55 protein-coding genes and 1 tRNA gene (1 of these 56 only partly in view) are annotated in these 55,764 nt (G+C 58.2%); 23 read left to right on the top strand and 33 right to left on the bottom strand.

The features are described 5' to 3' along the window. The first annotated feature begins 461 nt into the window (after positions 1-461). Positions 462-1,529 (top strand): PQQ-dependent sugar dehydrogenase, encoded by a 1,068-nt coding sequence (locus tag phaeop14_RS07420; RefSeq protein WP_416011332.1) that lies wholly within the window; start codon positions 462-464, stop codon positions 1,527-1,529. Positions 1,530-1,560: 31 nt separating this feature from the next. On the opposite strand, the gene phaeop14_RS07415 is transcribed toward phaeop14_RS07420, so the two are convergent. Continuing rightward, positions 1,561-2,565 carry a GlxA family transcriptional regulator gene (locus tag phaeop14_RS07415; protein WP_040178521.1) on the bottom strand — a complete coding sequence of 335 codons (1,005 nt, stop codon included), beginning with the start codon at positions 2,563-2,565 and terminating at the stop codon, positions 1,561-1,563. Between the two features lie 180 nt (positions 2,566-2,745). Between phaeop14_RS07415 and phaeop14_RS07410 the strand changes: the two genes are divergently transcribed. Continuing rightward, on the top strand, positions 2,746-4,116 hold the full coding sequence (locus phaeop14_RS07410; protein WP_096789172.1) for a class II 3-deoxy-7-phosphoheptulonate synthase: 1,371 nt from the start codon (positions 2,746-2,748) through the stop codon (positions 4,114-4,116). Between the two features lie 277 nt (positions 4,117-4,393). Here phaeop14_RS07410 and phaeop14_RS07405 read toward each other — a convergent pair whose 3' ends face one another. Then, complete coding sequence (locus tag phaeop14_RS07405; protein WP_096789171.1) at positions 4,394-5,251, bottom strand: PAS domain-containing protein; 858 nt, start codon at positions 5,249-5,251, stop codon at positions 4,394-4,396. A gap of 245 nt (positions 5,252-5,496) precedes the next feature. Here phaeop14_RS07405 and phaeop14_RS07400 point away from each other — a divergent pair, with 245 nt between their 5' ends. From phaeop14_RS07400 to phoB, 11 genes are all read left to right on the top strand, one after another. After that, positions 5,497-6,393: a YicC/YloC family endoribonuclease gene (locus phaeop14_RS07400; protein WP_096789170.1), complete on the top strand. Its 897-nt coding sequence runs from the start codon at positions 5,497-5,499 to the stop codon at positions 6,391-6,393. A 41-nt stretch (positions 6,394-6,434) separates the two neighbouring features. After that, entirely contained in the window at positions 6,435-7,076 is a 642-nt protein-coding gene (gene gmk, locus phaeop14_RS07395; RefSeq protein ID WP_014880014.1) for a guanylate kinase, read from the top strand. After that, positions 7,073-7,594, top strand: coding sequence for a gamma carbonic anhydrase family protein (locus phaeop14_RS07390; protein ID WP_014874690.1), 522 nt, complete (start codon positions 7,073-7,075; stop codon positions 7,592-7,594). Before gmk ends, phaeop14_RS07390 begins: the two co-directional genes overlap by 4 nt. Before the next feature lie 27 nt (positions 7,595-7,621). Beyond that, on the top strand, positions 7,622-8,779 hold the full coding sequence (locus phaeop14_RS07385) for a trans-sulfuration enzyme family protein (RefSeq protein WP_096789169.1): 1,158 nt from the start codon (positions 7,622-7,624) through the stop codon (positions 8,777-8,779). A 49-nt stretch (positions 8,780-8,828) separates the two neighbouring features. Continuing rightward, the gene (locus phaeop14_RS07380; RefSeq protein WP_040169129.1) at positions 8,829-9,869 is read left to right on the top strand and encodes a sensor histidine kinase; all 1,041 of its coding nucleotides are present in this window, start codon (positions 8,829-8,831) and stop codon (positions 9,867-9,869) included. 243 nt (positions 9,870-10,112) lie between these two features. Beyond that, positions 10,113-11,168: a substrate-binding domain-containing protein gene (locus tag phaeop14_RS07375; protein ID WP_040169127.1), complete on the top strand. Its 1,056-nt coding sequence runs from the start codon at positions 10,113-10,115 to the stop codon at positions 11,166-11,168. A 144-nt stretch (positions 11,169-11,312) separates the two neighbouring features. Further along, complete coding sequence (pstC, locus tag phaeop14_RS07370) at positions 11,313-12,791, top strand: phosphate ABC transporter permease subunit PstC (protein ID WP_040178514.1); 1,479 nt, start codon at positions 11,313-11,315, stop codon at positions 12,789-12,791. Then, the gene (pstA, locus tag phaeop14_RS07365; protein WP_096789168.1) at positions 12,791-14,146 is read left to right on the top strand and encodes a phosphate ABC transporter permease PstA; all 1,356 of its coding nucleotides are present in this window, start codon (positions 12,791-12,793) and stop codon (positions 14,144-14,146) included. The genes pstC and pstA overlap by 1 nt, the downstream gene beginning before the upstream one ends. Positions 14,147-14,159: 13 nt before the next feature. Further along, positions 14,160-14,957: a phosphate ABC transporter ATP-binding protein PstB gene (gene pstB / locus phaeop14_RS07360; RefSeq protein ID WP_096789167.1), complete on the top strand. Its 798-nt coding sequence runs from the start codon at positions 14,160-14,162 to the stop codon at positions 14,955-14,957. Between the two features lie 14 nt (positions 14,958-14,971). Next, entirely contained in the window at positions 14,972-15,682 is a 711-nt protein-coding gene (gene phoU, locus phaeop14_RS07355) for a phosphate signaling complex protein PhoU (RefSeq protein ID WP_096789166.1), read from the top strand. Between the two features lie 2 nt (positions 15,683-15,684). Further along, the gene (gene phoB, locus phaeop14_RS07350; protein ID WP_040169121.1) at positions 15,685-16,374 is read left to right on the top strand and encodes a phosphate regulon transcriptional regulator PhoB; all 690 of its coding nucleotides are present in this window, start codon (positions 15,685-15,687) and stop codon (positions 16,372-16,374) included. 63 nt (positions 16,375-16,437) lie between these two features. Here phoB and phaeop14_RS07345 read toward each other — a convergent pair whose 3' ends face one another. After that, positions 16,438-17,349, bottom strand: coding sequence for a LysR family transcriptional regulator (locus phaeop14_RS07345; RefSeq protein ID WP_040178510.1), 912 nt, complete (start codon positions 17,347-17,349; stop codon positions 16,438-16,440). A 102-nt stretch (positions 17,350-17,451) separates the two neighbouring features. Here phaeop14_RS07345 and phaeop14_RS07340 point away from each other — a divergent pair, with 102 nt between their 5' ends. Then, positions 17,452-18,672: an acyl-CoA dehydrogenase gene (locus phaeop14_RS07340; protein WP_040178508.1), complete on the top strand. Its 1,221-nt coding sequence runs from the start codon at positions 17,452-17,454 to the stop codon at positions 18,670-18,672. Between the two features lie 759 nt (positions 18,673-19,431). Continuing rightward, on the top strand, positions 19,432-20,208 hold the full coding sequence (locus phaeop14_RS07335; protein WP_096789165.1) for an SDR family NAD(P)-dependent oxidoreductase: 777 nt from the start codon (positions 19,432-19,434) through the stop codon (positions 20,206-20,208). A gap of 36 nt (positions 20,209-20,244) precedes the next feature. Here phaeop14_RS07335 and phaeop14_RS07330 read toward each other — a convergent pair whose 3' ends face one another. The 6 genes from phaeop14_RS07330 to phaeop14_RS07305 form a co-directional block, all read right to left on the bottom strand. Continuing rightward, positions 20,245-21,111 carry an acyl-CoA thioesterase gene (locus tag phaeop14_RS07330; RefSeq protein WP_096789164.1) on the bottom strand — a complete coding sequence of 289 codons (867 nt, stop codon included), beginning with the start codon at positions 21,109-21,111 and terminating at the stop codon, positions 20,245-20,247. A gap of 81 nt (positions 21,112-21,192) precedes the next feature. Beyond that, on the bottom strand, positions 21,193-22,404 hold the full coding sequence (locus tag phaeop14_RS07325) for a serine hydrolase domain-containing protein (protein WP_096789163.1): 1,212 nt from the start codon (positions 22,402-22,404) through the stop codon (positions 21,193-21,195). A 30-nt stretch (positions 22,405-22,434) separates the two neighbouring features. Continuing rightward, on the bottom strand, positions 22,435-23,187 hold the full coding sequence (locus tag phaeop14_RS07320; protein WP_096789162.1) for an enoyl-CoA hydratase/isomerase family protein: 753 nt from the start codon (positions 23,185-23,187) through the stop codon (positions 22,435-22,437). A gap of 141 nt (positions 23,188-23,328) precedes the next feature. Continuing rightward, on the bottom strand, positions 23,329-24,123 hold the full coding sequence (locus tag phaeop14_RS07315; RefSeq protein WP_096789161.1) for an IclR family transcriptional regulator: 795 nt from the start codon (positions 24,121-24,123) through the stop codon (positions 23,329-23,331). 24 nt (positions 24,124-24,147) lie between these two features. Then, positions 24,148-25,224, bottom strand: coding sequence for a phosphotransferase family protein (locus phaeop14_RS07310; protein WP_096789160.1), 1,077 nt, complete (start codon positions 25,222-25,224; stop codon positions 24,148-24,150). Continuing rightward, a complete protein-coding gene (locus tag phaeop14_RS07305) occupies positions 25,224-26,246 on the bottom strand; it encodes an NAD(P)H-dependent flavin oxidoreductase (protein ID WP_096790251.1) in 1,023 nt (340 codons plus the stop codon). The genes phaeop14_RS07310 and phaeop14_RS07305 overlap by 1 nt, the downstream gene beginning before the upstream one ends. A gap of 163 nt (positions 26,247-26,409) precedes the next feature. Between phaeop14_RS07305 and phaeop14_RS07300 the strand changes: the two genes are divergently transcribed. The 3 genes from phaeop14_RS07300 (at position 26,410) to phaeop14_RS07290 (ending at position 28,849) form a co-directional block, all read left to right on the top strand. Then, positions 26,410-27,411 carry an NADPH:quinone oxidoreductase family protein gene (locus tag phaeop14_RS07300; protein WP_096789159.1) on the top strand — a complete coding sequence of 334 codons (1,002 nt, stop codon included), beginning with the start codon at positions 26,410-26,412 and terminating at the stop codon, positions 27,409-27,411. Between the two features lie 236 nt (positions 27,412-27,647). Continuing rightward, entirely contained in the window at positions 27,648-28,097 is a 450-nt protein-coding gene (gene aroQ, locus phaeop14_RS07295) for a type II 3-dehydroquinate dehydratase (protein WP_096789158.1), read from the top strand. After that, on the top strand, positions 28,094-28,849 hold the full coding sequence (locus phaeop14_RS07290; protein ID WP_096789157.1) for a LuxR family transcriptional regulator: 756 nt from the start codon (positions 28,094-28,096) through the stop codon (positions 28,847-28,849). The genes aroQ and phaeop14_RS07290 overlap by 4 nt, the downstream gene beginning before the upstream one ends. Before the next feature lie 243 nt (positions 28,850-29,092). Here phaeop14_RS07290 and phaeop14_RS19815 read toward each other — a convergent pair whose 3' ends face one another. From phaeop14_RS19815 to phaeop14_RS07265, 6 genes are all read right to left on the bottom strand, one after another. Next, positions 29,093-29,263, bottom strand: coding sequence for a hypothetical protein (locus tag phaeop14_RS19815; RefSeq protein ID WP_217521305.1), 171 nt, complete (start codon positions 29,261-29,263; stop codon positions 29,093-29,095). A 40-nt stretch (positions 29,264-29,303) separates the two neighbouring features. Then, on the bottom strand, positions 29,304-30,179 hold the full coding sequence (tsf, locus tag phaeop14_RS07285) for a translation elongation factor Ts (RefSeq protein ID WP_040169102.1): 876 nt from the start codon (positions 30,177-30,179) through the stop codon (positions 29,304-29,306). A gap of 79 nt (positions 30,180-30,258) precedes the next feature. Then, positions 30,259-31,032, bottom strand: coding sequence for a 30S ribosomal protein S2 (gene rpsB, locus phaeop14_RS07280; protein ID WP_024097272.1), 774 nt, complete (start codon positions 31,030-31,032; stop codon positions 30,259-30,261). A gap of 185 nt (positions 31,033-31,217) precedes the next feature. Then, on the bottom strand, positions 31,218-32,081 hold the full coding sequence (olsA, locus tag phaeop14_RS07275; RefSeq protein WP_096789156.1) for a lyso-ornithine lipid O-acyltransferase: 864 nt from the start codon (positions 32,079-32,081) through the stop codon (positions 31,218-31,220). Next, positions 32,078-32,839 carry an L-ornithine N(alpha)-acyltransferase gene (olsB, locus tag phaeop14_RS07270; protein WP_096789155.1) on the bottom strand — a complete coding sequence of 254 codons (762 nt, stop codon included), beginning with the start codon at positions 32,837-32,839 and terminating at the stop codon, positions 32,078-32,080. The genes olsA and olsB overlap by 4 nt, the downstream gene beginning before the upstream one ends. Positions 32,840-32,944: 105 nt before the next feature. After that, entirely contained in the window at positions 32,945-33,130 is a 186-nt protein-coding gene (locus phaeop14_RS07265) for a DUF3553 domain-containing protein (RefSeq protein WP_014879994.1), read from the bottom strand. Between the two features lie 28 nt (positions 33,131-33,158). On the opposite strand from phaeop14_RS07265, the gene phaeop14_RS07260 reads away from it, so the two are divergent. Then, complete coding sequence (locus tag phaeop14_RS07260) at positions 33,159-33,755, top strand: histidine phosphotransferase family protein (protein WP_014874664.1); 597 nt, start codon at positions 33,159-33,161, stop codon at positions 33,753-33,755. A 106-nt stretch (positions 33,756-33,861) separates the two neighbouring features. On the opposite strand, the gene phaeop14_RS07255 is transcribed toward phaeop14_RS07260, so the two are convergent. The 7 genes from phaeop14_RS07255 to phaeop14_RS07225 form a co-directional block, all read right to left on the bottom strand. After that, a complete protein-coding gene (locus tag phaeop14_RS07255) occupies positions 33,862-35,127 on the bottom strand; it encodes a glutamate-5-semialdehyde dehydrogenase (protein WP_096789154.1) in 1,266 nt (421 codons plus the stop codon). A gap of 74 nt (positions 35,128-35,201) precedes the next feature. Beyond that, positions 35,202-36,308: a glutamate 5-kinase gene (gene proB, locus phaeop14_RS07250; RefSeq protein ID WP_040178491.1), complete on the bottom strand. Its 1,107-nt coding sequence runs from the start codon at positions 36,306-36,308 to the stop codon at positions 35,202-35,204. Then, a complete protein-coding gene (obgE, locus tag phaeop14_RS07245) occupies positions 36,296-37,330 on the bottom strand; it encodes a GTPase ObgE (RefSeq protein WP_024097279.1) in 1,035 nt (344 codons plus the stop codon). The genes proB and obgE overlap by 13 nt, the downstream gene beginning before the upstream one ends. 110 nt (positions 37,331-37,440) lie before the next feature. Next, positions 37,441-37,980, bottom strand: coding sequence for a GNAT family N-acetyltransferase (locus phaeop14_RS07240; protein WP_096789153.1), 540 nt, complete (start codon positions 37,978-37,980; stop codon positions 37,441-37,443). Between the two features lie 194 nt (positions 37,981-38,174). Further along, complete coding sequence (rpmA, locus tag phaeop14_RS07235; protein WP_014874659.1) at positions 38,175-38,444, bottom strand: 50S ribosomal protein L27; 270 nt, start codon at positions 38,442-38,444, stop codon at positions 38,175-38,177. Between the two features lie 11 nt (positions 38,445-38,455). Further along, the gene (locus phaeop14_RS07230; RefSeq protein ID WP_014879989.1) at positions 38,456-39,046 is read right to left on the bottom strand and encodes a 50S ribosomal protein L21; all 591 of its coding nucleotides are present in this window, start codon (positions 39,044-39,046) and stop codon (positions 38,456-38,458) included. Positions 39,047-39,285: 239 nt separating this feature from the next. Then, positions 39,286-40,137, bottom strand: a complete 852-nt coding sequence (locus phaeop14_RS07225) for a DUF2059 domain-containing protein (RefSeq protein ID WP_040169593.1) — start codon at positions 40,135-40,137, stop codon at positions 39,286-39,288. A gap of 120 nt (positions 40,138-40,257) precedes the next feature. On the opposite strand from phaeop14_RS07225, the gene phaeop14_RS07220 reads away from it, so the two are divergent. Continuing rightward, a tRNA-Ser gene (locus phaeop14_RS07220) sits at positions 40,258-40,347 on the top strand. A 240-nt stretch (positions 40,348-40,587) separates the two neighbouring features. On the opposite strand, the gene phaeop14_RS07215 is transcribed toward phaeop14_RS07220, so the two are convergent. Together phaeop14_RS07215 and phaeop14_RS19625 are read right to left on the bottom strand one after the other, a co-directional pair. Continuing rightward, positions 40,588-41,331: a tyrosine-type recombinase/integrase gene (locus phaeop14_RS07215; RefSeq protein ID WP_096789152.1), complete on the bottom strand. Its 744-nt coding sequence runs from the start codon at positions 41,329-41,331 to the stop codon at positions 40,588-40,590. 247 nt (positions 41,332-41,578) lie between these two features. Next, positions 41,579-41,881 (bottom strand): hypothetical protein, encoded by a 303-nt coding sequence (locus tag phaeop14_RS19625; RefSeq protein ID WP_145957393.1) that lies wholly within the window; start codon positions 41,879-41,881, stop codon positions 41,579-41,581. 1,067 nt (positions 41,882-42,948) lie between these two features. On the opposite strand from phaeop14_RS19625, the gene phaeop14_RS07210 reads away from it, so the two are divergent. Both phaeop14_RS07210 and phaeop14_RS07205 read left to right on the top strand, forming a co-directional pair. Continuing rightward, a complete protein-coding gene (locus phaeop14_RS07210; protein WP_158524508.1) occupies positions 42,949-44,880 on the top strand; it encodes an ankyrin repeat domain-containing protein in 1,932 nt (643 codons plus the stop codon). 343 nt (positions 44,881-45,223) lie between these two features. Continuing rightward, a complete protein-coding gene (locus phaeop14_RS07205; RefSeq protein WP_096789150.1) occupies positions 45,224-46,882 on the top strand; it encodes an O-linked N-acetylglucosamine transferase, SPINDLY family protein in 1,659 nt (552 codons plus the stop codon). Positions 46,883-47,040: 158 nt separating this feature from the next. Here the strand turns inward: phaeop14_RS07205 and phaeop14_RS07200 are convergent, their stop codons facing one another. From phaeop14_RS07200 to iscR, 9 genes are all read right to left on the bottom strand, one after another. Further along, positions 47,041-48,261, bottom strand: a complete 1,221-nt coding sequence (locus phaeop14_RS07200; protein WP_096789149.1) for a cysteine desulfurase — start codon at positions 48,259-48,261, stop codon at positions 47,041-47,043. After that, complete coding sequence (locus tag phaeop14_RS07195) at positions 48,254-48,835, bottom strand: YIP1 family protein (protein ID WP_096789148.1); 582 nt, start codon at positions 48,833-48,835, stop codon at positions 48,254-48,256. The genes phaeop14_RS07200 and phaeop14_RS07195 overlap by 8 nt, the downstream gene beginning before the upstream one ends. Continuing rightward, positions 48,832-49,317, bottom strand: a complete 486-nt coding sequence (locus phaeop14_RS07190; RefSeq protein WP_096789147.1) for a YIP1 family protein — start codon at positions 49,315-49,317, stop codon at positions 48,832-48,834. The genes phaeop14_RS07195 and phaeop14_RS07190 overlap by 4 nt, the downstream gene beginning before the upstream one ends. Continuing rightward, positions 49,317-50,597 carry a SufB/SufD family protein gene (locus phaeop14_RS07185; protein WP_096789146.1) on the bottom strand — a complete coding sequence of 427 codons (1,281 nt, stop codon included), beginning with the start codon at positions 50,595-50,597 and terminating at the stop codon, positions 49,317-49,319. The genes phaeop14_RS07190 and phaeop14_RS07185 overlap by 1 nt, the downstream gene beginning before the upstream one ends. Next, positions 50,598-51,353 (bottom strand): Fe-S cluster assembly ATPase SufC, encoded by a 756-nt coding sequence (gene sufC / locus phaeop14_RS07180; protein ID WP_014879982.1) that lies wholly within the window; start codon positions 51,351-51,353, stop codon positions 50,598-50,600. A 66-nt stretch (positions 51,354-51,419) separates the two neighbouring features. Continuing rightward, positions 51,420-51,734 carry a heavy metal-binding domain-containing protein gene (locus phaeop14_RS07175; protein ID WP_014879981.1) on the bottom strand — a complete coding sequence of 105 codons (315 nt, stop codon included), beginning with the start codon at positions 51,732-51,734 and terminating at the stop codon, positions 51,420-51,422. Positions 51,735-51,772: 38 nt separating this feature from the next. Beyond that, the gene (gene sufB / locus phaeop14_RS07170; RefSeq protein ID WP_040169591.1) at positions 51,773-53,296 is read right to left on the bottom strand and encodes a Fe-S cluster assembly protein SufB; all 1,524 of its coding nucleotides are present in this window, start codon (positions 53,294-53,296) and stop codon (positions 51,773-51,775) included. 15 nt (positions 53,297-53,311) lie between these two features. Beyond that, the gene (locus phaeop14_RS07165; RefSeq protein ID WP_096789145.1) at positions 53,312-54,355 is read right to left on the bottom strand and encodes a cysteine desulfurase family protein; all 1,044 of its coding nucleotides are present in this window, start codon (positions 54,353-54,355) and stop codon (positions 53,312-53,314) included. 118 nt (positions 54,356-54,473) lie between these two features. Further along, a complete protein-coding gene (gene iscR, locus phaeop14_RS07160; protein ID WP_040169082.1) occupies positions 54,474-54,932 on the bottom strand; it encodes a Fe-S cluster assembly transcriptional regulator IscR in 459 nt (152 codons plus the stop codon). A gap of 188 nt (positions 54,933-55,120) precedes the next feature. On the opposite strand from iscR, the gene phaeop14_RS07155 reads away from it, so the two are divergent. Continuing rightward, on the top strand, positions 55,121-55,764 hold the 5' portion of the coding sequence (locus tag phaeop14_RS07155; protein ID WP_024097294.1) for an alpha/beta hydrolase. It continues 10 nt past the right edge of the window; only the first 644 of its 654 coding nucleotides appear in the window; its start codon is at positions 55,121-55,123; its stop codon lies off the right edge, out of view.

Raw genomic sequence — 55,764 nt, 5'->3', positions numbered from 1 at the left:
CGCGAAAAAAGGAAAGGCCTCTAGCGCCAACAATCAGCAGGTTTTTTGGTGGGTCCGCTGACAATAGAATGTTCACAGCCACATAGGCGGAACTGCGGCTGCGCAGCCCTGTCAGAGCAGCGATCAGCCCAGTTTCATTGACGTCGCAAGTGCCTGCGTCAGCGTCGTTTTCCACGCTCGGACCGCCTGAAATTGGGTCGAATGCAAAACCGTGCTAGTCTTTGATAAGGCGCACCTTGTCAGAGCAGCAAGGGCGCCCGCCGGGTGGTTTGAACGAGAGGCGACAGCAGATGAGAAGGCCCGCTATTCGAAGAATCCAAATCTGTCATTCACATATATATCCGGGTCGGTCTTCAGCGGCAGCGCTGGGGCGTCTCCGCATCCCGTTTTCTGGGCGCAGATCATCCAGCCGCAGGGGCGGCATCACATCGTGGCTTGTCAGGATCACGTCTGGCGCGGCCGTGCTGCTAGCGCTGGCGACTGGGGCATCAGCGGAGGCGCTTAGCAGCAGCCAAGGCGCGCTACGCATCGAGAAGATGGCGCAGGGGCTGGATATCCCCTGGGGCTTTGATTTTCTCCCCGACGGTTCGCTGCTGATCACAGAACGGGCCGGCAATCTCCGCCTCCTCAGCGACGGCCGCCTGACACAGATCAAGGGAACACCGAAGGTAGCCGATCAAGGGCAGGGTGGTTTGCTGGACGTGATGGTCCCGAAGACCTTCGCCCAAACCCGGCAGATCTACCTCACCTATGCAAAACGGGTTGGACGCGGTGCCGCCACTGCGGTGGCCACCGGCCAACTGGCCCGACGCAACACGCAATTGCAGGGGCTGCGGGATATCTTTGTCGCGGCGCCCGCCGTCAGCAGTGGTCGGCATTTTGGATCGCGACTGGCGGAGGGGCCTGATGGCCATATCTATGTCACGCTTGGGGATCGCGGTGACCGTCAATCGGCGCAGGTTTTGGCATCACATCAGGGCAGTATTCTGCGGCTGACACCCGAAGGCTCCGTGCCACGCAGCAATCCCCTGATCAAACGCCGGGGCGCTCAACCCGAGATCTGGTCCTATGGGCACCGCAATCCGCAGGGGCTGAGCTTTGCCGCCGATGGCAGCCTCTGGTCGGTCGAACATGGCGCCCGTGGCGGAGATGAGGTCAACCGTATCGAAAAGGGAGCCAACTACGGCTGGCCAATCATTTCGTACGGGCGCCATTATTCCGGGCTGAAAATCGGCGAAGGCACGGAGAAACCGGGTCTGAAACAGCCCGAGTATTACTGGGATCCGTCGATCGCGCCCTCCAATCTGCTGGTCTACTCCGGCAAGATGTGGCCGGAGTGGCGCGGCGATATCTTCGTTGGTTCGCTCAAATTCGACTACATCGCGCGCCTGTCAGGCGCCCCGCTGAAAGAGGTCGAGCAGATCAAAAGCAATCAGACCGGCCGCATCCGCGACCTGCGCGAGGCCCCGGACGGCAGTCTTTGGTTTGCCTCGGAAACCGATGGCGCGATCTACCGGCTGTCACGCTGATAGGCGGCGCCCCGCTAGACAGGTAGGATGATCACATTGCAGGCGGTGCCGACTTGCTGCCGCGCTCACGGTATGGCGTGGTATCATAGTGGGCACGATAGCATTTTGAGAAATGCGACGGTGAGGCAAATCCGCAGGCAAGTGCCACATTGATCACACTCATATCGGTCTGCATCAGCAGGTTGCGTGCCTTTTGCAACCGCAGCTCCATGTAATAGCGCTTCGGTGAACGGTTCAGATAGCGGCGGAACAGCCGTTCAAGCTGACGGGTCGACATGCCCACATTCTGCGCCAGGATTGATGGGCTGATCGGCTCCTCGATGTTGGCCTCCATCATCTGGATCACCATGGAGAGTTTCGGATGCCGCACACCGATCCGCGTGGGAATCGACAGGCGCTGGGTGTCCTGATCGGTGCGAATCGAGGAATAGATCAGCTGGTCAGCAACGGAATTGGCGATATCCTCCCCATGATCGCTGGCAATCAGCTTCAGCATCAGATCGATGGAGGAGGTCCCGCCTGCCGTGGACATCCGGTTGCCATCAATGACAAACACCGACTTTGTGAGCTCAACCTCGTCGAATTCCTCATTGAAACTATCGGCATTTTCCCAGTGAATCGTCGCTCGCTTGCCATCCAGCAATCCCGCGCGCGCCAGAGAATAAGAAGCGGTACACAGCCCCCCGATCTTCAGTCCCTTGCGGGCTTCGCGGCGCAGCCAGGACAGCAGCTTTTTCGTGGTGGCCTCCTGCACCGAAATGCCGGAACACAACAGAATTGTGTCATCGCGCTGCAATTCCACCAGATCGTCATCAACCTGGAAGGATGTTCCTGCCGAACAACTCACCGTGCGACCGCCCTCAGCCAACAGGGTCCAGGTGTAGACCTCACGCCCCATCATCCGGTTCGCGATCCGCAGGCATTCCAGCGCGGAGGCAAACGACAGCATGGAAAAACTATCCAGCAAAACAAAGGCATAGCGCCGGGTTTGAGGGCCTGTGGCCGGGCTTATTGTGGGCTTGCTTTGCGTCCGCATGGCCAGCGTCCTTATTCAAAATCTCTGTTTTTCGCAAAGCCGGATTTTGCGAAATTCGGGCACCGTGTTCACAGCTTCGCGGTGTCGTCAAGACTTTGCAAATCTAAACTGGTCAGCGCGGGTGCGATTTCGTATAGATGTCCTTCGTTAACCTAAGACCTCTTATGCGGAGACACAGCTATGAGTGAGTGGCAAAAATCGACCTGGCGCCAAAAACCGCGGGTGCAAATGCCAGATTATACCAACGCCGACGCGCTGTCGGCTGTTGAGGCTCAGCTGTCCAAGTATCCGCCCTTGGTATTTGCGGGTGAGGCACGCCGCCTGAAACAGCACCTTGGCGCTGCGGGCCGGGGTGAGGCGTTCCTGCTGCAAGGCGGCGATTGCGCCGAAAGCTTCGATCAGTTCAGCGCCGACGCGATCCGCGATACCTTCAAGGTGATGCTGCAGATGGCGATGGTGCTGACCTATGGCGCCAAGGTGCCGGTGATCAAAGTGGGCCGCATGGCGGGCCAGTTCGCCAAGCCGCGCAGCGCCCCCACGGAAACCGTGAACGGTGTGGAACTGCCCAGCTACCGCGGGGATATCATCAACGATCTGGCCTTCACCGAAACATCGCGTGTGCCCGATCCCCAGCGCATGTTGCAGGCCTATACCCAGGCTGCGGCAACCGTGAACCTGATCCGGGCGTTTTCGACCGGCGGCTATGCCGATGTGAATCAGGTCCATGCCTGGACCCTGGGTTTCACCGAGGGCGAGAAGGCCGAAAGCTACCGTGAAATGGCGAATCGGATCACCGATACGCTCGACTTCATGAAGGCCGCAGGCATCAACAACGACACCGCCCACACCTTGCAGTCGGTGGAATTCTACACCAGCCACGAAGGTCTGCTGCTGGAGTATGAAGAGGCGCTGACCCGTCTGGATTCCACATCTGGCAAATGGCTGGCCGGTTCCGGCCACATGCTGTGGATTGGCGACCGCACCCGTCAGCCTGACGGCGCCCATGTTGAATTCTGCAGCGGCGTCCAGAACCCGATTGGCCTGAAATGTGGCCCGACCACCACCGCCGAAGATCTGAAGGTGCTGATGGCCAAGCTGAACCCCGAAAACGAAGAGGGGCGTCTGACCCTGATCGCGCGGTTCGGTGCAGGCAAGGCCGGTGAACATCTGCCGCGCTTGATCAAGGCGGTTCAGGAGGAGGGCGCCAAGGTAACTTGGGTCTGCGACCCGATGCATGGCAACACCATCAAATCCTCCTCTGGCTACAAGACCCGCCCGTTTGAAAGCGTGCTGCGTGAGGTCCGTGACTTCTTTGCGATCCACACCGCAGAGGGCACGATCCCGGGCGGTGTGCATTTTGAGATGACCGGTCAGGATGTCACCGAATGCACCGGCGGCGTGCGTGCCGTGACCGATGAGGATCTGAGCGATCGCTACCATACTGCCTGCGATCCACGCCTGAACGCCAGCCAGTCCCTAGAACTGGCCTTCTTGGTGGCTGAAGAAGTGTCGCAGCTGCGTGCCCGTACCTCTGAGCGTCAGGCTGGCTGATCTTGTTTCTGGTGATACCCGACAACGGGGATCACCGATATGAAACGACAAGCCCTCACCCCAGGCCGGGGTGAGGGCTTTTATTTTCAAAAACTTATCCTGCACTCTTCATGTTATGGTGCGGTGTTATTTGCAGGCAGAGAAGGCGCAGCAGGATCATTATTTCGTCTACAAAACGGGAAACGCCCCGGACCTTCTGTCGCGGGGCGATCGCTTTCTAGCTATGTCCAGTAGCGCGAAAGGAATTCGGAATATACGGGGGTGGTGAGGCCGGACTTTAGTCCTTGCTGACAACCAGACGCAGGTGGCCGCCACGTTTCTTGGTCTTATTCCCGGCCTGCTCTGCCGCAGGCGCTGCCGGTGTCTCAGTCGACATCTGGCGGCTGCGCTCAATCAGGGCACGCGCCTCGGTCATGACGGTGGGCTCGCGTTCAAACCGCGCCTGAGTTTCGGCAAAACCGGGGTTTGGTGCATTGACGTCCTTCGCTGCGGGTGCTGGTGTCGCGGGCTTCGCCGGTGCGGCCGGATCTGCGGCGCGCGGCTTTGCCTTGAAGGGCGCATCACCGGTCGGGCTGACCTGGCGGATCTGCGTTTCGGTCACCGAGAACCGCTGCGAGGTTCCGGTTGGGTTGCCTTCGGAGATGAAAACCCCCAGCGCCCGGCTGACATCGCCCAAATCACTGCGCAGCGGCAGCAGCAGCATGCGCGCCTCGCGGGCGCCGCGCAGGCGGTTGTTCTCGGTCTGTAGGGTCAGCTCGATAATGGCAGGCGTGTCGAACATCGTCTCCAACGCTGCGCTGACCTGTTTACGGGCTGCCGGGGTGAAGAAAGCGGTGATGGGCATGCCGCGCACTTCCATTCCAGCCATTTCGTTCACCCGCTGACCAGCAAGACGAAAACGGGCGATGCCGGGGGCGATCCGCTCCAGAATGAAGGTCTGAGGCAGGATATTTTCCAACCCGCGCGGATCGATCTGCGACCGGCTGGGAATATCGTCGCCACGGCGCAGAGCGGTCCAATAGGCCTCTGCCTGTCGCATGGGCGACAGCGATCCCGCTGCGCGGAAGCGATCCATTGCCACAACCTTGGTTTGACCTTCGGTCTGATTGTCGTCTTTGCGGCCGCCAAAAAACATCGCTGTCATCCTCGCTGGATCCGGCTGGGTCATGCGCCAAGCTAAAGTTGGTTGCCTAACGATTAATGCCGGATTGGTTATCCTGAAGTTAACATGCCACAATCTTATTCAATTTTGGACTATTTCTTTAATCAATGGTTAACACTTTAGGATAGGTCTCCGCGCTTATGGACTTGTCCGCTGGCCGTTTGTAAACCTGTGGCGAGGCGAAACAGCGCCTCGTGCACCCGGGGAGGCCGCAGATAATGACCATCCATTCAATGACGGGCTTTGCCGCAGGGCAGGGTAGCACCGGGGCGCATAGCTGGTCGTGCGAATTGCGCTCGGTGAATGCCAAAGGGCTGGACCTTCGCTTGCGCATCCCCGACTGGCTGGACGGGCTTGAAGCCAACCTGCGCGGGCAATTGAGCAAGGCGCTGTCGCGCGGCAATGTCTCTATGACACTGCGGATCAACCGCAGCAAGGAGGCTGCCGTCGCCCTTCAGATCAACCAAGCGGCCCTGGCAACGCTGCTGACAGCGGTTGGTGAGGTGGAGCGGCAGGCTGCTGCTGCGGGGATCACATTGGCGCAGACCTCTGCCACGGATCTTCTGACGCAACGAGGCGTGCTGGAGCAGGCCAGCGGCAGCGACGAGCCCGCGCCCATCGTGGCGGCGCTCAGCACCGATTTTGCCGCAATCCTGTCCGACTTCGTTAACATGCGCGCCACTGAGGGCGCCGCGCTGAAAGCTGTCCTGATGGACCAACTAGATCAGATTGCCACCCTGCGCGAAGAGGCCGCACGCCGCGCTGACGCCCGCAAAGCCGAGGTTGCGTCAACTCTGCGCAGCAATCTGGCGCGGGTGCTGGAGAACAGTGACGGCGTCGACGAAACCCGGCTGGCACAAGAGTTGGCCCTGCTGGCGGTCAAAACGGATGTCACCGAGGAGCTGGACCGGCTGACGGCCCATGTGGCGGCTGCGCGGGAACTGCTGGCCAAAGGCGGCGCCGTCGGGCGCAAGCTGGATTTCCTGATGCAGGAATTCAACCGAGAGGCAAATACGCTCTGCGCGAAGGCGCAAAACAGCGACCTGACAGCGGTCGGGCTTGAGCTAAAAGCGGTGATCGACCAGATGCGCGAGCAGGTTCAGAACATCGAATAGAAACCAGAAGAACAACAAATATAATATAAGGAGAGCATGCCATGGCAGATCGGCGCGGCCTGTTGATTATCCTTTCTTCGCCCTCTGGGGCCGGGAAATCCACATTGGCGAAACGGTTGCGGTCCTGGGATCCCAGCATCGAATTTTCCGTCTCTGCCACCACGCGCAACCCGCGCCCCGGCGAAACGGATGGGCAGGATTACCATTTCATCACCACCGACGCCTTCAAGACCGCCGTGAGCGAAGGCAATATGCTGGAGCACGCCCATGTCTTCGGCAATTTCTATGGCTCCCCCAAAGGGCCGGTGAAGGCGGCGATTGATGGCGGGCGTGATGTGCTGTTTGATATCGACTGGCAAGGCGCGCAGCAGATCCGCAACTCAGACCTGGGCCAGCACACGCTGTCAATTTTCCTGCTGCCACCTTCGATCGGAGAGTTGCGCCGCCGGCTAGAGAGCCGCGCCCAGGATGATGCCGCGACAATCACCCGTCGGATGGAGAAAAGCTGGGACGAAATCAGCCACTGGGGCAGCTATGATCACGTGCTGATCAATGATGATCTGGATGCCACCGAACTGCAGCTGAAGACCATTATCACCGCGACCCGTCTGCGCCGCATCCAGCAGCCGCATTTGGTGGATCACGTGCGCGGCCTGCAAAGCGAATTTGAGGATCTGTCATGACGATTTATGCTCTGGGAGACAAAACCCCCGAACTCCACGCCGACACATGGGTTGCGCCGGATGCCAATCTGATCGGCCTTGTGGTGCTGGAGGAGGGGGCCTCGGTCTGGTTCGGCAGCACCATCCGCGCCGATCACGAGGAAATCCGCATCGGACGTGGTTCAAACGTGCAGGAAAACTGCGTCATGCATATTGATGCAGGCTATCCGCTGACCATTGGCGAGAATTGCACCATCGGCCACAAGGTCATGCTGCATGGCTGCACCATCGGCGACAACTCCCTGATCGGGATGGGGGCCACGGTGCTGAACGGGGCCAAGATCGGTAAGAATTGCCTGATCGGTGCGGGCGCCCTGATTACAGAGAATAAGGAAATCCCTGATAATTCTCTGGTTATGGGCGCACCCGGAAAAATCGTCCGTGATGTGGATGAGGCGCTGGTTCAATCCCTGCGCCAAAGCGCCGAGCACTACCAAGAAAACATGCGTCGTTTCCGCGACGAACTGACAGAGGTCTGACACGTGAAAAATTCCAAAGGGTCGCTTATGCGGCCAGATCCCTTGCCCTTCAGCGCGAGCCATCCGGTGGTGACCCCGCTTAGTCCGTCCGTGGTCTATGCCAGCGACACGCCAGATGCGCTGGATGATCAATATGAGGGGCGGGTGCACGGCTATACCTATTCACGTGAGGGGCATCCAAACGCCGATGTGGTCGCCAAACGGCTCGATGCGATGGAAGGCATGCCCGGCGGGGTTGTGACCGGTTCCGGTATGGCGGCGGTTTCGGCTGTGCTGCTGGGCCTGCTGAAAACCGGCGATCACGTGATTGGCGGCAATCAGCTTTATGGGCGCTCCATGCGCCTCATGGCGGAGGATCTGCCGCGTCTGGGCATTGCAACAACGCTGGCCGATCCCGGCGATGTGGCCGCGGTTGTGGCTGCGATCCGCCCCGAAACCAAAATGATCCTGGTTGAGGCCGTCTCAAACCCGACGCTGGCCGTGGCTGATATCGACGGGCTGGCACAGCTCTGCAAGGATCGCGATATCCTTTTGGTGGTCGACAACACCTTCACCACCCCACGGGGCTTTCGTCCCTTTGATCATGGCGCGGATATCGTAATCCATTCCATTACCAAGCTCTTGGCCGGGCATTCCGATGTGATGCTGGGCTATGTCGTGGCCAAGGATCCTGAGATCAACACCCGTCTCAGCGTCTATGTGGTCACCACCGGCATGACGCCCAGCCCGTTTGACTGCTGGCTTGCAGAACGCGGCATGCTGTCGTTTGAACTGCGGTTTGAGCGCGCACAGGCCACCGCGGTGACGCTGGCGGATCATCTGGCCGGGCTACCGGGGGTGAAGCGGGTGATATACCCGACCCGCAAGGACCATCCCGACCACGAGCGCGCAATGGCGCTGCTGGATGGGAAGGGATGCAATATGGTCAGCTTTGAGCTGGAAGGCGGACGCGCTGCGGCCAATGCCTTTACCCGTGGGGCAGATGGGCTCAACTTTGCCCCGACGCTGGGGGACGTGGGCACCACGCTGTCGCATCCCGCCTCCTCCTCGCACCGCGCCCTCAGCGCAGAAGATCGTGCCAAACTGGGGCTGAGTGAAGGATTCTTCCGCGTTTCGGTCGGGCTTGAGGATCCGGACACACTCTGCGCTGTCTTCAGCGAAGCGGTCGCGGCTGCCACGTCATAGTTACAATCGGTTTGTAACACGGCCGGCACAGCAACAAGGCGAGGGGCAAATGACGCAGGATCTGATTGACGGTTTCATGGAGGCCATCCCCTTGCCAGCGGTGCTGGTCGATCAAAGCGAAAGGTTCATCGCCGCAAACGCGGCGGCGACCACCCTGCTGGGCAACAATCTGGTCGGGCGTCATTTCGCCACCATCCTGCGCCAGCCCAATGTGGCGACTGCGATTGAGCGCTGTCTTTATGAACGCAGCGCCAAAACCGCGCGCCACCTGTCCAACGACGGCGCGCAGGACACCACATTTGAGGTCGCCTTGCGCTATATTCCCGGCATCGGCGCGGTCAATGGTGGGGCGGCGCTGATCAGCCTCACGGATATCACAGACCGCGAGCAGGCCAGCCAGATGCGGCGCGATTTTGTCGCCAATGTCAGCCATGAGCTGCGCACGCCGCTGACAGCCCTCATGGGGTTCATCGAAACGCTGCGCGGCCCTGCGCGCGATGATGGCGCGGCGCGCGACAGGTTTCTGCAGATCATGCAGGATGAAGCCAACCGCATGAACCGCCTGGTCGGCGATCTCTTGTCGCTGAACCGGGTCGAGAGCGAAGAGCGTGTGCGCCCGCGCGCGCAGCTCGATCTGGGCGCACATCTGGCCTCAACGCTGAAGTCGCTGGAACCGGTGGCGGAGGCTGCGGATGTCCATCTCACGCTGGAAATCCCTGAGGAGCCGACGCTGGTTACCGGCGATCCGGATCAGCTGCAGCAGGTCTTCACCAATCTTGTCGAGAACGCCATCAAATATGGTGGCGATCAGGTCACCTTACGGCTCAAAACCCGCGACCGCGACCCCGCCGTGCGCGCCGCCGCCGTCCGGGTTGAGGTGATCGACAATGGCGCCGGGATCGACCCGGTCCATCTGCCCCGGCTTACGGAACGGTTCTACCGCGTCGATACGCACAGATCGCGTGAGCAGGGCGGCACCGGGCTGGGGCTGGCGATCGTCAAACATATCATCAACCGCCATCGTGGCCGGATGCGGGTGGAAAGCTCAGCTGCGACGGGCACGGTGTTCACCGTGATCCTGCCGCGCTGACACGCCGGTGAGGCTTTGGCGCGCTCTATGTGACAACAACCTAAGCGTCCGCCGCGAAGGTCGGCGCGAAAAGTTAAGAAAATCCACCGTTGCTAGGCCAGTTTGTCACAAAAAACGGGGCAACAACCGGGTTTGTCATACAGCTGTTACATAGCCGTCACAAAAGGCACATGCGCCGCCCTTAGGTGAGGGCGCAAGATCATCACGGGATGATCCTGAAAATTGACACCCAAGGAGACACAGATGTCCTTTGTGAAACTCACCGCTTCCGCCCTGGCCATTTCGGCTGTTTCTGCCACTGCTGCGGCAGCGCGCGATCAGGTTCAGGTGGCCGGTTCTTCGACCGTTCTGCCCTATGCCTCCATCGTGGCCGAAGCCTTTGGCGAGAACTTCGACTTCCCGACACCGGTCGTTGAATCCGGTGGGTCCTCTGCCGGTCTGAAGCGGTTCTGCGAAGGTGTGGGTGAAAACACCATCGACGTTGCCAACGCCTCGCGCCGTATCAAGGAAAAAGAAATCAAGGCCTGCGCCGAAAACGGCGTGACTGACATCATCGAAGTCCAGATCGGCTATGATGGCATCGTGTTTGCCAATGACATCAAGGGCAACGCCTTTGAATACACGCCCACCGACTGGTTCCTGGCCCTGTCCGACGAAATCCTGGTTGATGGCAAAATGGTTGCCAACCCCAACAAGACCTGGGCCGATGTGAACAGCGCTTTCCCGGCGCAGGACATTCAGGCCTTCATTCCCGGCACCAAGCACGGCACCCGCGAAGTGTTCGAAGACAAGGTGATCCTGGCAGGCTGCGAAGCCACCGGCGCATTTGAGCACCTGCTGGAACACGCGGAAGGCGACAGCGACAAAGCCAAGAAGAAAGCTGCAGAGAAAGCCTGTATTTCCCTGCGCACTGACGGCAAATCGGTCGATATCGACGGCGATTATACCGAAACTCTCGCCCGCATCGAGAGCAACAAGGACGGCATCGGCGTCTTTGGTCTGGCGTTCTATGAGAACAACACCGATAAGCTGCAGGTTGCCACCATGTCCGGCGTTGTGCCCACCACCGAAAGCATCGCCGAAGGTGAATACCCGGTATCGCGCCCGCTGTTCTTCTACGTGAAGAAAGCCCACATCGGCGTGATCCCTGGCCTCAAAGAATATGCTGAATTCTTCGTCGCAGACGAAGTGGCCGGCCCCGATGGCCCGCTGGCAGAATACGGTCTGGTTGCCGATCCCGAATTGTCCAAGACCCAGGCTGTGGTCTCCGAAGAAGAGGTCATCGGCGGCAATTCCTGATCGCCCGGCTTAAGTGACACTGCGGGCCGGGGCATCTGACATTGCCCCGGCCCAATCTCTGACCACCATAAGACACCCCTTTGCAATCCGCGTGGTCGGCTCTTGCAGAACCGGATTTTCCGTCTCACTCAAACGGAGTAGCTGATGCCGACAGTTTGGCTCGTGATTGCCCTTCTTGCCCTTTCCGGGCTGGGCTTTGTGCTGGGGCGCAACCGCGCGCTTGCCTCGGCAGGAGGGAACGCAAAGGCGTTGCACTCGCTGCCCGCTTACTACGGTCATAACGTGGCCTTCAGTGCGTTGGTGCCGGCATTGGCGGTGCTCGCCATCTGGTCGCTGGCCCAGCCAATGGTCATTGAAAACCGGGTCTCCGCTATGATCCCGGCAGAGCTGGTGCCGGAGAACTCCACGCTTGGCCTTGTGATGAGCGACGTGCGCCGTCTCGCCGAGGGGCTGGATCTGGCGGTAGAGCAGGGGGTTCTATCCCCAACCGACGCCCGCAACCTCGACAGTGGTGAGACCGATATCCGTGCCCGTCTGGGCGAGATTGGCGTTGCGCTTGGCTCCGATGTGCGCCCGGAGGTGCTGACTGCGGCGCAGAGTTACCGCAGCCTTGCCAACAAGGGCCAGATCATCATGTCGGTGATCGTCGGCCTCTTGGCGATGGTTGGCTTTGCCTGGGCCTATGGGCGCACGCATAAGGATTTTCGCGCCCGCAATGTGGTGGAACAGGGGATCATGGCGCTGCTCATTCTTGCAGCCAGCCTTGCCATTCTGACCACCGTTGGCATCGTGTTCTCAATGCTGTTTGAAAGCATCAACTTCTTTGGGCTGCATGCCTGGAGCGATTTCTTCTTTGGCACCACATGGGCGCCGAACTTCCGCGGGGACAGTGACCTGTCGATCCTGCCGCTGCTGTGGGGAACGCTATATATCTCGGCGATTGCGCTGCTGGTCGCGGTGCCTGTCGGGCTTTTTGCCGCGATCTATCTCTCTGAATACGCCAGCGGCACAACCCGCGCCTTTGCCAAACCGCTGCTGGAGATCCTCGCCGGCATTCCGACCATCGTCTACGGCCTCTTTGCGCTGCTGACGGTTGGTCCGCTGCTGGTGAAATTCTTCGGTCAGGGTGAAGACGGCATTCTGGGGGTCGAATGGATGAGCGGGGCCACCTCGGTTCTGACCGCTGGTCTGGTGATGGGCATTATGCTGATCCCCTTTGTGTCGTCGCTGTCCGATGACATCATCAACGCCGTACCGCAGGCCATGCGCGATGGCTCGCTTGGGCTGGGGGCGACCAAATCCGAAACCATCCGTCAGGTGGTGATGCCCGCAGCGCTTCCCGGCATCGTGGGCGCTGTGCTGCTGGCGGCGTCACGCGCCATTGGTGAGACGATGATTGTTGTTATGGGCGCCGGGGCGATTGCCAAATTCTCACTCAACCCGCTGGAATCGATGACCACAATCACCACACGGATCGTCAGCCAGCTGACGGGCGACACCGACTTTGCCAGCCCCGAGACGCTGGTCGCCTTTGCCCTTGGTCTGACGCTGTTTGTCCTGACCCTCGGGCTTAATGTTCTGGCGCTTTATATCGTGCGCAAATACCGGGAGCAGTACGACTAATGACCGATATCAGCCAAAACACCCCGGGACCCGAAGGCAGCCACGCAGGCTCGCTGCTGCAGCAATCGGACCGCACCCGCAAGCGCAACGCCGCCGAGCGCCGGTTTCGTGGTTACGGTATTGCCGCCATCACGGTTGGCCTGCTGATGCTTGCGGTGCTGGTCTTCACCATTGTGAGCCGGGGCACAGGTGCGTTTCAGCAGACCTTCATCACGCTGGACGTGGAACTGCTGGAAAGCAAACTGGACAAATCCGGTGCCCGCGATCTGGATGCGATCAAGAAGGTAACCACCTTCGGCTATGCGCCGCTGATCAAAAATGCGGTGCAGGCGAAGGTTGCGGAGCTGGGGATTGAGACGGACCTGAAGGCCAAGGCGATGGCGGGCATCCTGTCAAAAAACGCCGCCGCGCAGCTGCGGGCCTATGTGCTGGAAAACCCCGATCAGATTGGGGAGACGGTCACCTTCCGCTTCCTCGCCTCCAGCCGGGTGGACGGCTACCTGAAAGGCCGCGTCAGTCGCGACAGCATTGTCAACGACAAGAGCATCTCGCCCGCACAACTCGATCTGGTGGATGCACTGGTGACGGCAGGCGTCGCGGCCAAAACCTTCAATCTTGACTTCATCACCGGCGCCGACGCTTCTGATGCGCGTCCAGAAGCTGCCGGTATGGGCGTCTCCATGATGGGGTCGCTCTTCATGATGCTGGTCGTGCTGGCGCTGGCGCTGCCCATCGGTGTTGCCGCCTCTATCTATCTTGAAGAATTTGCTCCGAAAAACTGGCTCACTGATGTGATCGAAGTGAATATCTCCAACCTCGCTGCCGTGCCGTCGATTGTGTTTGGTATCCTAGGCCTTGCGGTGTTCATCAACTACATGCACCTGCCGATGTCGGCGCCGCTGGTGGGTGGTCTGGTGCTGACGCTGATGACCCTGCCGACAGTGATCATCTCCACCCGCGCCTCGCTCAAATCCGTGCCGCCGTCGATCCGGGATGCGGCGCTTGGGGTCGGAGCCTCGCGGATGCAGGCGGTGTTTCACCATGTGCTGCCGCTGGCCGCACCCGGCATCCTCACCGGCACCATTATCGGTCTGGCGCAGGCCCTGGGGGAGACTGCGCCGCTGTTGCTGATCGGCATGGTTGGCTTCATCGCCTCCAATGCGCCGGAAACCCTCGCTGATGGCCTGTTGGCCCCGAACTCAGCCATGCCCGCGCAGATCTACGAATGGGCGAAACGTGCTGATCCGGCATTTTACGAACGCGCCTGGGGCGGTATCATCATCCTGTTGATCTTCCTCGTCACCATGAACACAGTGGCCGTGATCCTGCGCCGCCGCTTTGAACGCCGCTGGTAAGGGGGCTGCCGATATGAACCTGATGACTGCATTGGACAAAGACGTGCAAACACAGAAAACCAAAATTGCCGCTAAGAACGTGAATGTCTACTACGGCGAGTCCCACGCGATTAAAGACGTCAACGTCGAGATCGAGGACAACACCGTCACCGCCTTCATCGGCCCCTCGGGCTGCGGGAAATCAACCTTCCTGCGTTGTCTCAACCGGATGAATGACACCATTGATATCTGCCGGGTGACCGGGGATATTTCTATCGACGGTGAAGACATCTATGATAGCCGTGTCGATCCTGTGCAGCTGCGCGCAAAAGTGGGCATGGTGTTTCAGAAACCGAACCCGTTCCCCAAGTCGATCTATGACAATGTCGCCTATGGCCCGCGCATTCACGGACTGGCCGCCAATAAGGCGGAGCTGGATGAGATCGTCGAGAAATCCCTGCGCCGTGGCGCCATCTGGGATGAGGTGAAGGATCGGCTGGATGCACCCGGCACAGGCCTTTCCGGTGGCCAGCAACAGCGCCTGTGCATCGCCCGCGCCGTTGCGACCGAACCAGAAGTGCTGTTGATGGATGAGCCCTGTTCCGCACTTGACCCGATCGCGACGGCCCAGATCGAAGAACTGATCGACGAACTGCGCAGCAGCTATTCCGTGGTGATCGTCACCCACTCAATGCAGCAGGCCGCACGGGTGAGCCAGAAAACCGCCTTCTTCCACCTTGGCAATCTGGTTGAATTTGGTGCGACCGGCCAGATCTTCACCAACCCTGAGGATCCGCGCACCGAGAGCTACATCACCGGCCGTATCGGCTGATCGAGGACAGACCCATGGTAGAACAACATATTGCATCCGCATTTGACCGCGACCTCGAAGCCATTCAGGCGCAGATTATGAAAATGGGCGGCCTCGTCGAGGCTGCCATCATGGACGCCGCCCGCGCGCTGGAAACCCGCGATGAGGAACTGGCCCAGCAGGTGCGTCAGGGCGACAAGGCCATCGACGGTCTGGAAGAGCTGATCAACGAAGAGGCCGCCCGCGTCATCGCCATCCGTGCGCCCGCCGCTGTTGACCTGCGGCTGGTTCTGTCGGTGATGAAAATCTCCGGCAATCTGGAACGCATCGGCGACTATGCCAAGAACATCGCCAAACGGACGGCTGTTCTGGCGCAGGGGCCGAATGTCTCCGAAAGTGCTGCCGCCATGCGCCGGATGGCGCGCGAGGTCGAACTGATGCTGAAGGACGCGCTGGATTCCTACATCCAGCGCGATGTGGAACTGGCGCAGGATGTGATCGCCCGCGACTGTGATGTCGATCAGATGTACAATGCGCTGTTTCGCGAATTCCTCACCTTCATGATGGAAGATCCGCGCAATATCACCCCCTGCATGCACCTGCATTTCATCGCCAAGAACGTCGAACGCATGGGCGATCATGTCACCTCCATCGCGGAGCAGGTGGTCTATCTGGTGACTGGCGACAAACCGGAAGATGACCGGCAGAAGGCCGACACCACATCGTCCGTGCCGCAGGAGGTCTGAGCATGGCTGCCGACCAACCCACCGTTCTGGTGGTCGAGGACGAATTGGCCCAACGCGAGGTGCTGTCCTATAATCTGGAGGCAGACGGCTTTCGCGTCCTGCGCGCCGAACACGGCGAAGAGGCACTGCTGATCGTCGAAGAGGACATGCCGGATATCATCGTGCTGGACTGGATGATGCCCAATCTGAGCGGGATTGAGGTTTGCCGCCGCCTGAAGACGCGCACCGAAACCCGCAATATCCCGATCATCATGCTCTCGGCCCGCTCCGAGGAAGTGGACAAGGTGCGCGGACTGGAAACCGGGGCGGATGACTATGTGGTCAAACCCTATTCCGTGATTGAGCTGATGGCCCGTGTGCGGACCCAGCTGCGCCGCGTGCGTCCCTCAACCGTTGGGGTGCGGCTGGAATTTGACGATATCGTGCTGGATGCCGAAACCCATAAGGTGAGCCGGGGCGAGGCGCCGTTGAAACTGGGGCCAACCGAATTTCGCCTGCTGTCGACCTTTATGGAGAAACCCGGCCGGGTCTGGAGCCGGGAGCAGCTGCTGGACCGCGTCTGGGGGCGGGACATCTATGTCGACACCCGAACCGTGGACGTCCACATCGGCCGTCTGCGCAAGGCGCTGACCCAACACGGCGGATCGGACCCTGTCCGGACAGTCCGCGGCGCAGGATACGCCTTAGGATAGACCGACATCACATTGATAAAATTATGAAACCTTGTCATCAGATGGGTTTTCACCACCCGAAAACTACCTTGGCAGCGGATCTTCGGGCTGCGCCTGACCCGCCAGCCAGCTGCGGAACTTGATCAGGGCAGGGTCCTTGGACCGGGCCTCGGGCCAGACCAGGTAATAAGCGCCCGGGCTTTCGGTAGCGGTGGCGTGAAGCGCCACAAGCCGCCCTGTCGCAAGATCCTGCTCCACCAGATAATCCGGCATCAAGGCCACGCCAAGCCCATGCAGCGCAGCCTGTGTAATGGTTGCGAATTGGTCATACATGGTGCCGGACAAACCGTCCTGCAACGCGATATCATGGCTCTCGAACCAGTGTTGCCAGGCCTGAGGGCGAGTCTGGATATGCAACAGGGGCAGGGCGGCGATATCACTCGGGGTACGGACCTCCCCCCCGGCCAGCAGGTCGGGCGCACAGACTGGCAGCATCTGTTCATGTTTCAGCAGCAGCGCCTGGGTTCCGGGCCAGTCCGCAGTCCCAAAATGTATCGCAGCATCAAAGCCTTCGCTGACGAAGTTGAACGGTTCCAGCCGCGTGGACATATTGATCGTCACATCCGGATGCCGCCGTGCAAATTCCGGTAGCCGCGGCATCAACCAGCGCATCCCAAAAGCGGGCAGAATCGCCAGATTAAGACTGCCAGCCAAGGGCGCTGCCTGTACGCGCAGCGTCGACTGGGCGATCTGGTTCAGCGCCTGACGAATATCAGCAGCGTAGGTCTGCGCCTCCGGTGACAGCGTCAGCCGCTTCTGGTCTCGGCGCACCAGATCCACGCCCAATTGACGCTCCAGCGCCTGCAACTGACGGCTCACTGCACCCTGCGTCAGCGCCAACTCATCCGCCGCGGCCGAGGCGCTGCCCAAACGGTCCAGCGCTTCCAGCGCGCGCAGCGCCGCAATTGAAGGGAGGAAGCGTCTCGGGGTGGCCATGTATGAGCTTTTGTAATGTTTGCTTGTGGTTCTCTCGCTGTCCTTTGTCTTACCGCAAGGTTAAGGTCGGCGGCAAGTTGAGGATCAAAAAGGTGACGAAAAATGACCGATAAACCTGCCTTGCGCGCCAAAGATGCCCCGGATCTGGGTCAGTTCAACTGGGATGATCCTCTGCGGCTGGACGACCAGTTGACTGAGGACGAGCGGATGATAGCGGCATCGGCGCGGTCCTATGCCCAGGAAAAACTTCAACCGCGCGTTCTAAACGCTTACGAAAACGAAGAAACTGATCCTGAGATCTTTCGCGAAATGGGCGAGATGGGCCTCCTTGGAACGACCATCCCGGAACAATACGGCGGCCTCGGCGCAGGCTATGTCTCCTATGGGCTGGTTGCACGGGAAGTCGAGCGCGTCGACAGCGGCTACCGCTCAATGATGTCGGTGCAAAGCTCGCTTGTGATGTATCCCATTTACGCATATGGCAGCGAGGAGCAGCGCCAAAAATACCTGCCGAAACTCTCCTCTGGCGAATGGATCGGCTGTTTTGGCCTGACCGAACCCGATGCGGGATCCGACCCGGCCGGCATGAAAACCCGCGCGGAAAAGACCGAAGGCGGCTACCGGTTGACTGGCTCCAAAATGTGGATCTCCAACGCGCCAATCGCAGATGTGTTTGTCGTCTGGGCCAAATCCGAAGCCCATGGCGGCAAGATCCGCGGCTTTGTTTTGGAAAAAGGGATGAAGGGCCTGTCCGCACCAAAAATCGCCAATAAGGCGTCGCTACGTGCCTCCATCACCGGTGAAATCGTCATGGATGGCGTCGAGGTTGGCGACGACGCGCTGCTGCCCCATGTGGAAGGTTTGAAAGGCCCGTTCGGCTGCCTGAACCGCGCGCGCTATGGCATCAGCTGGGGCGCGATGGGCGCCGCAGAGGCTTGCTGGCACGCCGCCCGTCAATATGGGTTGGATCGCAAACAGTTCGGTCGCCCCTTGGCCAACACCCAGTTGTTCCAGCTGAAACTGGCCAATATGCAGACCGAAATCACGCTTGGCCTGCAGGCCTCCTTGCGCGTGGGGCGTCTGATGGATGACGCCAACGCCGCGCCGGAAATGATTTCCATCGTCAAGCGCAACAACTGCGGCAAGGCGCTGGAGATCGCACGGAATGCCCGCGACATGCACGGCGGAAATGGCATCAGCCTGGAGTTCGGCGTCATCCGGCACATGGTCAACCTGGAAACTGTGAACACTTATGAGGGGACTCATGATGTTCACGCGCTGATCCTCGGGCGCGCACAGACAGGTCTGCAGGCCTTTTTCTAAGCGCAACCGACAGCTACAACTGATCAATAAAACCATTAAAAATCGCACCGTTGCCAGACAAGGGTGCGATTTTTTGTTAAGATCGTAACCGAGGTGTAAACCGATGTAGGGTTAACACTCCTGACACGCCCCGCATTTGTGCAAATCTGAATTGCAATTTTGCAAAACGTGGCCGTACCCACAGCGACGCAAGGAGAGGCAGGTGGATCAGACGAGATTTTCTGCTCCCTTTGGCGGAAAGTAGTTAAGGGGATAAATCTGAATCTTCGTGTATTCATTGGCGCGCAGAAGGCAAACGAAGCGGCAGGGTTAATGCCCTCATGATCTGACGCAACACCGGTCGTGGAATGACCGTTCCGTACAGAGAGTTCCGCAAAAGGCGCAAGATCACCACTGAACCGCCGCCGAACTGCGATATTGCAAAAGAGCGCGAGCCATGTCCGATCAAATGGCCAGAATGACAGGTTAATCCTGCTGCACAGATGCACGCTGCGGCAGCTAAAGCCAGCCAAGCCATGCGAATGCCCCAAAGCGCAGGTGAAATCCCGCAGGATCGCCGAGGTGTTTTTGCCAGACGCATCAACCTCAATAAATGAAAGGTAAATGCGCAAAAGAGCGTATTTCGTTTGGCCGATCTAAACTACGCAAATTAACCTGTAATCAGTATTATGTGTAATTTATATGATGTAGCGTCACTGTTGCAGGTCTGGCTTGTACACGAGACAGTATCACAGAACGATTTCATCAGTTGAGGCCAACATGGATCTGCACGGCAAAACAATTGTCATCACCGGTGCCGCGACAGGTATCGGGCGTGCGTTGGCGATCGCAATGACTGGGTGTAATCCCAAGCATATCATCTGCGCGGATTTGGACAGACTGGGTGCGCAGCGCACTGCGGATGAAATCGGTGGTCGTGCCTATACCCTGGACGTAGGATCGGACCACGCCATCGCTGCGATGATTGATGTGATCGAGCATGAAATCGCGCCGATTGATGTGTTCTGTTCCAATGCCGGGATCCTTCGGATCGGTGGACTTGAGACCTCGCTCACTGACTGGCAGCAAAGCTGGGATATCAACGTGATGGCCCATGTGTCAGCCGCGCGGCATCTGGTGCCGCGGATGATCAAGCGCGGTGGCGGGCATTTTCTCAATATTGCCTCAGCGGCAGGATTGTTGAACCAGATTGGCGCTGTGAGCTATGGGGTGAGCAAACACGCCGCCGTCGGTTTTTCTGAGTGGCTTGCGATCACCCATGGCGATCAAGGGATCGGCGTCTCCGTGGCCTGTCCGCAAGCGGTGAAAACCGCCATGACCAAGGGTATGGAGCACAGCGCCGCGGCGGTGGACGGGATGATCTCAGCCGAGGATGTTGCGAGAAGTTGCATCGAGGCTATTGAAAAAAATCGATTTCTTGTCCTGCCCCATGCGAAGGTCGAAGGGTATATTCAGGCCAAGGCCGCAGACTATGACCGCTGGATCACTGGCATGCAGAGGCTGCGCGACAAATTCGACCCTCCAACAGCTGACTGAATGATTCCAGGGCTTTCGGCCCAACTACACAGTGGTTCAGGACTTGGCGATCGGGCGCATCAGCCCTTCCTGTGCAACACTGGCAACCAGTTGGCCGTCCTGTGTGAAGATTGAGCCACGGTTGAATCCGCGACCGCCACCGGCAAATGGTGAGTCCATCGTGTAAAGATGCCAGTTGTCAAATTGCACCGGGGCGTGGAACCACATCGCATGATCAAGGCTAGCCGTCATGGCCTGACCTTTCACAAAACTCAGACCGTGCGGTCGCAGCGCTGACCCCAATAACCCGTAGTCGGAGACATAGGCCATCAGCACATGCTGCAGCTGTGGCGTGGCGCCCTTTGCCGCCTTCATTCTAATCCACATATGATTGATATCGCTACATTTATCCGGGTTTATCGGATCGCGTGGCTCAACATCTCGAATCTCAAACGGACGCTCTCGTGTGAATTCGACGCGTAAACGGCTGTCCAGTTTCGGGGCAAGCTGACGCAGGAGAACATCGCGGGACACCAATGCGTCTGGCGTCTTCACCTCGGGGATCTCATGTTGATGCTGCCACCCCGGTTCCTCAATGTGGAAGGACGCCGCCAAATTGAGGATTTGTTTGCCGTTTTGCAAAGCTGTCACACGTCGGGTTGTGAAGCTACCACCATCGCGCGCAGGATCAACCGCGTATATCACTGGTTTTGACGGATCACCGGGGCGGATGAAATAGGCATGCAGCGAATGGCACAGCCTGTCCTCAACAGTGGAATAAGCCGCCATCAAAGCCTGCGCGATCACTTGGCCGCCGTAGATCCGCGTCGGTGTTTCGCCGCCGGACCCAATACCGCGATAGAGATTGCGATCAAGCTCTTCCAAATCAAGTAAATTGAGCAAAATCTCAGCTGCATCAGGCATCTATCTGTTCCTGTTAATGTGACATCAGGCGGGCCGCTGCGGTCAACCGCCCTGCCCTGATCGTCTGGCTGGACAGCAGCCTTAACGCGTTACGGCGCCATGGACCAGCGCCTTCAGCTCCGCCCGCGACGAATAAGAACTAGACGGTGCGAGCTGCGTAAAAAAGACAACACTCAAGTCTAGGATCGGATCAACCCAGAAGAAGGTCGAGGCCATACCCCCCCAGCTGAAATCCCCAACGGATCCGGGACATCTCGCTCTGGCCGGATCCAGCACAACCGCACCGCCAAGGCCAAACCCCATCCCGTCCATCGGTTGCTCCGCAAAACTTTGCGGTCCCATGGATGCGATGTCACCGGGCAGATGGTTTTGACACATGAAATCAACGATCTGCGGGCTGATCAGATGATCCTTACCCAATGACCCCCGCAGCCGGATCAGCTCGGCAAAGCGCATATAATCGTCGATCGTACTCAGAAGACCGCCGCCGCCCGAGTGCATCTCGGCGGTGTCGAAGGGGGTGTCGTCGTATGAATCAATCAGACGCAGGCTGTCAGCCCCCTGTCGCGCGTCATTCAGCGCCATCGCGTCGCCGCTCAGCGGAGAATAGAGCGATGCCAAGAGGTTACCGGTTATCTCCAAGCTGCGAAAACCTGTTCGGTCCATGCCCAGTGGGTCAAAGATTTCCCGCTTCAGCATGGCGCCGAGGCTCTCTCCAGTCACGACCTCAATCACCCGGCCGATCACGTCGATACCAACGGAGTATTCCCACCGCTGGCCGGGTTCAAAGGCCAACGGCAGTGCCGCCAACTCCTCCACCCGCGCCGCAAGGGCACCCTGGCTGGGTTTGAACATCAAATCGGTTTTCGACATTTCTTCAGGCAGGATGCCGGGATTGAACGGGTAGCTCAGCCCACTGGTATGAGTTAGCAGCTCATGCAGGGTTGGCGACCGACAGGGTTTGGTCCGCGCAATCTCGGTCGCACCATCAACAAGACAGCGCATATCTTTGAATTCGGGAAGAAATTCAGAAACAGGCATATCCAGATGGACCAGGCCGCGTTCCAACAGCAGCATCAGCGCGAGCGAGGTCACCGGCTTGGTCATTGAGTAGATGCGCGTCACGGTATCACGGGTGAACGGCAGTTCCTCCGCGATATTTCGCTGGCCCGCAGCGTGGAAATAGTGCTCTTCACCATTGCGATTGATCAGCAGCGAACTGCCGGCATATTTGCGTTGATCCACATAGCGGTGTTGCCATGTCCTGATGTGCTCAAGGCGCGCAGCGTCCATGGGGGCTCCTGTTGTCGGTGATCTGGCAGTTTAGCCGATGATCTTGGTCATCGCCGGGACAGTCTCTTCGGTAAACCAGGGCTGGTCCTCAGCCTCTGCGTCCATTGCGGACCTGATCTTTGCAATTGTTTCGCCGCGCAGCTGCTGTTTGATCGCGGCATAGGTTCCGGATGGCAGCTCTGCCAGTGCGCGCGCTTCTTTCAGCGCATAGCCAAGCAGATCCTCCGCATCATCCGCAATGATATCCACGATGTTAAAGTTCCGCGCAGCGATGGGACCGATGGTTTGCCCGGTCATCATCAGCCGTCGCTGGATATTCGGGTTCAGCGTCGCGCGGGCGATCTCCAATGGCGCAATGGGGAAATCAACTCCGGCCTGCACCTCTGCTAGACCAAACTTGGATTTCACCTGGGCAACCCGCACATCACTGCAAAGCACAAAGAACAGCCCACCCGCTATTGCCGCGCCGTTTACGGCGGCGACAACCGGCTTCGGGCAGGCATAGAGCGCTAGAAAGGCCTCATTCAGCCCCCGCACCGCGGCGCGCTGACCGGCCAGATCCAAGTCCCGCGCCACCTTGAGGTCAAGGCCTGCAGAAAACACCTTGAAGGCGCTGGTCAGCAGCAGCGCCTGCACAGTAGGATCCTCGCCGATCTCATTGATAACATCCGCGAAATCCATGAGGAACTCTGGCGATAGCGCATTGACCGGTGCGCGCGCCAGTTTGATTTCGACAACCCCGTCGCCATGTGCGTGCCGGATCAGCCAATCGCTCTCAGTCATTTCTGGGTCTTCCCTTAGACGCTGACACTGCTGCCAGCCGTTTCGATTATCATGCGCAGTTTGTTCGGCAAGGTCGAGTATTTTGACCTACGTAGAACCACGCATGACACCTAACATCGCAGCTTTGGCAAAGCGTTACCGCTACGGTCGCATGCTCAGGGTTTCTGCAGCAGACATCAGCTGATCCGCATGGACCGTCTCAAGCACATCCGGGCTTACATGAAAGGACGGGCCACCAACGTTCAGCCCATAGACGCGCATCCCGTTCAGCGACACCACCGGAACCGCGATCCCGTTCACATCCGGCCGCCAATCACCATAGCCGGTACAAAAGCCACGGGCAGCATATTCGTCCTGCGCCCGGCCCAGACTGTCCTGGCGTGAGAGCCTTCCATCTGGTTCAAGCGCGTCCGCAATCCGAAGGCTTTCGGCCCGTTGATCCGGTGACATACCGGCAAGGATCGCGCGGCCCACGGCGGAGTAAAACAGCGGCAACCGCATCCCGACATGCGCCGCCAACGAGACATCTTCGCGAGAGCGATGCACTGCAATGTAGATGACATCCGCATGATGTGCCTCACCCAATGCACTGGTGATATATGAGTTTTCGCCATTTCGCAGATCCCTGAGGATTTGCGATGCACGGTCGCTGATATCCATCCCGGCCAAGACACCATAGCCCAGACGCAACACCCCTGCCCCCAAACGGTAATTGCCGGACTGCCCGTCCTGAACCAGATACCCCAGCTGGCACAGCGTATAGGTTAGCCGCGAAACGGTTGGTTTCGGCAGCCCCGTGCGTTCAGCCAGATCGGTGTTGGTCAGCTCCAGCTCATTGCGGCGAAACGCGCGCAACACATCGAGGCCCCGCGCCAGGGCGGTGACAAAATTTCGATCTTTTTCGCCATCCGCTGTGGCCGTCTTGTCGCTGTCCATCTCCGGTCCCGTCTCAGATGCGCTTCAGTCAAATTTCCGGGACAAGGCCGCCAGCCCGGCGCGCGCGAAGTCCGGCACAAACGCACCAAGGCGCGCCGCATGTTCGGGGTTTGAGGCGTTGCCATCAAGCCCTCTTTTGCGCACCCCCTGAAGGATTGCCCCCATCCGGAAGAAACTGAAAGAGAGGTAATAGCCGAAATTTTCGACTCCTGGTAAATTTCTGCGTTGGCAATAGCTTGCGATAAATTCTTGATCCGATGGAAGACCAAGATCGCGCCGATTGACACCGGCCAACCCACGCCCCTCACGCCCGGGTGGCATCTGCCACTGCATGATGACACCGGCAAGGTCTGCATAGGGGTGGCCAATGGTCGACAGCTCCCAATCCAGAACCGCCCGGCAGTTTGTCCCGTCGGCTGCATAGATCATATTGTCGATGCGGTAGTCGCCGTGTACCAACCCGCGCTGAGCGTCATCAGCGGGCATCTGTGCGCCCAGTGCCGCGATCAACTCGTCCATCTCTGCGATGGTTTCAACCTCGCTGGAGCGGTATTGCTTGCTCCAGCGACCGTGCTGACGCTCAAAATAGTTGCCCTCAGGCCCATAATCAGCCAGCCCGACGGTGGCGGCATCCACATCGTGCAGCGCCGCCAGAACACGGCTCATCTCATCCATCACCGCAGCGCGATCACTCGCGGGAAGACCGGGCAAAGTCGGATCTGAGAAGTTTCTCCCAACCACATGTTCCATAACATAAAAAGATGATCCAATCACGGCATCATCCTCACAGAGATGATGCATCTTTGCGACCGGAACCCCAGTGTCCCGCAGCGCCATCTGCATGCGAAACTCGCGCTCCACCGCATGGGCAGATTTCAGCAGAACGCCCGGCGGCTTGCGTCGCAGAACATAGGCGCCCGCCTCGGTCTGTAGCAGATAAGTCGGGTTTGACTGGCCGTTCTGAAACTTTCGGGCGGTGATCTCCGTGTCGAACCCGGGCAGACGCCCTTGCATGTACCGCTGCACAGCTCCGAGATTGAGCGCTAGGGGATCCTCCATACCGCTGTCATCAGGGGTTCCGGGTGATGTCTGCGATGCCATCAGTGCGCCCCAGCCAATGTGAACTCAGCCGCCAACCGTCGCCCGGCAGCGTCATAATTGGCGGCAATCTCATCCACCAGCGCACCCGCCGGGCGGACATCCCTGATGGCACCAATGCCCTGACCAGAACCCCAGATTTCCTTCCAGGCCTTGGGCTTGGAAGACCCGCCAGCGAAATTCATCGCGCTTGCATCCGCACTCTCCAGATTGTCAGGATCAAGTCCTGCGTTCTGGATTGACCCACGCAGGTAGTTTCCAGAAACCCCTGTAAACAATGATGAATAAACAATGTCATCCGCAGCGCTATCGACAATCATCTGCTTGTAGCCCTGCTGTGCATTCGCCTCTTCCGTGGCGATAAACGGGGAGCCCACATATCCGAAATCGGCCCCCAACGCCCGCGCAGCAAGCAGCGACGGACCATTGGCAACCGCGCCTGACAGCGCAAGTGGCCCCTTAAACCAGCTGCGAATTTCGCTAATCAGTGCAAGCGGAGATTGCTGACCCGCATGGCCACCTGCCCCGGCGGCGACCGCGATCAAACCGTCGGCGCCTTTCTCAATCGCCTTCCGGGCAAAACGGTTGTTGATCACATCATGCAGCACAACGCCGCCGCAACCATGGGCGGCCTCATTCACCTCGGGCCGCGCCCCAAGTGACGTGATCCAAAGCGGCACCTTCCAGCGGTGACAAATCTCAAGATCGCGCTCCAACCGCGTATTGGAGCGATGCACGATCTGGTTTACCGCAAACGGTGCCGCAGGGCGATCCGGGTTGTCTTGGTTGTGCCTGTCCAATTCCTCGGTGATCTGCTGCAGCCAGACCTCCAGCAGCGGTGGTTCGCCCTCGGCCCCACGCGCATTCAGTGCGGGAAAGGACCCCACGATGCCGGCCTTGCATTGCGCAATGACCAGCTCTGGCACCGATATGATAAACAGCGGCGCACCGATCATCGGCAAGCGCAGTCTCTGCAGGGCATCAGGCATAGGCTGCCCACCCAATGTGAGGCGAGTTTCCTTCATTTCCAATCCTTTATCCAGCATATCTCACGCCGCTTTCCGGCCAGAAAACAGATCTATCGCAGAGCAGAATTGCATTTCGCAATTTCATTGACAACGTAAGATCCACACAGAAGACTTGACGTCACAACGGGCCCGCTTGGGCATCATGACAGGACACTCAGCCATGCACGCCATGCTCTCAACCGCTCCGGGCGGCCCCGAAACCCTGCAGTGGAGCGCGCAGGACTGCCCCCAACCCGGGGCCCAGGAGGTGTTGGTCAAAATCCATGCCGCCAGCGTGAATTACCCAGATACGCTGATGATCCAGGATCTGTATCAAATCAAACCGCCCCGACCCTTTGCGCCCGGCGGAGAGATCGCGGGAGAAATCATCGCCATTGGTCCTGAGGTTCAGGGCCACAAGATCGGAGATCGGGTTCTGGCGCTGACAGGCTATGGCGGCTTTGCCACCCATATCGCGATCCCAGCCGCCAGTGCGATCCGGATCCCGGATCAAATGTCCGATCTGGATGCCGCCGGGTTTGTCTTCACCTATGGCACATCGCATCACGCCCTGAAGGAGCGCGCGAATCTACAATCGGGCGAAACCGTGCTGGTCCTCGGCGCCGCCGGTGGTGTTGGATCTGCTGCGGTAGAGCTGGCCAAAGCAGCGGGCGCGCGCGTTATTGCTGCCGTGTCCTCCGCCGAAAAAGCAGCGTTCTGCCAGGATATCGGCGCGGATGCCACGGTGATCTATGGCCATGCGCCGGACAAGGAAGATCAGATCAGCTTTGGTAAAAATATCAAAGCCCTGGCAGGGAAAGCGGGTGTGGATGTGGTCTATGATGCGGTGGGTGGTCCTTATGCGGAGCCTGCGCTGCGCGCCATGGGCTGGCAGGGCCGCTATCTCGTTATCGGCTTTGCGGCAGGCATCCCAAAGATCCCGATGAACCTGCCCCTGCTGAAAGGTTGTCAGATTGTTGGGGTCTTTTGGGGCGCTGCCGTGCAACGCGACCCAGTGCAGCACCTGCGCAATGTGGAGGAGCTGTTTGAGCTCTATCGCAGCGGCAAGATCCGGCCCCGTGTGCATGCGGCCTACCCGATGAGCGACGCGGCAACCGCACTGACGGAGATGCAAAGCCGGAGCGTGCTGGGAAAGATCATCCTGACAAATACGCCTGAGTGAAACAGGCACACCCGCACAACGTTAGCGTTAGCTGGCTTGCATATCATCCTGAAAGATATATCAATATGAGCCAACTACAGGACGCTGACCGCCAATCGTGGAGTTGAATGTCTCCGGCCGGCACATCGCTCCGGAGCGTTCCCAAAACGCTGATGACCAGCCTGTAAGTTCCTGTCGCAGCAGTTAAACTGACGGCCCGCGCAGCCAGGGCATCATAAGAACAAGTGGATACCAACATGCACACCATCCTGGTTTTGAACGGCCCCAATCTCAACCTGCTTGGCACCCGTCAACCGGAAGTCTATGGCCGCGAGACGCTCGCCATGGTCGAACAGCGTTGTGTCGAACACGGGCAGTCCATCGGTCTCTCCGTGAGCTGCGAGCAGTCGAATCATGAGGGGGCTCTGCTTGATGCGTTGCACCGAGCGCGGGGCGTTTACGGCGGCGTGATCCTCAATGCAGGCGCCTATACACATACCTCCATCGCGTTGATGGATGCGATCTTCTCGATTGGGCTGCCAGTGGTTGAGGTTCACCTCTCAAACATCCATGCACGTGAGGATTTTCGCCACCGCTCTTATCTCGCGCGGGCAGCGCTGGGGCAGATCTGCGGCTTTGGCACGCAGGGGTATATCATGGCACTGGACGCGCTGCGCGCCCATCTGGACAAAGACACTGCGGGATGAAACTTCGGGCCTATCTCAATTTTCTGTGCGGCGCACGGACGCTTGAGGAGCTGTGGCTGGAACACGTCAAACAGATGAAAGCCTATCGCTTTGATCGGTTGATCTACGGCTATACACGCCACAAGACCAAGACGTCCCTTGGGGATCCGGAAGATTTCGTCATTCTCTCCAACCATTGCACGGAGTATGTGCAGGGGTTTGTCAATTCCGGCCTCTATTTCGACGCTCCCATGCTGCAATGGGCGTTGAACAACGAAGGGGCCGGCAGCTGGCGGATGGTGCAGCAACAGCTGGAGCAGCAAACACTGACACCGCAAGCCCAAAAAGTGATCGATTTCAACACGGCCATGGGCGTGCGGGCTGGTTACACGGTCAGTTTTTATTCAACCTCCCAACGCTTCAAAGGGGCGATTTCACTGGCGGCCGAGGAAGGCCTGAGCCAGGATGACATCGACGAGATCTGGGCAAAGGACGGGCATGACATCATATTGATGAACAATGTCGCGCATCTGAAAATCCTGACCATGCCCTATGATCCCCCAAACCGCAGCCTGACAAAACGTCAGCGCGAGGCATTACAGTGGGTTGGCGACGGCAAAACCACCCAAGACATTGCGTTGCTGATGGGGTTGACGCCTGCAACCGTCGAAAAACACCTACGTCTTGCGCGCGAGTCCCTGGCCGTTGAAACGACAGCTCATGCGGTTCTCAAGGCTGCTTTACACAACCAGATGTACGTTATGGACACCTAAAGCAATCACATAAGATATATTTCAAATACTGGTTTTATGACGATCTCGACAATGCATTAAATAATTATTCATAATTGGGTATGGAATTCATTACTTCCAGAATGTGTAAATTGTCGGCAAGCTCACAACGTTCCGTGAGTGGGGCTTTGGCCTGGGACGGCGCAGGGCATGACCCTTGGGATTTCAAGGCTCTCTAACCTGTCCGGTCGCTGCGTGTATTGTTCCGCGCCAGCGCCGGGATATTCAGAGGGGCTCTGCAACACCAGCAGCGCCCCTCAACTCTTTTATATCCAAGATATCTATCAGAACGGTACAGGTTGATTTATTGGCCTGCGCAGTCTTTTCAGGTTGCCCCAAACCAACGAAGCAGCTGCGCTTCGCCAAAAGAAAAGGCCAATGAAGCAACAGCTTCATTGGCCCTTCCATTATTCACAAGAGCAAAGCTCGGACAGGATTAGCCCTGTGCGGCCTTGGCAACCTCAGCAGCGAAGTCTTCTTTTTCGACTTCGATGCCTTCGCCCACTTCCAGACGAACAAAACCAGTGATGGTCGCGCCTGCTTCCTTGGCCGCTTCTTCAACGGTCAGGTCAGGGTTCACAACAAACTGCTGGTTCAGCAGGGTTGCTTCGGCGACGAATTTCTTCATCCGGCCGACGATCATCTTCTCGATCACCTGCTCCGGCTTGCCGGATTCGCGGGCGATGTCCATCTGGACCTGCTTTTCTTTCTCAACAACCGAGGCGTCCAGCTCAGCTTCGCTCAGCGCGGCAGGGTTCACAGCGGCGATGTGCATCGCTACCTGTTTGCCAATTGCTTCGTCACCACCGTTCATGGCAACCAGAACACCGATCTTGCCCATGCCAGCAGTCGCAGCGTTGTGCACGTAGGACACAACGGTGTCACCTTCGAGCGACGCCATCCGGCGGACGTTCATGTTCTCGCCAATGGTGGCGATTTTGTCGGTCAGCGTGTCAGCAACGGTCTTGCCGCCCATGTCAGCCGCCAGCAGCGCGTCAACGTCAGCAACGTTCAGAGCTGTCTTGGCGATGCCGGAGACCATTTCCTGGAATTCAGCGTTTTTGCCAACAAAGTCGGTTTCCGAGTTCACTTCGACAGCAACACCTTTGTTGCCTTCAACGACCACGGCGACCAGGCCTTCGGCAGCGGTACGGCCGGATTTCTTGGCCGCTTTGGCCAGACCCTTGGTGCGCAGCCAGTCAACGGCGGCTTCCATGTCGCCATTGGTTTCGGTCAACGCCTTCTTGGCGTCCATCATGCCTGCGCCGGTGCTGTCGCGCAGTTCCTTAACCATGGATGCAGTAATTGCCATCTTAGGCTCTCCTCAATTCAAAAACGGATTTGGGGCAGGTGATACCCTGCCCCTCATGTCAGTTCCGTGACGGGACGGATCAGGCTTCGGCAGCAGCTTCTTCGGCAACGGCTTCTTCAACCGGTGCGTCTTCCAGTGCGCCAAGATCAACGCCTGCCGCACCCAGCTGAGCGGACATGCCGTCCAGAGCTGCGCGCGCAACCAGATCGCAGTAGAGCGCAATTGCGCGGGCTGCGTCGTCGTTGCCGGGGATGATGTAATCGACGCCATCGGGCGAGCAGTTGGTGTCGACGATGGCCACAACCGGGATGCCCAGTTTGTTGGCTTCGGCGATGGCCAGAGCTTCTTTTTTCACGTCGATGACGAACAGCAGATCAGGAACGCCGCCCATCTCGCGGATACCGCCGAGGGACGCTTCCAGTTTCAGCTGGTCACGCTCCATGCCCAGACGCTCTTTCTTGGTCAGGCCTTCGGCGCCGGACGCCATTTTCTCGTCGATTTCCTTCAGACGGTTGATCGACTGGGAAACGGTTTTCCAGTTGGTCAGCGTGCCGCCGAGCCAGCGGTGGTTCATGAAGTACTGAGCGGATTTCTCAGCAGCATCTGCGATCGGCTGAGCCGCCTGACGCTTGGTGCCGACGAACAGCACGCGGCCGCCTTTTGCGACGGTGTCACGCACAGCATTCAGAGCTGCGTCGAGCATGGGAACGGTCTGGGTCAGGTCCAGAATGTGGATGCCATTGCGCGAGCCGTAGATGAACGGCGACATACGCGGGTTCCAGCGCTGGGTTTGGTGACCAAAGTGTACGCCTGCCTCAAGCAGCTGACGCATGGAGAACTCGGGAAGAGCCATGTATATTTTCCTTTTCCGGTTTCGTGCCTCGGCGGGGGTCTCAGAGCGGATGCTCCAACCGGCGGTCTGCCGGGGATGTCTCCCCCGGTCAGGCCAATCCCCACCTGCGGATTGAATGGCGCGCGTATATGCCAGCCCTGTGGAATGCGCAAGAGCAAAAGTCTGACCGCTCTCCCCTGCGCCGCTTAGGTCGCAGAGACATCCTGTCCGTTTGCGAGCACGCCACCTGACCGCAGCATAGTATGTCCCGCCCTGACCCGCGCCTCGCAGGCGGCGGCCAATGCTTTGCGATCGGAATAGTCGGACACCCGAAGCGGATCATGATAGTGCAGTACAACCTCGCCCTGACGCCGCGCCGCAAGGGTTTTCAACAGATGCGGGCCAAAGTCCATATCTCCCCACCAACCGTAGAAACGTGGCTCTTCACCTTCGGGCGGAAGAAACACGACGGACACCGGTTGGATCGAAATATGATCGCGCAGTTCTGGGTGGAAAAACGCCGCAAAAAGCGTGGTTTTGAACGGCAAGACCCGCAAACCGTCCGTCGATGTCCCCTCCGGGAAGAACAACAGCTTATGCCCCAGAAGCAGACGTTTTTGAAACAAGGCCGTCTGTTTTTGCGCCTCCCTTGCATCCCGCTTGATAAAAACGGTGCCGGTTGCGCGCGCCAGCCAGCCGATACCAGGCCAGCCAGCGACCTCTGCCTTGGAGACGAAATAGATCCGTTTGCGCGCATTAAGGGCAAAAATATCCAGCCACGAGGTGTGGTTCGCCACCACCGCACCGCGGTTTGTCATCAAGGCACCCTTGGTGCGAAACCTCATACCAAGGACGCGGAATGCATTGCGGCAAACCCATTGCGTGATGAAGGGGGTGACCGGCCGATTCAAGCCGCAGAGCGGACGTTCAACCAGACGAGCCAACAGCAGGATCAGCAACCCGCCAAAAACCAACACTCCCAGCAGTAATCCGCGAAGGGCAACCCGCATCCAGCCCGTGGCGCTGATCTCTATCGGAGCTGCGGCGTCACCGCCCTCCCAAGTGCTCATGTGGTGCTCCGCCCTGCGCCGTAGATCCGTTTTTGCCGCGCATTCATCCGCGCGGTGTCAAGCACGAGGCAGACATCCGTTGTGTTGAACGCATGATCAACAAACGCACCATCTCCGACGCAGCCCCCCAGGCGCAGATAGGCTTTGATCAGGGCTGGGGTCTCCAGCATCGCCTGTCGGCGGTCCAAATCATCTACTGCGATCAAATCCATCGATTGATACTCCCGCGCGACGGGGCGCAGCGCCTCAGGTGCCAGATGATTGTGGTAGAGCATCGACAGCGCATTGGCCAGCGGCGCGGTATCGGTCCCGTGAAAGCTGGCAACGCCAAACAGGATTTCAACCTCATGTTCCGCCACATAGTCTGCCAAAGCGGACCACAGATGGAACATGGCGGTGCCACCGCGGTAATCCGGATGCAGGCAGGATCGCCCCAGTTCCAACAGCTTACGACCCGATGCTGTCAGTTTGGAGAGATCATATTCGCCCTCGGAATAGAATTGCCCCGCGCGCAGGGCCTGATCGCTCCGCAGCAGACGATAGACACCCACCACCGCATTGCGCTCCAGATCCCAGAGCAGCAGGTGGTCACAAAACGCATCGAAATGATCCCGCTCCAAACCGGCATCATGGTCCACCATAGCCCCACCACCGCCCAGTTCGCTGACAAAGACGTCGTACCGAAGCGCCTGCGCCGCGCGTAAATCCGCTGATGTCTGTGCCAGTTTGACCTGAAACGCAGGAGAACTGCCGCCCATGACCTTGCTCAACAATGGTTTGCCTTGCGTGCAGCTAGCCTATAAGGCACGGCATGTGCAAGTTTCGTTCAAATTGGTGAACAGGCGTTAACCGTTCATCAACGCTTATGACGGATCAAAGACTGGAATAAGGGCCACCTGAGCGCCGTTGAACACCACCTTACCCTGATCGGGGAAATTCACGGTGATCTTGCCGGCAGCGTTGGACTGAACCTGCCCGGTGCCCCACTCGGGGTGGTCGGGATGGGTCACGAACATGCCAGGGGCAAGTATAGCGTTCAGGTCGTTCATGTGTGAGGGCCCACTTCGGAGGAAAGATATGTCAGTAGATAACGCTAATCTCGCGGCTTTGATAGGGTCGCGCATTTGCCACGACCTGATCAGCCCGATCGGCGCGATCAACAACGGGCTGGAACTGCTTGGAATGTCTGGAGATATGTCCGGTCCCGAGCTGGAGTTGATCTCCGACAGCGTGGCCAATGCCAATGCCCGTATCCGGTTCTTTCGGATTGCTTTTGGCGCGGCCAGCGATCAGCAGATTAGCCGGGCCGAAGTGGTCTCCGTTCTCGAAGATATCGGCAAAGGGGGCCGGTTGAAATATCAATGGGCCCCGCAGGAGGCCTCCAGCCGGACGGAGGTACGGCTTGCCTTCCTCGCGGCGCTGTGCCTGGAAACCGGCCTGCCCTATGGCGGCACCGTCAAGATCCTCTGTGCCGACGGGAAATGGACCGTCATCGGTGAGGGCAGCAAGCTGAATATTGATGATGATCTCTGGGCGCGCGTCAGCGGCGGCACCTCCTCGGCAACCGTCACACCCGCGCTGGTTCAGTTCGCGATGCTGCCCGAGGCGGCAAAAGATCTGGGCCGCACCGTCCGTGTGGAACAGACGCTGGAACGCGTCACGGTCCATTTCTAAGCTGGCCATTTCTAGTCTGGCCATATCTAGGCTGGATTGAATCTTGGATATAATGAAAGCGCTGCAATCACTTGCAGCGCTTTTTTAATGTCAGTCTGGTCCGGAATTAGTTGCGGACGGCACCATGGCCACGCACCAGATATTTGAAGCTGGTCAACTGCGCCGCCCCGACAGGCCCACGTGCGTGCATCTTGCCCGTCGCAATGCCGATCTCCGCTCCCATGCCAAATTCACCACCATCGGCAAACTGGGTTGAAGCATTGTGCATCAGGATCGCGCTATCCAGCTCAGCGAAGAACTGCGCCACAGCACCATCGTTTTCGGTGATGATGCAATCGGTGTGCTGCGAATGATGGGCACGGATATGGGCAATCGCGGTGTCGATATCCTCGACCTGCTTGGCCGCGATAATCGCATCCAGATATTCGCAGCCCCAATCCGCGCTTGTGGCGGCTGTCATGCCATCCGGCCCCGGCAAGCCAGCCTCAGCCCGGATTTCCACCCCTGCTGTCGCCAGCGCCGTCAGCACATCCCGGCCGATTGTCTCGGCAATATCACGGTGGATTAGCAGACATTCTGCCGCGCCACAGATGCCCGTCCTGCGGGTTTTTGCGTTCAGAACGATCTCCAGCGCCTTTTGCGGATCTGCATCTTTATCGAGGTAGATGTGCACGATGCCCTCCAAATGTGCAAAGACCGGCACCCGCGCCTCGCGCTGGACTAGCCCCACCAACCCCTTACCGCCACGCGGAACAATCACATCAACCGTATCGGTCATGGTGAGCAGCTCCTGCACAGCCGCGCGATCGCGCGTCGGCACCAGCTGAACAGCGTCCTCAGGCAGGTTGGCGGCACGCAGACCCGCAGCCAAACAGCCATGAATGGCCTGACTGGAATGAAAACTCTCCGACCCGCCCCGCAGGATCACCGCATTGCCGGATTTGAGGCACAGCGCCCCGGCATCCGCTGTCACATTCGGGCGGCTTTCGTAGATCACGCCGATCACCCCAAGTGGAGTGCGCACCCGCTGAATGTCCAACCCAGAGGGCTGTGACCACTCCGCCAACACCTCCCCCACGGGGTCGGGTTGTGCGGCAACCGCGCGCAGCCCAGCGACGATCCCCGAAATCCGGTCCTCATCCAGCGACAGCCGGTCCATCATGGCGGGCGATAGCCCTTTACTGCGACCGAAATCAAGATCCTTGGCATTGGCCGACAGGATCTCCGAACGAGTGTCCCAAACTGCATCCGCGGCCGCATTCAGCGCCGCCGTTTTGCGTTCAGCAGTGGCTGTCGCCAGCTTTGCGGCAGCCTGCTTTGCGCGTTTGCCAATATCGGCCATCAGCGCAGCAATATCTTGCGTCTCATTCATTGGTTGAAACCCTTTGTAGACCCTCTTTGACACATCTCGCGGTCAGGCGGGGTCAGCCCTAACATGGATCACGGTTACAGCGCCATATCATCACGGTGAATGACAGCAGCGCGGCCCGCATAACCAAGGATGGCCTCGATCTCGATCGACTGGCACCCTTTGATGGCAGACGCCTCCTCGGCTGTATACCGGCTAAGCCCCTGCCCCAGTTTTCGCCCGTCTGGGCCCAGGATGGCCAGCGGCTCACCGCGGCCAAAGTCTCCTTCGATGTGTCGGATGCCAGCGGGCAATAGACTCTTGCCGGAACCGAGTGCCCGTGCCGCGCCTTCATCCACAGAAACCACACCGCGTGTCTTCATCGCCGCGATCCAGCGCTTGCGTGCAACCTGCGGATCATCCTGCGCGGCGAACCACGTCGAGGCCGCACCATTTTCAAGCAACTTCAGTGGATTATCAGGCGAACCTTCGGTAATCGCCATAGCACAACCCGCCGCCGTTGCCATTTTGGCCGCCAGAAGCTTGGTGATCATCCCGCCCTTGGAGAGGCCCGAAACACCATCGCCGGCCATCGCCTCAATCTCAGGTGTGATCTGGTCGATGATGTCATAGCGCCGGGCGGTGGGATCCAACGCCGGGTTGGCTGTGTAGAACCCATCAACATCCGACAGCAGGATGAGCGCATCGGCGCCAACCGTGACCGCCACCTGCGCCGCCAGCCGGTCGTTATCGCCATAGCGGATCTCATCGGTGGCGATGGTGTCATTTTCATTAACGATGGGCACAACGCCCAAGCCAATCAGCGTCTCCAACGTGGCGCGGGAATTCAGATAGCGGCGTCGGTCGGCGCTGTCTTCCAATGTGACCAGCACTTGCGCGGTGGTGATCTCATGCGGGGCCAATGCCTCCTCATAGGCGCCTGCGAGCCGGATTTGACCAACGGCTGCCGCGGCCTGGGACTGCTCCAGCGGCAACTCCTGTGCCGCCAACCCCAGCACCCGACGCCCCAACGCGATAGAGCCGGATGAGACAAGGATCACATCCTTGCCCATGGATTTCAGCCAGGCAACATCCGCCGCCAAGGCCCGCAACCAATCCGCCCGCAATGCACCGCTTGTCCGGTCCACCAACAGGGCGGACCCGATTTTGACAACGATACGCTGGGCGTTGGTCAGGGTTGCCACGTGTCCTGCTCCTCTTGGGGTTTCTGGCGCAGACGATCTTCGTCGATCTGGGTCCGCATGGACCGCAGCACCTCGTTCAGACCTTCGCGGCTGACACCTGACATCATGAACACAGGTCCACCGACCGCAGCCTCCAGCGCGGCCTTGGCCTCGGCGCGCTCTTCATCATCAAGGGAGTCGATCTTGTTCAGCGCCGTGATACGGGGCTTCTCCGCCAGCTCACCACCATAGGCTTCCAGCTCATTGATGATGGTTTGATAATCCTCAGCAATGGTGTCCGAGGTGCCATCTACCAGATGCAAGAGCACCGCGCAGCGCTCCACATGCCCCAGGAACCGGTCGCCAATGCCACGCCCCTCATGAGCGCCGGCAATCAGACCGGGAATATCAGCCACCACAAATTCAACCCCATCAATGCCCACAACGCCGAGGTTGGGATGCAACGTGGTAAACGGGTAGTCAGCGATTTTGGGCCGCGCGTTGGAGGTCGCGGATAGGAAGGTGGATTTGCCCGCATTGGGCAGGCCCAGCAGACCGACGTCGGCGATCAGCTTCAGGCGCAGCCAGATGGTGCGCTCAATCCCGTCCTGACCGGAATTGGCCCGACGCGGAGCCTGGTTGGTCGCGCTTTTGAAATGCAGGTTGCCAAAGCCGCCATTGCCGCCTTTTGCCAGCAGGAAACGCTCCCCCACCTCGGTGAGGTCGGCCAGAACAGTCTCCTGATCCTCATCCATGATCTCGGTACCGACAGGAACCCGCAGGACGATATCATCGCCATCTTTGCCGGTGCGCTGACGGCCCATGCCAGACTGGCCATTCTTGGCGAAGAAATGCTGCTGATAGCGGAAGTCGATCAGCGTGTTCAGCCCTTCGGTCACCTCAACCCAGACGGAACCACCGCGACCACCGTCACCACCGTCGGGACCGCCATATTCCATAAATTTTTCACGGCGAAAGCTGACGCAGCCGTTCCCGCCCGCGCCGGAGCGAATGTAGACTTTGGCCAGATCGAGGAATTTCATGTCAGCTCCTTGCTGATGACCTGCCGCCAGGGGCGCAGGGATAAGATGGGGCGTACCGACGGTGCCGGGGCTTGCTGCCCCGACTTAACGCAAACCGCGCGGCGCGCCAATCACAGTTTTCGGCTGTAGGTCCAGGTTGGCACGGTTGCATCGCGCGCCACGGAGAAGGTCTCGGCATCGCCAAGATACTCAAACCCGCAATGGGTCAGCACACGTGCGGAGGCCGGATTGTCCTGAAACGCACTGGCAAAGAGCGCGTTGCACCCTTGCGGATTGGTCTCGACCAAAGCGCGCAACGCGTCTGAGGCAAGGCCATTGTTCCAAAACACCGGGGCAATCCAATAGCCGACTTCGCTCTGGTCGCGGTCAAGCCGCTTGAGGCTGATAACGCCCTTCAGCTCCTCGCCACCGTCTGCGGTGCCATCGATGGCCCAGACATCTTCATCGCGGTCCTCATCCAGGGCGCGGGCAACAAAAGCCTCAATCGCGCCCGGCGGCAGCGGGTGTGGAATAGCGGTCGTCATGCGGGCAACGCGTTCATCGCTGACATAATGGGCAATCAGCCCCTCATCAGATTTGCGCAATGGGCGCAGAACAAAACGTCCTGCATCGATCACGGGCTGTTCTGCTCTTTTATGATCCAAACTCATGCCCTTGCTCCTCTCGAAGAATACCAACACTCATCTTGCTGCCGGATGAAACCGCGGGGCCTTAACAAACTGTTGCGCCCTGCCCTAACGCAAAGCCGTTGAGAACTGGTTAGGTTCTGCCACCGGGGCAAAAATAAAAAAGGGACCGGCGATGTCGCCGATCCCCTGATTGTGTCTTACCTTTCAGGTTCGGCTTATTCAGCGGCCTCCGCCACTGGCAGAACCGAAATAAAGGTGCGGCCCTTGAGGCCTTTGTGGAAGGTCACAGCACCGTCCGTGGTTGCAAAGATCGTGTGATCTTTGCCCAGGCCAACGCCTTCGCCCGGCCAAAACTTGGTGCCGCGCTGACGTACGATGATGTTGCCAGAGATGGCCGCTTGGCCACCATAGAGTTTCACGCCAAGGCGGCGACCGGCTGAGTCGCGGCCGTTACGTGAGGAACCACCAGCTTTCTTATGTGCCATTGTCTATCTCCTTAGCCTTTAGCCAATTCTTTGGCCTGCTCAACCCATTCGGGCTTCACTTTGACCGCGTCGATAGCAGCAATGTCAGCATCCGACAAGGCCGCGATCTGGGCAAAGCTGGTCAGACCGGCTTCTTCCAGCTTCTTGGCAGCGGCGGGACCAACACCTGTCAGCTCGGTGAGGTTGTCACCGGAGGCAGCAGGCGCAGCCTTTTTTGCAGCCGGAGCGGCTTTGGCAGCAGGCGCATCGCCCTGACCGCTGGCAGCTTTCACGCCGGACTTGTCAGCGCCGGAGGCCAGGATCTCGGTGATCTTGACCAGAGTCAGCTTCTGACGGTGACCCTTGGTGCGCTTGGAGGAGTGCTTACGACGGCGCTTCACAAAGTGAATGACCTTCTCGCCTTTGATCTGATCGACGACTTCGGCCTGAACCGCAGCACCGTCAACAAAGGGCGCACCCACAACCGGTGCATCACCACCGAGCATCAGGACGTCGTTGAACTGGATTGTTTCGCCAGCATCAGCAGCCAATTTTTCCACGCGCAGCATATCGCCGGCCTGAACTTTGTACTGCTTGCCGCCGGTTTTGAGGACCGCAAACATATGCGTCTTTCCTTTTCTACCCGCGTCCTACGGTCCCTTTCGCATCGGATGCGTCCAGCGTTTCGACCCGAAGGCCACCTCGAACAGCGCGCCCCGTGGGGGCGTATGACAAATAAACCCCGGCACAGAGAATCCGGGCCGGGATGCGGGCTTATGCGGCGAAACGGAGGAGCTGTCAACCCTAGGCGGGTGTCGCCTAACGCAGCCGAAACGGGACCGGTCGTAGCGCAGTTTTCGCTTTAGAGATCCTGCGCAGGTTCTAGGTCTTTCAGCCGGTAGGCCAGCACTTCGAAACGGTTGGCCGTAATTTCAAATGTCACCGCATTGAGCAGCTCATATACCCGCTGCATCAGCGGATGCTCCAACGCCACAATATACGCTTCCAGTTCCTCATTGTTGAAGGCCTGATAGGTATAGGCGTTTGCGGCCATATTCGCAGCCTGCAGCGCCATCTGGGTTGAGGCCTGCTGATCCTTCATAAAGGCGCGCAACCCGTCCGCGTCCAGCTGTAGATCGATCACACCGGCGGCGCTCGCCGCCATCAGGAACCGAAACTGGATTTCCTGCACCGCCTTCACACCTGTGCCATCGGCATCGATTGCCTGCCCCATGCGCTGGAACAGCTGCGGGCGCTCACTGCCCTCGGCCACCAAGTCGGAGATGATGCGCAGCCCTGCCTGCTGCTTGGTCTCATCATCCTCAATCATATGAGAGGCATTCTCCGCCTGCACCAAACGCGCCCCCAGCGGGCTGGCGTAAAACTCCGCGGCGTGGGCCAACGCGTCCTCCTCCAGCGTTTCTTCCAGTATACCGAGTGCAATCTCGCGCATGTCCTGCCGGTCAAACACATCCTGCGACAACCGCACCCAGGCAGCGCCAAAATCTCCGGCATCCACCCCCAGCATATCCGGCGCCATCTCCGCCGACAGGGCTATACTGTCGAGAGCCACATCAAACCCGGTGGTTTCAAGAAAGGCGATCACCTTGTCCCGCTCCGCGCCCTGTGCAGCAGTGATTGCGAATAATGATGCAAGAACAAGGCTCAGGAGCGTTTGCATCACGCGGGTTCGGAACGACATAAGCTGTATCATAATCCAAAACCTAAGCGTTTTCTGGCGCAAGACAATGAAAAATCCATTTTCCTGCTCAATGCGCTAAATCCCCTCTTGCGCGCCTGCGAATTCCACTTTAAACGCCCTTTCACCCCCCGCGGAGAGGTGCCGGAGTGGTCGAACGGGGCGGTCTCGAAAACCGTTGAGCCTTCACGGGTTCCCAGGGTTCGAATCCCTGTCTCTCCGCCACTATCCCCCTGAGATCGCTGCAAAATTCGCCCTACTTAGGGCCAAGAAAACCCTTATCTGTTTCCTGTGTTTCGGGCCAGTAGTGTCATACTATGACACCTTTTGTGGCTTCCGGGTATGCCGACTATGCCCCCTTAGGCCGGTATCTATGCCCCTTTTTCAAGACTGACAGCCCCCCTGAGCATGAAAAAAGGGGACCCCGCAATCGCGGGATCTCCTTTTCATTTCACCGGGCATTTCTTAGCGAAACCCGTTATCGCCATCTGCGGAAACTCGAGCCTTCTCTTCCGCGGTAAGATACCTGAGATAGTAGCGCTCTGTGGTCAGCACCGATCCATGGCCGATGTATTTCTGAACGCGATAGATGGACCAACCCTCCTTGAGGCGTTCAATGGCGAACTTGTGCCGAAGATCATGCAGCCGGGCATCGAACCCTGTTTCTTGTCCGTATTCCCAGAAGAGGTTCGACGGGTCCTTATAATAGCCGTGTTCGGTAGAATTCCAGAAAATATAGGGTGAGACATTTGTTCGAGGGATCTTCAACAGGATGTCGATTGCTTGTTGCCGCAACTCAATCGCGCGAACCCTCTCCCCTTTTGTATTTCTTAACGTTGCTTTGACATTCCCTTCGACTGGGTTGTCGAGCCCCGAAACATCCGCCCAAGGCAGCATCGCCATCGCAGTAACACGGCCGCCAGTAACGTCGAGGAATTTGGGAAAGTAGTTCAAAGTGCCTGGAGCCCGAGCTGCGAGCCTTTGAATGGCCATGTTGCTCGGAAGAGTAATGACGGGCAACACTTCCTTCATTCCCTGCTTTTCAAACAGCCAGACTGGGTTTTCCTCAATCCATCCCTGATTTTTGATCGATCCGATAAGATTGGTGAACGCAGTCAAGTCCCGGTTGATAGTGGCAACGGTCACTTTTTCTGCACGCCTGCGAGCGACAAATTCTGAAACGGTAGCCACCGTGATCTCTGCGGCCATCAAATCTCTGATTTCACGGTCCTCATCCTCACAGATATCAACGATAACGCGAAGTATTTGGCGGGGGCTGAAGGCTCTCGTCCATGTACTCCCACTGCAGCCGACACCAGGATCGCGCCCCCGCGGTCTTTCAGATGACCTCGCCGAGTGAATGTAAGCAGATCTTGCGTCTGATATCGGGGTCGAGTTCACCGTAGCTCTTGAATGCTTATGCTCTGGCAAATCAAAGATCGGGATGTGGAATTGCCTATGAAGCGTCAACACCTGCCATTAGAGTTGTTCCTAATCGCCATTCGAAACAGGCTTCAAGATAGTTTCGACTATCGGCTGTTAAGCGATTGATGCCCGCGAGACGTGATAGGTCGCGAGCCGGATCGTCGCTCTCACCAAGCGCCTCGGCATTTGCGTCGTACAGCCAGGCAATTTCAGCGCGTGAGATGTCGCGGACGCTGCGAGTCAGATCAGTCTGGAACGGTACACGGTTTGAGTGGCTGCCCTTGCCCCAGACGAATTTGACGCCATCCTCATCGTGGATATCGACGCGCGTCAAGGCCGCGCCCACCTGTTCAACGATACGTCGGCCAGTGCGTTGCCACCCGTGTTGCTGGGCAACACGCCGCGAAAGGAGCGCAGCCACGCTTGAGCTGCAACGTTGCGGACCCTTGTAGGCGTGGGTGAGAACGGCACTTAATTTACTGCTCCACGATCAGTTTTGCGACTGTATTCCTGATTTCCTCACGGGTGGGGGCAGCTTTGGTTATCTCTTCCGCATGCCAAGCGACATTCAGTTGCGAGGCAGAAAATAGATCAACGAAAAGGAAGAGAAAATGGCAAACTCACGTCCGACGAACGGCCCTTCAACCACCGGAAATAGATCTGGTTCTGGCCGCGGAAACAATCCGCCTAAGGGGAAATAAAGAGCCTGTGGCCAGTCATGCGCAGCATCCACAAAAGCTGCTAAAAAACTGATTGGGATGGTGGATGTACCGCCATCCCATTATCGAGGTGCAAATTGTATTATTCAAAAGACAAAGAGTTGAACAAATTGATTGCAGCAGAAGTGAAGTCCGGGGCGCGTTATGTCCTTGGAAAGAAGCATGCCAAGCTTTTCTTGGCAGGTCGCGGATGGCTGGTATTCTCCCGAACGCCGGGTGATCGACGGGCGTTCAGGAACGTGAAGGCAGAACTGTCCAGGCTGCACCGACAACAGGCTGGGGTGTGACCGTGGCCGACACTCAGCCGATAGCTCAACTCCCGACGTCACATTCCGCACTCCTTTACGCTGTGTCATTGTTTTGCGCGCCCGAATGGCAACACGCAGAACGCCGCCGCTACGCACGCTTGGAGACGCGGTTGGAGGTAGGGACTAAACGAACTCTTCGGTTACTTGATCTGCTTAGGCAGTCGTTGAGTCAGACGCACGCGTCAGCTCTATGGGTCGATACAGTTGAACAGGTCTTAAGGCTCGGGAACTCCCTGGATGCGCTGGAACTTCACACTCGGACATATTCGGCAACTCCGCAGCAGGCGCTTTGGGTGCTTCTTGCGTTCGACGTTGTGCCTGCCCTGGGCAGAACTTGGGGTTTTTGGTGCCAGGATGAGGCGCTTTTGCCTCAGATGCCCGAAGGCGATCTTTGGTTCCTGCCGCATCAAGATCCCGCGAACCCAGATCGTTTGATTTTGCCAGTCGAGACAATGCTGTCATGGTGGTTAGAGCAAATTGACGGCCCATTAGATCGGCTTTGGGGGGAATACGACGACGAAAGACGACGTACCCTCGACAATTGGAAGTCAGGCCGGACGACGCCAGCAATTGCCAAGATTGTGGAGTGGTTTGGTGACGATCACCAATTTTCATATAAGAGCTCAGACGAAGCTCATCTGTCGACTTCACAGCTGCGCTCATTGTTGCTTTGGGCGCGTGCGATCGAGCAAGCCTACAAGGATCTCGTTGGTTGCTTGACGCCGGGTGTCGCGCCAACCGACGCGGATCCTATGCGCAACAAGGCGTTGCAATTGATCGAGCTCTTCAGATGGAGCCACGAGGCCACTGTTGCTACAGCCCCTACCAACCCAGCTTTGGCCGATCTGGCGTTCGTTGAGGCGCTGCCATCGTGGATAAAGGAAGGCCCATTTCGTGTGATTACACCGGATCGCTCTGGCAGGATTCTGGCAGCCGAGCAGGTGGCAGAATTTCTAAGCGGGATATTTAGTGCCTTGCCTTCTAACGCAAAACTCCCCGATATTTTTGGTGATCCAAAGCTGAGATCGCCTGCGCTAATGACATTTAACGCAGACCGAGTAAGACAGCGTCAGACAGCTCAGGAAGGCATCGAGAATATCCTGGTGGCTTGGCGGGGCAGCGATCTCGGTCGTCAGCACCCTGTCGCTGCAGGTTTGGCAAAGCTTCAACAATTGCCCGGCATCGCTGAGTTTGAACCAGATATTGCCTATCTTAGCGCCCTACATGCTCTTTCGTCAGGCAATTTTGGTGAAGCGCGTCAGCATGCCGAAAAGGCTCTCGAACTCTGTTTGACGCGGTCCATCGGGCCACTGAAACTGGATATCGCAAAGCTAAACTTCTCACTGGCTGTTGCTCAGGATGCGTTCAACCGTGCCAGTGCAGAACGAAGTTTTCGAATTCTTTGCAAATTAGTCCAGCCTCAAGATGCGGCTCACTGGAGACTCGGAGAAAGCCCGATCGATTATTCAATGCGGTTGGCTGCCGCCGATCACGCGGCTTGGTTCTGGGGCGACATTGTTCACCCGTATGAAGGGGTGGAAATCGAGGCGCCGATTCAAGAAAATTCCGAGATCATTCGCGCATACGCAGGATTGCTTTTCTCCGGCGCTTCAGAGGTGGAGGTGCGTGCCTTCAAAAAGAAGTTTGGCGGCCAGCTGAAGCGCAAGTTGCGAGATGTGCGCGGCGACACGTTCGTCACTGTGACATCAAAAATGGTGCCGGATGTCGTGCGTGTGATGTGGCGAATGCCAACCTATTCCGGGATCCCCGAAGAACCCTCTGAATTGGCCAACTCCATGGCCGCAACGCATTTGAAGCTGGTCAGATTGCTGGCCACAGACGTCTTGGATGCGCGAGACTATTTGAAACAGACTGCGCTGATGCTGGCGGCCGAGCGAAAAGATGCGAACATGGTCAAAGCACTCGTTGACCGCCATGTGGATATCGATGCCCAAGACGTGCTTGGTCGTACGGCGTTGCATTCAGCTGCCAGAGTCGGAGCTGATCGATGTTTTGAAATTCTTCTTGCCGCTGGCGCGAACCCGGCGCTTCAAACTTTCGCCGGCAGAACACCTGCCATTCTTGCCGCAGAATTTGGGCGGGCCACGATCTTCGAGATGAGATTAGCATGCACAGCATATGAAGTGGGTAGAAGCGAGCTTGAGGAAGCGTACAAACTGGCGCAGGACACTGCGGAGGATTTCAAGGCAAAGCGCAGGGCATATGCCATTCAGGGATATGAAATTGCCGGACGGAAAGGCTTTCAGAAGATTGCTTCTTTGGCTTTGGCGGTTCTGGATGAGTAGCTGTAGGCATTCCACATGCCCAAAGCACTTTCCTCGGGCAGTTTAAGAAGCCTGTCCCTACGAGCTGCAGCGGGCTGCGCATTGTGCTCTAAACCGACCTTAGCTGCAACAATCGAAGATGTCGGTAATTGGGTCGGTCTCCCAGGGTTCGAATCCCTGTCTCTCCGCCACTTTTACCTGAAAGCATGACCACTCCTGATCTAACCCGCGTGAGATTGCGGCTGGGGTCTCCAAGTTTGCGGCTGTGACACATGCCGGAATACCCGACGTTTCACACACGGATCCTCACCGGTCATTAAACATTTCAAGTCAGAATGGGCCGACGCTGATCCGGAGTTTCATTTTGTCCATTTCGTTTCCAAACGGATTTAACTGCCCGCTCTATACCGGCGCGGTTCAGCTTATGCGAAACCGCGACTTCACTGAGGCCGAACCCATGATGCGCAGCTCCCTCATACATGAGGGCGAGACTGCACTTAGCTATCACTATCTGGCTGAGATCGTCGCCTCTCGGACCGGACGCATTGAGGAAGCAATCGCACTCCAGGAAAAGGCGCTATCCCTGGCTCCGTCAAACTCGGTGTTTATCGCCGCCCTGGGCTCTCGCCTGAAGGATGGTGGGTTTGACAGGCAAGCTCTCAAGATCCTCGAAACCGCTTTGGCGATTGATGAAAACAGCCCAATTGCACTGCCCTTGATCATGAGGCTTCGGCGCAAATTCCTGGCATGGAAGAACGATGCGCAAGAACGACGCTGCCTTGAGAGGATGCAGCAGGCCAACCATCGTCCAGACCCGCTAGCCCTTTTCACTTATATCGATGACCCTCAGGCCCAGCTTGACAATGCAAGCCTGCGTGCCCCCAAATCCAAACGGGCCAAACCTGCGCCTCATGAGCCCGGCAATAAGATCAGGATTGGGTATTTTTCCAGCGACTTCTTCGAACATCCCACAATGCATCTGTTCCGCGGCGCGCTGAAGGCGCATGACAGAGACAAATTCGAATTTTATGTTTATGATCTTCTCCCTAAGGAGCAGTCCGAAGAAAGCGCCTTTGTTCGCAACTTCGCGGACCACTACAGAGATGTTTCGAACCTGACCCCTGAGGAGACTGCCGACCTTTCCATCCGCGACAGAGTTGATATCGCGGTGGATCTCAAGGGGGATACCTTCGCCTCAAAGCAAGAAATATTCGCCTATGGGGCTGCACCGGTTCAAGTCTCGTTTCTCGGGTTTCCGGGTACCACCGGCATGGACATGATTGACTATATGATCGCTGACGAGGTCACGATCCCTGAGGGCTCGGAACGATATTATAGCGAAACCATTCTCAGATTGCCCAATTGCTATCAGCCCAATAGCAATTGCCGCCATGTCCCCGAGGTCCGCGACACCAGGGCAGACTACAACCTCCCGCAGGATAAATTCGTCTTCGCCAATCTCAACAACACCTACAAGGTCGGCCCGCGAGAGTTCGCCGCATGGATGAAGATACTCAAACGAGCTCCGGATTCGGTGCTACTCTTCTATATGGGCAATACTGATATCGCTGAAGTCGTCGCTCAAAAGGCCGAGGCGCATGGCGTCGCTCCGGATCGGATCATCCCTTGTGGGGCGCTACCGCAGGCCGCTCACATAGACCGTATTTCGCAAGTCGACCTGTGCCTTGATTGTTTCAGTTGCAACGCCCATACGACCGCGTCCGACATCCTATGGGCCGGTGTTCCGATACTGACCCTGGCTGGCAAACAGTTTGCGGCCCGTGTTGCCAGCAGCGTCCTGAGTGCGGCGAATCTACCAGAGCTGTCTGTGAAATCTGAAAAACTTTTCATCGACAAAGCTGTGAGCCTGGCAAAAAATCCCGACGAGATATCACGGATTAAACACCAACTGAGAGAACAAAGGTTTGCTCTGCCGCTGTTTGACACCGAAGCATGGACGAGAGATTACGAGCGTGCGCTGTACCAGATCTATCACGAGAGTCACTCCGCAGCTGGGCGTTAAGACCGCTGCGCCAACTTACTCGTCTTCTCCAAGTATTCCACCGCACGGGCTCCCGCCGCGAATTCCGTCAGAGCAACGCAGAACTGGCGCTGCAATGACGGAGGAGCATCTAGGATGACCAGGGTCGCGGCTGCTATTGGCGCGGCTGCACGAGTTTGCTAGCCAAACAACTCATGCGCCAGCTCCAGCGCGTCGATCAGCACATCGACCTCTTCCTTGGTATTGTACAGTCCGAAAGAAGCGCGACAGGTGGCAGCTACGCCGAGGTGGTCCATCAGAGGCCCTGCACAATGCTGACCGGCGCGCACAGCCACGCCTTTTTTGTCAAGGATGGTGGAGATGTCATGCGCATGGGCAGCGCCCTCAAGCGTGAAGCTGAAAATCGCAGCTTTGTCAGCAGCTTGCCCCTGTATATTCACCCAGTTCAAACCGCTTAACCGCTCGTTGGCATAGGTCGTGATGGCCGTCTCATGGGCGGCGATATTCTCCATGCCGATGTCCATCATATATTCAAGCGCCACGCCCAGACCGATCATCTGTACGATCCCCGGCGTGCCGGCCTCGAACTTCATCGGCGCATCATTGTAGATCACCTGCTCACGGGCGACTTCCTTGATCATATCGCCGCCGCCCATGAAGGGGCGCATCTCTGCCATTCGTTCGGGTCGAATGTAGATCGCACCTGATGAGGACGGACCGTAGAGTTTGTGACCGGTGATCGCGTAGAAATCACAGCCGATATCCTGTACATTCACTGGCATGTGGACCGCGCCCTGCGAGCCGTCGACCAATACCGCAACGCCCTGTTCACGCGCTTCACGGCAAATGGTTTTCACATCCACAATGGTCCCCAACACATTGGAGCATTGGGTAATTGCGATCAGCTTGGTTTTGGGACCGATGGCGTCCAATACCGCCTGCGGATCAAGACTGCCGTCAGCGGCGGTCTCTACCCACTTCAGCACCACGCCCTGACGCTCGCGCAAGAAATGCCAAGGCACAATGTTGGCGTGGTGCTCCATCACGCTCAGAATGATCTCATCCCCGGCCTCCAGCTGGGGCATCGCCCAACCATAGGCTACGGTGTTGATGCCTTCAGTGGTACCGGAGTTCATCACAATCGTGTTCTCATCCCCAGCATTCAGAAAACGCGAGATCGTGCCACGCACGCCTTCGTATTTTTCAGTCGCAAGGTTAGAAAGATAGTGCAAACCTCTGTGAACGTTAGAATATTCCTCTGAATATGCACGGGTAATTGCATCAATCACCACCTGAGGTTTCTGCGCCGACGCACCGTTGTCCAGATAGGTCAGCGGCTTGCCGTTCACCTGACGGGACAGGATCGGAAAATCGGCGCGAATTTTTTGGACATCATACATGGTCGGGAAGTCCCAATAGTGCCGGGGCATGGGCCCCCAAAAGCAGAGAGAGAAGGATGACGATCAATATCGCCGACATCAGAACCGAGCCGATGGCCCGCCAGACTGATGTAAACTGATGTGCTTCTTTGATGAACTTCAGAAAGATCGCCAGCATGACGAAATTTGCCACCAGAGCAATCAAGGAGGCGGCCAGCGGCAGGATCAGATGCAGCAGTATCACGGCAATCAAAAGAGCTATCTGTACCGCATTCAGCCAGACGTTGACCGCAAGTATTTCAACAAAACGCGCCTGACCGCCGATCCAGCGACCGGTCCAAGTCAGAAGCGCAGTAATGCAAAGATGCAGGACGAAAACCGCACCGGCATAGGGCAGCGGGGACAGGCTTGGCAGGAGACTGCTATTACCCGGTAAAATCGCATCCGCGACTTCAAGCACCAGCGTGTTCAGCACGGCCGTCAGCAACAGCGCCAGAACAAGTGCCTGACGGGGCCAGTCTACCGACAGAAGCACCCGCGCCGCGGCGGTCGGCGCGCTGAAGGTCAGGCTTGCAAGTGTCTGGTAGGGTATCATTTTTCACCCCAGTACGCCTGAGCCATACCGCTGACCCAGAACCAAAGAAACAGCAGGAACCAGATCCCGCCGACCAGAGTCAATTCAAGCCCCGACCCGATAAACCCAGCCACGAGCCCGTTTAGCAGCATCAGCGGGCTGGCCGCCAGAAAGGCCCAGAACAGCGCCAGACGGGCCTGAGCGCTACCGCCTGAGCCGCCGACCAACTGGGCCAGCCCATGGGCCAGAAACGCCAGCGCATATAGCAGCAGCGGCGCCATGAACAGCAATGCAAGCAGCGATCCGCCCAGCAGCATGTTCAACTCCTGCCCGGTCAGATGTGCCTCCCGCGCCCGCACAGGCATCTGCGCAATGAACGCGATAGCGCAGCCAGCCATCAGAATGGCAAGCAGCCGGTCTTCATGCAGCCCCATGGCAAGACGCCGCGCAAAAACTCTGCGCGGCCCCTTGTAGGTGGCAACAATGTCCTGACTGACGGACATCAGCGGCGCCGGGCCAACCAGCCTTCCAGCCGGTCCACAACGTTCGCCGCAATATCAGCGTCCTCAATCTCGTCCACCGCCTCGGCGAGAAACGCAAGCGTCATGAGATCGGTCGCTTCGGCATGCGGCACACCACGGGAACGCAGATAGAACAGCCCTTCTTCGTCAATCGCACCGGACGTGGAGCCATGCGAACAAGCCACGTCATCGGCATAGATTTCCAGCTCAGGCTTGGCGAGGAACTGGCTGTCATCGTCCAGCAACAAAGACTGGGAAATCTGATATCCGTCAGTCTTTTGCGCGCCTTCCTTCACCAGGATCTTGCCCTGGAATACTCCAGTCGCGCCATTGCGCAGCACCTTCTTGAAGACCTGACGGCTCTCACAGTTCACGGCATCATGGGTGATGAACACGGTGTCATCGTGATGGAAATCACCATCGCCAACGCACGCACCAGCAATATGGGCCACGGCATCATCGCCGATTAGCTCGATCACCGCCTCATTCCGGGTCAGCACGCCATTCACGGTCAGGGTGAAGGATTTGAACACAGATTCAGTGCCAAGACGCGCAAACAGATGTGTTGCCGCGCGACGCTCGTGGTCACGACCCTGCGCGCGCACCAGATGCAGGGAACCGCCGTCGGCAACGTCAATTTCCATGCACTTGTTGAACCGCGAGGCCGCAGGCCCGTTTTCCAGAATGGTCGCGGTGGCCCCGCTCTCAACACGGATCACGTGGTGCAGAATCGCATCCGAGTCCTCTGATGCGTGGCGATAGATCAAGCTGACCGGTTTCGAAGGCGTCCCGGTGACGCGGATCGCGACACCATCCTGCGCAAATGCAGTATTCAAAGCCGCCAGCGGGCGTGCGACAGGGGTTTGACCGCGCGCTTCAAGAACACCGTACAAGTCCTTGGCCCAATGGATATCTTTGGCGCAGATATCAGCAATGCGATCAATGCTGATCCCTTCCAGCGCCAGTTCATCCGAGGCATCAGCGTCAAAAACACCATCGACAAACACGATCTTGATGCGATCAAATTCGCTGAACATCGGAGGCTCGCCTGCATCAAAAACGGCGGCGGTTGGTGCCTCCGCTGCGGTCAGCGTATCGGGCCGAGTGTATTTCCAATATTCATCGCGACGGCCGGGCAGCCCCAGCGTCTGTACGCGGGACAGCGCGGCTTTGCGCGCCTCCGCCAGACAGCCGCCCTCCGGCATGGTCAGCGTGGCCAGACGCGCCTCTGTTTCGCTTTGTTTTCTGTCAGCAAGCGCCATTTACACACCCTCTGCCAGAATGTCGGCATAGCCGTTGTTCTCGACTTCCAACGCCAGCTCAGGACCACCAGTTTTCACGATGCGACCATCTGCCATGATGTGAACCACGTCGGGTTTGATGTGGTCCAACAGGCGCTGATAGTGGGTGATGACGAGGAAACCGCGGCCTTCGTCGCGCAGGGCATTCACGCCTTCGGAAACCAGTTTCATTGCATCCACGTCCAGACCGGAATCGGTCTCATCAAGGATGCACATTTTCGGCTCCAGCATCGCCATCTGCAGGATTTCGTTACGCTTTTTCTCACCACCGGAGAAGCCGACATTGACCGGACGCTTCAGCATATCGGCGTCGATCTTCAGCGTCTTCGCCTTGGCGCGGACCTCCTTCAGGAAGTCAGAGGCGCTCAGTTCTTCTTCGCCGCGGGCCTTGCGCTGCGCGTTCACTGCGGTGCGCAGGAAGGTCATGTTGCCGACACCGGGGATCTCAACCGGATATTGGAATGCCAGGAAGACGCCTGCGGCGGCGCGCTCTTCCGGCTCCATCTCCAGCAGATCTTCGCCCGCCAGCGAGGCCTCACCGTCGGTCACCTCATAGCCGTCGCGGCCAGACAGCACATAAGACAGTGTCGACTTGCCAGAACCGTTCGGCCCCATGATCGCATGCACTTTGCCAGCTTCAACGGTGAGGTTGACGCCTTTGAGGATCTGCTTGTCCTCTTCTTCAAGTTTGACGTGCAGGTTTTTGATTTCGAGCATTTTTTCCTCGTTTATATCTCTTCGGGGCGAACCCCGGTTGTTCCTGTGCCCCGAGGGGCGAATTTTTTAGCCGAGCACCACGGCTGTTCCGCTGGCCGACACCATAAGCATGGATTGGCCGACCACTTCGTAATCCAGATCGACGCCGACAACTGCGTTGGCGCCTTTGGCGCGGGCGCGATCTTCCAGCTCTGCCAGCGCAGTTTCACGCGCGTCCTGCAGCTTGCTTTCATAGGCGCCGGAGCGGCCACCGACGATATCGGTGATGGAGGCAAAAACATCGCGCACAACATTGGCGCCCATGATCGCTTCACCCACCACGATGCCTTTGTAGTCGGATATCTGGTAGCCTTCGACGTTTGGTGTGGTTGTGATGATCATGCCTTTACCTCCATGCGTTGATGCCCAGGGGCCTGTCATTACCCCACAGACCCTTCCAGCGAAATCGCAACCAGCTGCTGCGCTTCCATGGCGAACTCCATCGGCAGCGCTTGCAGCACGTCCTTGCAGAAGCCGTTGACCACCAGGGCCACCGCTTCTTCCTCGTCCATGCCGCGCTGGCGGCAGTAGAACAGCTGGTCGTCGTCCACCTTGGAGGTGGTCGCCTCATGCTCCACGCGGGAGGAGTTGTTCTTGACCTCGATGTAAGGAACCGTGTGGGCCCCGCATTTGTCACCGATCAGCAGGCTGTCGCACTGGGTGTAGTTGCGGCTGTCCTTGGCCTTCGGGTGCATCGACACCAGGCCGCGATAGGTGTTCTGCGCCTTGCCCGCGCTGATGCCCTTGGAGACGATGCGCGACTTGGTGTTTTTGCCCAGATGCACCATCTTGGTGCCGGTGTCGGCCTGCTGCATGTTGTTGGCAATCGCGATCGAGTAGAACTCGCCCTGGCTTTCCTCACCGCGCAGGATGCAGGAGGGGTATTTCCAGGTGACGGCAGAGCCGGTTTCCACTTGGGTCCACATCACCTTGGAGCGATCTCCGCGGCAATCAGCGCGTTTGGTCACGAAGTTATAGATGCCGCCCTTACCGTTCTCATCACCGGGATACCAGTTCTGAACGGTGGAATATTTCACCTCGGCATCTTCTTCGATGATGATTTCCACCACGGCTGCGTGCAGCTGGGCGATATCACGCGCTGGTGCAGTACAGCCTTCCAAGTAGCTGACATAGCTGCCTTTGTCGGCGATGATCAGCGTGCGTTCAAACTGGCCGGTGTTTTCCGCATTGATGCGGAAATAGGTCGACAGCTCCATCGGGCAGCGCACGCCCGGCGGCACATAAACGAACGAGCCGTCCGAGAACACAGCCGAGTTCAGCGTTGCGTAGAAGTTGTCGGACACCGGCACGACAGAACCGAGGTACTTCTTCACCAGTTCGGGGTGCTCTCGGATCGCCTCAGAGATCGAACAGAAGATCACGCCCGCTTTTTTCAACTCTTCCTGGAAGGTTGTGCCAACGGACACGGAGTCGAACACCGCATCAACCGCGACCTTGCGGCCCTCAGCTGGCATATTCTCCGCGCCTTCGACACCGGCCAGAATCATCTGTTCTTTCAGGGGGATACCCAGTTTTTCGTAGGTCGCCAGCAGCTTCGGATCGACCTCATCCAGCGACTTTGGCTTCACCTCCATCGATTTGGGGCGCGCATAGTAATACTGGTCCTGAAAATCGATTTCCGGATAGTCGACCATCGCCCAGGTCGGTTCTTCCTTCTGCAGCCAGCGGTCATAGGCTTCCAAACGCCAGTTCAGCATCCATTCCGGTTCTTCGTTTTTCTCCGAAATCAGCCGGACGATATCGGTGGTCAGGCCCTTGGGGGCGTATTCCATCTCGATGTCGGTTTCCCAGCCGTATTTGTAGGCGCCGCCAACCTCGCGGACGGCATCAACCGTTTCCTGGTCAACGCCTTCTTTTACCTGAACATCATCCAATGCTGTCATGGTCATCTCCTGCACTCACGCCACCCGGGCGCGATGTTTCTTCTGTTTGGCGCACCAGCTTTCGGCAAAGCGCAGCACATCCGTTTCTGTTGTGTCCGGCCCAAGCGAGACGCGCACGGCGCTCTGGGCGGTTAACTCGTCATATCCCATGGCGGTCAGCACAGCGCTGGCGCGCACCTTGCCGCTGGAGCAAGCACTGCCTGCGCTGATCGCAAAACCCGAAAGGTCCATTTGCATGACCTGGGTTTCACCCTTCCAGCCCGGGGTCGCAAAACAGCTGGTGTTGGGAAGGCGTGATGCCGATGTCCCAACAAAAATAGTATCGGGACTGCCAGCTGCAAGGGCCGCTTCCATTGTGTCGCGCAGCATCGCAACCTGCTCCCACACACCATTGGCCAGCGCCTGTACCGCAGCTTCGGCAGCGGCGCCGAAGCCGGCGATCCCGACAACATTCTCGGTGCCGGACCGACGGCCCATTTCCTGACCGCCCCCTTTGATCTGCGCCGCCAGATTGGTGCCGCGTTTCAGAACAACCGCGCCGATCCCCTTGGGGCCGCCCAGCTTATGTGCCGAAATCAGCGCCATGGTTGCGCCCATCCAATTGAAGGCCACGGGCAGCTTGCCAAAGGCCTGTGTCGCATCAGTCACCGCCAGCCCCTGCGGCAACGTCTGAATAATGCCCGTTTCGGAATTGGCCAGTTGCAGGGCAGAGGTCGCCGGGTCATTCACAAGGACATCGCCCTCAGGCGAAACCTGTAAATCTTCGACAGCCCAAGACCTTACCGCGTCATGTTCAACCGATGCGGCGTGAAGGTTGCGACCACTCATGGCCAAGGCAGCCCCCTCAGTCGACCCGGAGGTAAAGACGATATCAGCACCATCCGCCCCAAAAGCCGAGGCGATCTGCGCCCGCGCCTTCTCAACCAACGCCTTGGCAGCCCGACCCTCAGCATGCACTGAAGACGGGTTTCCACAAATCTCCAAGGCAGAGATCATCGCAGCCTTCGCAGCATCGCAAAGCGGCGTGGTAGCGTTGTGATCAAGATAGACGCGCGACATCTGCAGTGTTGGTCCTTGGCTCTTACCCCTCGCCGCCGCTCAGAGCAGGCACGCGATCGTTGATTTCGTCGGTACAGCGCACCAGCGCCGGTATGGATTTCCAAATTTGCGGGTCAGATCAGTCATCGACCACGGAAAACAAGGTCGGAACCGCCGGACAGGGCACCAGATCATTTTCGATCACATCCGACAGGCGCGTCTGATGCAGGAAAACATACACATGCGCGCTCAGCCCCTCCCATAGACGGTTGGTCAGCGATTGCGCGCGGCTTCCTGATAGCCCGCCAGAGGCACCGGCCCCCTTGTGCATGGCATCAACGGTTTCATCCACCGCACTCAGCACATCAACCACCCGGATGTCCGAGGGCGGTTGTGCCAGCCTGTACCCCCCACCGGGGCCACGCACCGACACCACGAGACCGCTGCGGCGCAGTTTGACAAACAGCTGTTCGAGGTACGGGAGCGAGATATCCTGACGTTTGGAGATATCCCCCAACACCACCAAACTGCCCTCCGGCTGCAAGGCGATATCCGCCAAGGCCACCATCGCATACCGCCCCTTGGTCGAAAGTTTCATATTTTCAAATCCTCAGACCCTGACGACACAGCGAAAAGATTGACCTCGAACGCTGCAATGCGTATCTCAGCGGGACGGCAGCGAAACTTGGCCTCTGCCACCAATTAGAACCGTTCTAAGGTGCCCTACGGAATTCGTCAAGTATTCCCGGCGGCATCCCCGAAAATAAGAGTAGGATTCACCCACACATGCCTGAGGTCATTTTTCCCGGACCCGAAGGCCGCCTGGAAGGCCGCTATCACCCGCAAAAAGAAAAAGACGCGCCCATCGCCATCGTGCTGCATCCGCATCCGCAGTTCGGTGGAACGATGAACAACAAGGTCGTCTACAATCTGCATTATGCGTTTTATAACATGGGCTTTACGGTTCTGCGGTTCAATTTCCGCGGCGTTGGCCGATCGCAGGGCGAATATGATCAGGGCGTTGGCGAATTGTCCGATGCCGCATCGGCGCTGGATTACCTGCAGTCGATGAACAACAATTCCAAGCACTGCTGGGTTGCCGGTTTCTCGTTTGGGGCCTGGATCGGCATGCAGTTGTTGATGCGCCGTCCTGAGATCACCGGTTTCATCTCGGTCGCGCCGCCTGCCAATATGTATGATTTCTCGTTCCTGGCGCCCTGCCCGTCCTCGGGTCTGATCATCAACGGGACCGCCGACCGCGTGGCGCCGCCTGCGGATACGGTGAACCTGGTGAATAAACTGCATGAGCAAAAGGGCATCACCATCACCCATACCGAAGTCGAAGGCGCTGATCACTTCTTCCAGGATCCGCATATGGATCCAATGATCGACAATGTCTCCGACTACGTCAAACGGCGGCTCACCGAAAG

It is taken from the genome of Phaeobacter piscinae (assembly GCF_002407245.1).
GTDB classification, from domain to species: Bacteria; Pseudomonadota; Alphaproteobacteria; order Rhodobacterales; family Rhodobacteraceae; genus Phaeobacter; species Phaeobacter piscinae.
Note: the sequence above shows the minus strand (reverse complement) of the source record. Positions and strands in the feature narration are given on the sequence as shown.

What these genes read in the sequence shown, in the direction of transcription:
- tsf (WP_040169102.1), bottom strand. Translation starts at nt 30,179, where the DNA reads ATGGCAATTACTGCATCCATGGTTAAGGAACTGCGCGACAGCACCGGC.
- phaeop14_RS07415 (WP_040178521.1), bottom strand. Translation starts at nt 2,565, where the DNA reads ATGCGGACGCAAAGCAAGCCCACAATAAGCCCGGCCACAGGCCCTCAA.
- phaeop14_RS07240 (WP_096789153.1), bottom strand. Translation starts at nt 37,980, where the DNA reads ATGAGTTTGGATCATAAAAGAGCAGAACAGCCCGTGATCGATGCAGGA.
- phaeop14_RS07190 (WP_096789147.1), bottom strand. Translation starts at nt 49,317, where the DNA reads ATGTCCGTCAGTCAGGACATTGTTGCCACCTACAAGGGGCCGCGCAGA.
- phaeop14_RS07310 (WP_096789160.1), bottom strand. Translation starts at nt 25,224, where the DNA reads ATGGCATCGCAGACATCACCCGGAACCCCTGATGACAGCGGTATGGAG.
- phaeop14_RS07215 (WP_096789152.1), bottom strand. Translation starts at nt 41,331, where the DNA reads ATGGCCGCAGAGATCACGGTGGCTACCGTTTCAGAATTTGTCGCTCGC.
- phaeop14_RS07325 (WP_096789163.1), bottom strand. Translation starts at nt 22,404, where the DNA reads ATGGACGCTGCGCGCCTTGAGCACATCAGGACATGGCAACACCGCTAT.
- sufC (WP_014879982.1), bottom strand. Translation starts at nt 51,353, where the DNA reads ATGCTCGAAATCAAAAACCTGCACGTCAAACTTGAAGAAGAGGACAAG.
- phaeop14_RS07200 (WP_096789149.1), bottom strand. Translation starts at nt 48,261, where the DNA reads ATGTATGATGTCCAAAAAATTCGCGCCGATTTTCCGATCCTGTCCCGT.
- phaeop14_RS07405 (WP_096789171.1), bottom strand. Translation starts at nt 5,251, where the DNA reads ATGTTTTTTGGCGGCCGCAAAGACGACAATCAGACCGAAGGTCAAACC.
- phaeop14_RS07345 (WP_040178510.1), bottom strand. Translation starts at nt 17,349, where the DNA reads ATGGCCACCCCGAGACGCTTCCTCCCTTCAATTGCGGCGCTGCGCGCG.
- phaeop14_RS07230 (WP_014879989.1), bottom strand. Translation starts at nt 39,046, where the DNA reads ATGTTTGCGGTCCTCAAAACCGGCGGCAAGCAGTACAAAGTTCAGGCC.
- phaeop14_RS07265 (WP_014879994.1), bottom strand. Translation starts at nt 33,130, where the DNA reads ATGAACGACCTGAACGCTATACTTGCCCCTGGCATGTTCGTGACCCAT.
- phaeop14_RS07390 (WP_014874690.1), top strand. Translation starts at nt 7,073, where the DNA reads ATGACGATTTATGCTCTGGGAGACAAAACCCCCGAACTCCACGCCGAC.
- phoU (WP_096789166.1), top strand. Translation starts at nt 14,972, where the DNA reads ATGGTAGAACAACATATTGCATCCGCATTTGACCGCGACCTCGAAGCC.
- pstB (WP_096789167.1), top strand. Translation starts at nt 14,160, where the DNA reads ATGAACCTGATGACTGCATTGGACAAAGACGTGCAAACACAGAAAACC.
- phaeop14_RS07175 (WP_014879981.1), bottom strand. Translation starts at nt 51,734, where the DNA reads ATGATCATCACAACCACACCAAACGTCGAAGGCTACCAGATATCCGAC.
- gmk (WP_014880014.1), top strand. Translation starts at nt 6,435, where the DNA reads ATGGCAGATCGGCGCGGCCTGTTGATTATCCTTTCTTCGCCCTCTGGG.
- phoB (WP_040169121.1), top strand. Translation starts at nt 15,685, where the DNA reads ATGGCTGCCGACCAACCCACCGTTCTGGTGGTCGAGGACGAATTGGCC.
- phaeop14_RS07340 (WP_040178508.1), top strand. Translation starts at nt 17,452, where the DNA reads ATGACCGATAAACCTGCCTTGCGCGCCAAAGATGCCCCGGATCTGGGT.
- obgE (WP_024097279.1), bottom strand. Translation starts at nt 37,330, where the DNA reads ATGAAATTCCTCGATCTGGCCAAAGTCTACATTCGCTCCGGCGCGGGC.
- rpsB (WP_024097272.1), bottom strand. Translation starts at nt 31,032, where the DNA reads ATGGCTCTTCCCGAGTTCTCCATGCGTCAGCTGCTTGAGGCAGGCGTA.
- phaeop14_RS07300 (WP_096789159.1), top strand. Translation starts at nt 26,410, where the DNA reads ATGCACGCCATGCTCTCAACCGCTCCGGGCGGCCCCGAAACCCTGCAG.
- phaeop14_RS07290 (WP_096789157.1), top strand. Translation starts at nt 28,094, where the DNA reads ATGAAACTTCGGGCCTATCTCAATTTTCTGTGCGGCGCACGGACGCTT.
- sufB (WP_040169591.1), bottom strand. Translation starts at nt 53,296, where the DNA reads ATGACAGCATTGGATGATGTTCAGGTAAAAGAAGGCGTTGACCAGGAA.
- phaeop14_RS07305 (WP_096790251.1), bottom strand. Translation starts at nt 26,246, where the DNA reads ATGAAGGAAACTCGCCTCACATTGGGTGGGCAGCCTATGCCTGATGCC.
- phaeop14_RS07225 (WP_040169593.1), bottom strand. Translation starts at nt 40,137, where the DNA reads ATGATACAGCTTATGTCGTTCCGAACCCGCGTGATGCAAACGCTCCTG.
- phaeop14_RS07210 (WP_158524508.1), top strand. Translation starts at nt 42,949, where the DNA reads ATGCCCGAAGGCGATCTTTGGTTCCTGCCGCATCAAGATCCCGCGAAC.
- phaeop14_RS07255 (WP_096789154.1), bottom strand. Translation starts at nt 35,127, where the DNA reads ATGAATGAGACGCAAGATATTGCTGCGCTGATGGCCGATATTGGCAAA.
- phaeop14_RS07165 (WP_096789145.1), bottom strand. Translation starts at nt 54,355, where the DNA reads ATGTCGCGCGTCTATCTTGATCACAACGCTACCACGCCGCTTTGCGAT.
- phaeop14_RS07185 (WP_096789146.1), bottom strand. Translation starts at nt 50,597, where the DNA reads ATGGCGCTTGCTGACAGAAAACAAAGCGAAACAGAGGCGCGTCTGGCC.
- phaeop14_RS07375 (WP_040169127.1), top strand. Translation starts at nt 10,113, where the DNA reads ATGTCCTTTGTGAAACTCACCGCTTCCGCCCTGGCCATTTCGGCTGTT.
- iscR (WP_040169082.1), bottom strand. Translation starts at nt 54,932, where the DNA reads ATGAAACTTTCGACCAAGGGGCGGTATGCGATGGTGGCCTTGGCGGAT.
- phaeop14_RS07385 (WP_096789169.1), top strand. Translation starts at nt 7,622, where the DNA reads ATGCGGCCAGATCCCTTGCCCTTCAGCGCGAGCCATCCGGTGGTGACC.
- olsA (WP_096789156.1), bottom strand. Translation starts at nt 32,081, where the DNA reads ATGAGCACTTGGGAGGGCGGTGACGCCGCAGCTCCGATAGAGATCAGC.
- phaeop14_RS07380 (WP_040169129.1), top strand. Translation starts at nt 8,829, where the DNA reads ATGACGCAGGATCTGATTGACGGTTTCATGGAGGCCATCCCCTTGCCA.
- phaeop14_RS07315 (WP_096789161.1), bottom strand. Translation starts at nt 24,123, where the DNA reads ATGGACAGCGACAAGACGGCCACAGCGGATGGCGAAAAAGATCGAAAT.
- aroQ (WP_096789158.1), top strand. Translation starts at nt 27,648, where the DNA reads ATGCACACCATCCTGGTTTTGAACGGCCCCAATCTCAACCTGCTTGGC.
- phaeop14_RS07400 (WP_096789170.1), top strand. Translation starts at nt 5,497, where the DNA reads ATGACCATCCATTCAATGACGGGCTTTGCCGCAGGGCAGGGTAGCACC.
- rpmA (WP_014874659.1), bottom strand. Translation starts at nt 38,444, where the DNA reads ATGGCACATAAGAAAGCTGGTGGTTCCTCACGTAACGGCCGCGACTCA.
- phaeop14_RS07320 (WP_096789162.1), bottom strand. Translation starts at nt 23,187, where the DNA reads ATGACTGAGAGCGATTGGCTGATCCGGCACGCACATGGCGACGGGGTT.
- phaeop14_RS07330 (WP_096789164.1), bottom strand. Translation starts at nt 21,111, where the DNA reads ATGCCTGATGCAGCTGAGATTTTGCTCAATTTACTTGATTTGGAAGAG.
- pstC (WP_040178514.1), top strand. Translation starts at nt 11,313, where the DNA reads ATGCCGACAGTTTGGCTCGTGATTGCCCTTCTTGCCCTTTCCGGGCTG.
- phaeop14_RS07335 (WP_096789165.1), top strand. Translation starts at nt 19,432, where the DNA reads ATGGATCTGCACGGCAAAACAATTGTCATCACCGGTGCCGCGACAGGT.
- pstA (WP_096789168.1), top strand. Translation starts at nt 12,791, where the DNA reads ATGACCGATATCAGCCAAAACACCCCGGGACCCGAAGGCAGCCACGCA.
- phaeop14_RS07195 (WP_096789148.1), bottom strand. Translation starts at nt 48,835, where the DNA reads ATGATACCCTACCAGACACTTGCAAGCCTGACCTTCAGCGCGCCGACC.
- phaeop14_RS07410 (WP_096789172.1), top strand. Translation starts at nt 2,746, where the DNA reads ATGAGTGAGTGGCAAAAATCGACCTGGCGCCAAAAACCGCGGGTGCAA.
- phaeop14_RS19815 (WP_217521305.1), bottom strand. Translation starts at nt 29,263, where the DNA reads ATGAAGCTGTTGCTTCATTGGCCTTTTCTTTTGGCGAAGCGCAGCTGC.
- phaeop14_RS07260 (WP_014874664.1), top strand. Translation starts at nt 33,159, where the DNA reads ATGTCAGTAGATAACGCTAATCTCGCGGCTTTGATAGGGTCGCGCATT.
- olsB (WP_096789155.1), bottom strand. Translation starts at nt 32,839, where the DNA reads ATGGGCGGCAGTTCTCCTGCGTTTCAGGTCAAACTGGCACAGACATCA.